Origin of the sequence: Winogradskyella eckloniae, from assembly GCF_013249045.1 — a bacterium.
Classification (GTDB): Bacteria; Bacteroidota; Bacteroidia; order Flavobacteriales; family Flavobacteriaceae; genus Winogradskyella; species Winogradskyella eckloniae.
In genome coordinates, this window is sequence record NZ_JABRWP010000002.1 from 57,672 (window position 1) to 115,342 (window position 57,671).

Annotated in this window: 41 protein-coding genes; 26 read left to right on the top strand and 15 right to left on the bottom strand. The window is 33.5% G+C overall.

Going from position 1 to position 57,671, the window contains the following annotated elements:
* Positions 1–223: 223 nt before the first annotated feature.
* The gene (gene dinB, locus HNV08_RS03235; RefSeq protein ID WP_173279700.1) at positions 224–1,441 is read right to left on the bottom strand and encodes a DNA polymerase IV; all 1,218 of its coding nucleotides are present in this window, start codon (positions 1,439–1,441) and stop codon (positions 224–226) included.
* A 572-nt stretch (positions 1,442–2,013) separates the two neighbouring features.
* Complete coding sequence (locus HNV08_RS03240) at positions 2,014–5,034, bottom strand: DNA polymerase III subunit alpha (RefSeq protein WP_173279702.1); 3,021 nt, start codon at positions 5,032–5,034, stop codon at positions 2,014–2,016.
* 343 nt (positions 5,035–5,377) lie between these two features.
* Between HNV08_RS03240 and HNV08_RS03245 the strand changes: the two genes are divergently transcribed.
* On the top strand, positions 5,378–6,145 hold the full coding sequence (locus tag HNV08_RS03245) for an XRE family transcriptional regulator (protein ID WP_173279703.1): 768 nt from the start codon (positions 5,378–5,380) through the stop codon (positions 6,143–6,145).
* 145 nt (positions 6,146–6,290) lie between these two features.
* On the opposite strand, the gene HNV08_RS03250 is transcribed toward HNV08_RS03245, so the two are convergent.
* The 7 genes from HNV08_RS03250 to HNV08_RS03280 form a co-directional block, all read right to left on the bottom strand.
* On the bottom strand, positions 6,291–6,566 hold the full coding sequence (locus tag HNV08_RS03250) for a F0F1 ATP synthase subunit epsilon (RefSeq protein ID WP_173279704.1): 276 nt from the start codon (positions 6,564–6,566) through the stop codon (positions 6,291–6,293).
* Between the two features lie 74 nt (positions 6,567–6,640).
* Positions 6,641–8,149, bottom strand: a complete 1,509-nt coding sequence (gene atpD, locus HNV08_RS03255; protein WP_173279705.1) for a F0F1 ATP synthase subunit beta — start codon at positions 8,147–8,149, stop codon at positions 6,641–6,643.
* A 192-nt stretch (positions 8,150–8,341) separates the two neighbouring features.
* On the bottom strand, positions 8,342–9,925 hold the full coding sequence (locus HNV08_RS03260) for an SGNH/GDSL hydrolase family protein (protein ID WP_173279706.1): 1,584 nt from the start codon (positions 9,923–9,925) through the stop codon (positions 8,342–8,344).
* A 10-nt stretch (positions 9,926–9,935) separates the two neighbouring features.
* A complete protein-coding gene (locus HNV08_RS03265; protein WP_173279707.1) occupies positions 9,936–12,668 on the bottom strand; it encodes a TonB-dependent receptor in 2,733 nt (910 codons plus the stop codon).
* A gap of 175 nt (positions 12,669–12,843) precedes the next feature.
* On the bottom strand, positions 12,844–14,691 hold the full coding sequence (glmS, locus tag HNV08_RS03270) for a glutamine--fructose-6-phosphate transaminase (isomerizing) (protein WP_173279708.1): 1,848 nt from the start codon (positions 14,689–14,691) through the stop codon (positions 12,844–12,846).
* An 11-nt stretch (positions 14,692–14,702) separates the two neighbouring features.
* Positions 14,703–16,409, bottom strand: a complete 1,707-nt coding sequence (locus tag HNV08_RS03275; protein WP_173279709.1) for a DUF4270 domain-containing protein — start codon at positions 16,407–16,409, stop codon at positions 14,703–14,705.
* 5 nt (positions 16,410–16,414) lie between these two features.
* The gene (locus HNV08_RS03280; RefSeq protein ID WP_173279710.1) at positions 16,415–17,230 is read right to left on the bottom strand and encodes a glycogen/starch synthase; all 816 of its coding nucleotides are present in this window, start codon (positions 17,228–17,230) and stop codon (positions 16,415–16,417) included.
* A 110-nt stretch (positions 17,231–17,340) separates the two neighbouring features.
* Here HNV08_RS03280 and panC point away from each other — a divergent pair, with 110 nt between their 5' ends.
* From panC to HNV08_RS03350, 14 genes are all read left to right on the top strand, one after another.
* Positions 17,341–18,192 carry a pantoate--beta-alanine ligase gene (gene panC, locus HNV08_RS03285; protein ID WP_173279711.1) on the top strand — a complete coding sequence of 284 codons (852 nt, stop codon included), beginning with the start codon at positions 17,341–17,343 and terminating at the stop codon, positions 18,190–18,192.
* A 13-nt stretch (positions 18,193–18,205) separates the two neighbouring features.
* Complete coding sequence (gene panD / locus HNV08_RS03290; RefSeq protein WP_157363412.1) at positions 18,206–18,556, top strand: aspartate 1-decarboxylase; 351 nt, start codon at positions 18,206–18,208, stop codon at positions 18,554–18,556.
* 4 nt (positions 18,557–18,560) lie between these two features.
* On the top strand, positions 18,561–19,520 hold the full coding sequence (locus HNV08_RS03295; protein ID WP_173279713.1) for a lysylphosphatidylglycerol synthase transmembrane domain-containing protein: 960 nt from the start codon (positions 18,561–18,563) through the stop codon (positions 19,518–19,520).
* 37 nt (positions 19,521–19,557) lie between these two features.
* Entirely contained in the window at positions 19,558–20,706 is a 1,149-nt protein-coding gene (locus tag HNV08_RS03300; protein ID WP_173279714.1) for an alpha/beta hydrolase, read from the top strand.
* Positions 20,707–20,784: 78 nt separating this feature from the next.
* Complete coding sequence (locus HNV08_RS03305) at positions 20,785–21,981, top strand: alpha/beta hydrolase (protein ID WP_173279716.1); 1,197 nt, start codon at positions 20,785–20,787, stop codon at positions 21,979–21,981.
* Positions 21,968–22,120 (top strand): hypothetical protein, encoded by a 153-nt coding sequence (locus HNV08_RS03310; RefSeq protein WP_173279717.1) that lies wholly within the window; start codon positions 21,968–21,970, stop codon positions 22,118–22,120. The genes HNV08_RS03305 and HNV08_RS03310 overlap by 14 nt, the downstream gene beginning before the upstream one ends.
* Before the next feature lie 128 nt (positions 22,121–22,248).
* The gene (gene radA, locus HNV08_RS03315; protein ID WP_173279719.1) at positions 22,249–23,607 is read left to right on the top strand and encodes a DNA repair protein RadA; all 1,359 of its coding nucleotides are present in this window, start codon (positions 22,249–22,251) and stop codon (positions 23,605–23,607) included.
* Positions 23,608–23,756: 149 nt separating this feature from the next.
* The gene (locus HNV08_RS03320) at positions 23,757–24,437 is read left to right on the top strand and encodes a hypothetical protein (RefSeq protein WP_173279720.1); all 681 of its coding nucleotides are present in this window, start codon (positions 23,757–23,759) and stop codon (positions 24,435–24,437) included.
* A 320-nt stretch (positions 24,438–24,757) separates the two neighbouring features.
* On the top strand, positions 24,758–30,250 hold the full coding sequence (locus HNV08_RS03325) for a LamG-like jellyroll fold domain-containing protein (RefSeq protein ID WP_173279721.1): 5,493 nt from the start codon (positions 24,758–24,760) through the stop codon (positions 30,248–30,250).
* Between the two features lie 311 nt (positions 30,251–30,561).
* Complete coding sequence (gene ileS / locus HNV08_RS03330; protein WP_173279722.1) at positions 30,562–33,966, top strand: isoleucine--tRNA ligase; 3,405 nt, start codon at positions 30,562–30,564, stop codon at positions 33,964–33,966.
* Positions 33,967–33,971: 5 nt separating this feature from the next.
* Positions 33,972–34,352 (top strand): TraR/DksA family transcriptional regulator, encoded by a 381-nt coding sequence (locus tag HNV08_RS03335; protein ID WP_173279723.1) that lies wholly within the window; start codon positions 33,972–33,974, stop codon positions 34,350–34,352.
* 67 nt (positions 34,353–34,419) lie between these two features.
* Positions 34,420–35,073, top strand: coding sequence for a DUF4097 family beta strand repeat-containing protein (locus HNV08_RS03340; RefSeq protein ID WP_173279724.1), 654 nt, complete (start codon positions 34,420–34,422; stop codon positions 35,071–35,073).
* Between the two features lie 6 nt (positions 35,074–35,079).
* Positions 35,080–35,937, top strand: a complete 858-nt coding sequence (locus tag HNV08_RS03345) for a hypothetical protein (RefSeq protein ID WP_173279725.1) — start codon at positions 35,080–35,082, stop codon at positions 35,935–35,937.
* A 40-nt stretch (positions 35,938–35,977) separates the two neighbouring features.
* The gene (locus HNV08_RS03350) at positions 35,978–36,592 is read left to right on the top strand and encodes a lipoprotein signal peptidase (protein WP_173279726.1); all 615 of its coding nucleotides are present in this window, start codon (positions 35,978–35,980) and stop codon (positions 36,590–36,592) included.
* A gap of 1 nt (position 36,593) precedes the next feature.
* Here the strand turns inward: HNV08_RS03350 and HNV08_RS03355 are convergent, their stop codons facing one another.
* The 6 genes from HNV08_RS03355 to HNV08_RS03380 form a co-directional block, all read right to left on the bottom strand.
* Positions 36,594–37,004: a response regulator gene (locus HNV08_RS03355; RefSeq protein WP_173279727.1), complete on the bottom strand. Its 411-nt coding sequence runs from the start codon at positions 37,002–37,004 to the stop codon at positions 36,594–36,596.
* A 6-nt stretch (positions 37,005–37,010) separates the two neighbouring features.
* Complete coding sequence (locus tag HNV08_RS03360; RefSeq protein WP_173279729.1) at positions 37,011–38,138, bottom strand: sensor histidine kinase; 1,128 nt, start codon at positions 38,136–38,138, stop codon at positions 37,011–37,013.
* A 113-nt stretch (positions 38,139–38,251) separates the two neighbouring features.
* Positions 38,252–38,815: a 5-formyltetrahydrofolate cyclo-ligase gene (locus tag HNV08_RS03365; RefSeq protein WP_173279730.1), complete on the bottom strand. Its 564-nt coding sequence runs from the start codon at positions 38,813–38,815 to the stop codon at positions 38,252–38,254.
* Positions 38,812–39,780, bottom strand: a complete 969-nt coding sequence (locus HNV08_RS03370; RefSeq protein WP_173279732.1) for a succinylglutamate desuccinylase/aspartoacylase family protein — start codon at positions 39,778–39,780, stop codon at positions 38,812–38,814. Before HNV08_RS03370 ends, HNV08_RS03365 begins: the two co-directional genes overlap by 4 nt.
* 25 nt (positions 39,781–39,805) lie before the next feature.
* Positions 39,806–40,681, bottom strand: a complete 876-nt coding sequence (gene rimK / locus HNV08_RS03375; protein WP_173279733.1) for a 30S ribosomal protein S6--L-glutamate ligase — start codon at positions 40,679–40,681, stop codon at positions 39,806–39,808.
* Entirely contained in the window at positions 40,678–41,106 is a 429-nt protein-coding gene (locus tag HNV08_RS03380; RefSeq protein WP_173279735.1) for an ATP-dependent zinc protease family protein, read from the bottom strand. The genes rimK and HNV08_RS03380 overlap by 4 nt, the downstream gene beginning before the upstream one ends.
* Positions 41,107–41,196: 90 nt before the next feature.
* Here HNV08_RS03380 and uvrC point away from each other — a divergent pair, with 90 nt between their 5' ends.
* The 11 genes from uvrC (at position 41,197) to HNV08_RS03435 (ending at position 57,654) form a co-directional block, all read left to right on the top strand.
* Complete coding sequence (uvrC, locus tag HNV08_RS03385; RefSeq protein WP_173279737.1) at positions 41,197–42,999, top strand: excinuclease ABC subunit UvrC; 1,803 nt, start codon at positions 41,197–41,199, stop codon at positions 42,997–42,999.
* Between the two features lie 70 nt (positions 43,000–43,069).
* A complete protein-coding gene (locus HNV08_RS03390; protein WP_173279738.1) occupies positions 43,070–45,307 on the top strand; it encodes a patatin-like phospholipase family protein in 2,238 nt (745 codons plus the stop codon).
* 276 nt (positions 45,308–45,583) lie between these two features.
* Positions 45,584–46,744, top strand: a complete 1,161-nt coding sequence (locus HNV08_RS03395; RefSeq protein ID WP_173279740.1) for a homogentisate 1,2-dioxygenase — start codon at positions 45,584–45,586, stop codon at positions 46,742–46,744.
* Between the two features lie 10 nt (positions 46,745–46,754).
* The gene (locus HNV08_RS03400; protein WP_173279741.1) at positions 46,755–47,195 is read left to right on the top strand and encodes a CCC motif membrane protein; all 441 of its coding nucleotides are present in this window, start codon (positions 46,755–46,757) and stop codon (positions 47,193–47,195) included.
* 57 nt (positions 47,196–47,252) lie between these two features.
* On the top strand, positions 47,253–48,413 hold the full coding sequence (hppD, locus tag HNV08_RS03405; protein WP_173279743.1) for a 4-hydroxyphenylpyruvate dioxygenase: 1,161 nt from the start codon (positions 47,253–47,255) through the stop codon (positions 48,411–48,413).
* Positions 48,414–48,563: 150 nt separating this feature from the next.
* Positions 48,564–49,352 (top strand): DUF3108 domain-containing protein, encoded by a 789-nt coding sequence (locus HNV08_RS03410; protein ID WP_173279744.1) that lies wholly within the window; start codon positions 48,564–48,566, stop codon positions 49,350–49,352.
* Between the two features lie 13 nt (positions 49,353–49,365).
* The gene (locus HNV08_RS03415) at positions 49,366–50,298 is read left to right on the top strand and encodes a tryptophan 2,3-dioxygenase family protein (RefSeq protein ID WP_173279746.1); all 933 of its coding nucleotides are present in this window, start codon (positions 49,366–49,368) and stop codon (positions 50,296–50,298) included.
* A 12-nt stretch (positions 50,299–50,310) separates the two neighbouring features.
* Positions 50,311–51,618 (top strand): peptidoglycan DD-metalloendopeptidase family protein, encoded by a 1,308-nt coding sequence (locus tag HNV08_RS03420; protein ID WP_173279747.1) that lies wholly within the window; start codon positions 50,311–50,313, stop codon positions 51,616–51,618.
* A 9-nt stretch (positions 51,619–51,627) separates the two neighbouring features.
* Complete coding sequence (gene pgi / locus HNV08_RS03425; RefSeq protein ID WP_173279749.1) at positions 51,628–53,274, top strand: glucose-6-phosphate isomerase; 1,647 nt, start codon at positions 51,628–51,630, stop codon at positions 53,272–53,274.
* A gap of 162 nt (positions 53,275–53,436) precedes the next feature.
* Positions 53,437–55,971, top strand: coding sequence for a TonB-dependent receptor (locus tag HNV08_RS03430; protein WP_173279751.1), 2,535 nt, complete (start codon positions 53,437–53,439; stop codon positions 55,969–55,971).
* Positions 55,972–55,983: 12 nt separating this feature from the next.
* On the top strand, positions 55,984–57,654 hold the full coding sequence (locus HNV08_RS03435) for a choice-of-anchor J domain-containing protein (RefSeq protein WP_173279753.1): 1,671 nt from the start codon (positions 55,984–55,986) through the stop codon (positions 57,652–57,654).
* Positions 57,655–57,671 lie beyond the last annotated feature (17 nt).

The following is a 57,671-nucleotide window of genomic DNA, read 5'->3' on the forward strand; positions in this document are numbered from 1 at the left end:
GTGTTATTTATGTTGGTTTGATATAGAATTACCAAGAATTATAGGATATGGTGCTGTTGTGGATTTCTGCTTTCGCAGAAAGGACAAAAGGTGTCACTATTTGTTATGAGTGTTAAGATAGATTGGCTTTCTGTCCCCTTGAGGGGACTTTAGGGGTGTAAAAAATATTATAATTAAAACTATTGAACACTTATCCAAAAACCTGATAGTTCTTACGTTATAATCAACGTCGTCGATTTGCCAATAAAGGTGGTGGCTCGCCATTAAAAGGGTTAAAACGACTAATGGTTTTGGCGTCCATACCAGCAGCACTCATTACAGCTCTGTCGCCATAACGTTCTCGCATTTTGTCCATAGCATTGCTGAGGTTAAGGCGCATTTCGTTGTCTTCAAATAAATTTATTTGGTGTCCACCCTCTACCAAATGACTAAATTTTACACCAATCAGTCGTACTAAAAGCCGACGATGGTATAGTTTTTTGAATAAATCTAATACCACAGGAATTATAGTATGGTCCATGGCACTATAAGGAATCCGTTGTTGTTGCGTGTACGTTTGAAAATCGGAATACCGAATCTTAAACATCACACAAGCTGTTAACTTATTACCTCGTCGTAATTGATAGGCTAAATTTTCAGCCATAGCAATAACCATCCCTTTCAGCTTCGCCACATCTGTAGTATCTTGATTAAATGTGCGTTCTGTAGAAATAGATTTGCGCTCGTGATATTGTACCACTGGCGAATTATCTATACCATTGGCCTTTTTCCAGATGACAAGTCCGTTTTTGCCCAATACTTTATGCATGAGTTCCATGGGCATATCTTGTATAGTCTGAATGCGTTTCACACCCAAATCGCACAAGGCTTTATAAGTGACATTACCAACCATCGGAATTTTTTTAACCGAAAGTGGTGCTAAAAAGGGTTTTTCGGTACCAGAGAGAATACGTATCTCATTATTAGGTTTGGCTTCGCCTGTAGCAATTTTTGAAACGGTTTTGTTAAGCGATAAGCCAAAGGAAATCGGTAAACCGGTTTCTTTAATAATTTTTTGACGTAATTCTGAAGCCAATTTATGACAACCAAAAAACTTATCCATTCCGGTAAGGTCTATGTAAAATTCATCAATGGATGTTTTTTCGTAAAGCGGCACACTTTCTTTAATGACATCGGTAACCATATTAGAAAATTTGGTGTAAATACCAGAGTTTCCTCTAAGTACAATAGCTTCTGGACATAACTGTTTTGCCATACGCATGGGCATGGCAGAATGAATGCCGAATTTTCGGGCTTCATAGCTACAAGAGGCCACCACACCTCTGTCGCTTGTGCCACCAATAAGTATAGGTTTGCCGTTAAGACTACTATCAATATGTCTTTCGCACGACACAAAAAACGTGTCTAAATCCATATGTACGATGCTTCGGTTGTTGTTCATTTTTTTAATTTGGGTTTTCTTTTCCTGCAAGGTTTTAAAAACCTTGTAGGTATTAAGAGATGATTTTATACCTACAAGGTCAAAAAAGACCTTACAGGATTTGGTGTTTGTAAAAAAAACACCCCTAAAGTCCCCTCAAGGGGACAGTCTCACTGTTGCGAATAAAAAAATCTAAAAGATTTTTTTATTAATTGTCCCCTTGAGGGGACTTTAGGGGTGTAAAATCCAACGAACACTTCATAGTTTCCGTCAGTTCGAGTGGCAATTTTTGTAGCTAAAGCGGAAAAAATGGTTGTATCGAGAACCTTACGATTGATGAAAGCTTCTCGATACAAATTTGCTCGTGCCTCACAAATTCACTCGAAGTGACGTCATGTTGTTTTTTAAACTGTTTTTAGTTATACCTACAAGGTTTTTGAAACCTTGCAGGATATATAAACCTTCTCGATACAATTTTCTCATGCTTCGCAAATCACTCGAAGTGACGTCATGTTGTTTTTTTAACTGTTTTCAATTATACCTACAAGGTTTTAGAAACCTTGCAGGATTTCGAAATAATATTTTTAAAATTTTTAACTGATGGCTCTTTTTAAATCGGTAAAACTTCGTTTATTCTGAAACGTAGGATTCAAAGATTTTACTGCATAACGAGGGTCTTCAATAATTGCTAAGCGTTCCATTTTTGAAACTTCAATCGTTACACAATCAAACTCAACCATTACTTTACCTATAATGCTGTAAATCCCTTTACCTCTAAAAGGATATTTGGCTGCCACAGGCGGAAAGTGAACCGTGTCTAAAAAATCGCCATCGCGATCCAAAAAGGTTCCAAAATGCATTATTTTTCCATTGGCTGTTTTAGTGTTTTTTGTGGTTATTAAATAGCCTTCAATAATAATCAACTTATTTTCAAGCTTTATAAGGTGTTTGGCTCTTAAGTTACTAATCGAAGGTGTTTCTAGTAAAAAGAAAGGATTACAAAGTGAAAAACCGAGTAATTCAATAGAATCGAAAGCGTTTTCAAGGTCGGTACTTGGTAATTCTGGTGTGTTATAGTTAATGCGTTGGGTTTTAAATAACGTAATTACTTCGTCTTGAATTACGGTTTTACTAATCTTTAAATGGGCTTCCCAAAGCAACTCACGTTTATTGATATTTGTAAATCTAAAGGCGTTGATTTTTATTAAAATAGATATCTGCTCAATAGAAATGGGTACACGCTCAATATAATCATCTAAGGACTGAAACGTCCCGTTTTTTTTACGTTCATTGAGTATGCGATGGATGGTTTTAGATTCTAGAGATTGCAAAAACATAAAGCCTAAATAAATGGTTGTTCCTTTTATAATGGCTTGGTTAAACGAACGATTAATACATGGTGCTTCAATGGTTGCATTGTGCATTCTTGCTTCGTGGACGTAGAGTTCTGTGCTGTAAAATCCGCCAAAATTGTTAATGGTGGCTGTCATGTATTCCAACGGATAATAGGCTTTTAAAAACAGACTTTGGTAGCTTTCTACAGCATAAGATGCGGAATGCCCTTTTGCAAAGGCATAACCTGCAAAACTTTCTATTTGTCGCCAAACGTCTGCCACTAAGGCTTCAGGTTTACCAGCGTTTATACAATTATTGAAGAATTTTTGCTTCACTTTTAAAAACTCATTTCGTGAGCGGAATTTCCCAGACATACCACGACGTAACATATCAGATTCGCCTAAATCTAAGCCTCCAAAATAATGAGCCACTTTAATAACGTCCTCTTGGTACACCATTACGCCATACGTTTCTGGCATAATTTGAGCCAATACAGGATGTGCGTCTTTACGTTTTTCGGGATAACGATAGCGCAAAATATATTGCCGCATCATGCCGCTTTTGGCCACACCAGGTCTAATCACAGAACTTGCAGCCACCAAACCGAGATAATCATCAACTTGCAATTTTTTTAAGAGCATACGCATGGCTGGCGATTCTACATAGAAACAGCCTATAGCTTTGGCGTTGCGCAACAAATCTTTTATGCGCTCGTCTGCTTTAAAGCGTTTAATATCATGGATGTCAATAGGTGGCTGTTCCGTGTAATTGGCATCAATAATTTCTACAGCTTCCTTTATTTTTCCTAAGCCACGTTGACTTAAAATATCGAATTTGTACAAACCAATATCTTCGGCTACCACCATATCAAATTGTGTGGTGGCAAAACCTTTTGGTGGCATAAATGTGGCACAATAGTAATGAATAGGTTGTTCTGAAATGAGAATACCACCAGCATGAATACCTAAATAATTAGGAAACCCTTGAATGTAGGTTGCATATTTTATGACCAGTTGTGATAGTTTATCGAGCTGGTTAAGGTTATATTTTCTTCGGGTTAATTTGTCCATTTCGGCCTTTGGTAAGCCAAAAACTTTCCCTAATTCGCGTACAGACGCCTTAAATTTAAAGGTGTTGTAAACCGCAATAAGTGCTGTGTGTTTAAAGGTTTTGAAAATGTAATTGGTAATATCATCTCTATCGCGCCAGGAAAAATCGAGGTCGAAATCGGGTGGATTCTGGCGAAATAAATTAATGAAACGCTCAAAATATAAGTCTAGCTCAATTGGGTCTACATCTGTAATTCGCAACAAATACGCAATAATACTATTGGCACCACTACCACGACCAACGTAGTAATAGTCTTTACTTCGTGCGTATTCTAAAATTTTCCAATTGATGAGAAAATAGGACACAAAGTTTTGTTGTTTTATAATGCTAAGTTCTTTTTCAATGCGATCGTACACTTTTTGTTCTACGTCAGTGCCGTAACGATAGGAAATACCATCGTAAGTCAATTGTTTTAACAGTTGATAATCTGTAGTTTTATTTTCAGTCAGGCACTTTTGATTTTTAGGTGCCACGTTTTCAAAATTAAAATCAATAGAACAGCGTTGTAAAAGTTGTTCGGTATTACTAATGAGTTTTGGGAATTCGGCATAGGTTTCGCAGAGTTCATTGTAAGGTAACATCATGTCGTTTATGCTGCCTTCTTCAGACTTTGGAAGTTTACTCAGCAGTGTGTTATTATCAATAGCACGCAATAAACGATGCGTGTTAAATCCTTTTTTATTTTGAAAGGATACCGTTTTTAAAACCACGAGTTTATGTTTGAATTGATTCCATTTTGAAAATTTAAGCCGATTAAGGTTTTGAGGTGTGATGCCTAAAAATTCATTTTGTTTTAATTCGAAATCTTTTCCAGATTGATACGGATAAATCACGAAGCTATCTTGTATGTCTTCATCTGGTCGTTCAGGAATTTGTAAGTCTGAATTATGAAGAAACTTTGAGAGGTAGTTATTGATACTGTGAAAACCATTATTGTTTTTAGCAATAAGAATAAATTGTTGTTTAGCGCGGTTTCTAAAATCGACACCAAGGACCGATTTTATTTTATATTTTTTAGATAAGCGCATCACATCTAAGCAAGCCGATGTGCTGTTAATATCAGTTAATGCAAGGGTTTGTACGCCATTTTCTGAAGCAATAGCGAGCAGTTGTTCTGGTTTTATGGTTCCATAACGAAGACTAAAATAAGTGTGACAATTTAAATACATAAAAAACGTTGTTTTTTTGATAATAGACCGCTTTGCTTTTAGAGACAAGAACAAAGACTATGTTTTAACTAACTGATAAAGAGAAATCAATAGGTTGATAAAAATGTTTACACTCTATTCTTAATTATTTCTATTAGCAGATTGTAAAATTAGCTACTATATGTAGTTTTTGTTGCTTATATTTGTAGTAATATATAAATTAGTGATTAGTGATTAGTGATTAGTGATTAGTGATTAGTGATTAGTGATTAGTGATTGATGAAGGTGGAAGAGAATATGAGTGTAAGGGCTTGTACTGTTAGTATGGCACTTAAAAAAAATGATTAATAAAAATAAATTATAAATGAAACCAATTCAGGCCAACATAAAACATTTACGCGCGCTTAGAAAGCTGTCTCAAGAGCGTTTTGCAGACGAACTAAACTGGACACGCTCCGTTGTGGGTTCTTACGAAGAAGGCCGTTCTGAGCCGCCAATAGACCGTTTAATAGACTTGTCTAATTTCTTTGATATTCCTATTGATATTTTGGTAAAAAACGATTTACGCAAGGCAAAAGATACCTCGTTTATAGAAGTAGGGAATAAGCGTGTGTTGTTCCCGGTAACGGTTAGTGAAAACAATGAAGATTTAATTGAGATTATACCAGCAAAGGCCTCAGCAGGTTATTTGTCTGGTTATGATGACCCAGAATATATAGAGCAACTTCAAAAAATAAAATTACCTTTTTTACCAACAGGTACGCACAGAGCATTTCCTATTAAAGGCGATTCTATGTTGCCTGTAAAAGATGGTGCTTTTATAGTTGCAAAGTTTACGGAAGATATCAGTGATATTAAAAATGGACGAACTTATATTATTTTAACAAAGGATGATGGTTTGGTTTATAAGCGTGTTTATATACCTGAAGGCGATACTACAAATTTGTTATTGAGTTCTGATAATAAGACGTATCAACCATATTTAGTTAAGCGCGAAAATATATTAGAAATTTGGGAATTTACCTGCTGTATTAATACTCAAGAATACGATGAAAAGGAATTGAAACTAAGCAGTATTATGATGTTATTTCAGGAGTTGAAAGTAGAGTTGGAGGCTGTGAAGCGAATGTAATCGATTTATTAGAAACAAGACTGCTTTGTTGTTAGAACAAAGACTTAAGACTTGAAGAAATAACCGAATTGAACACCAAAAAATTAAACATAAAAAAAGCGCGAAAAATTAATTTCGCGCTTTTTTTATTTATATAATGATTGAATTAATCTGCTAAAATAATGAGCTTATTATCTTTCATTTCTAATGTTCCAGAATTGATAGCTAACCAAACGCCTTTATCAGATTTAGTGAACTTTTCTTCAACCTCTTTTTTAAGAGTAACAGAACCAGCAACTTTTACATGTCCTTCCTTAAGAATAGAGACAATAGGAGCGTGGTTGGTTAACATTTCAAACTCACCATTTACGCCAGGAACCGTTACTGAAGTAACTTCTCCGCTAAATAATGTGGCTTCTGGTGATACAATTTCTAAATACATATCTTTTAGTTGTTTGTTGTTAGTAGATGGTTGTTGGGATAACTGATAACCAACAACTATAAACTATTAACCAATTATGCCTCAGCTAACATTTTCTCTCCTGCTTCAATAGCTTCTTCAATAGAACCTTTAAGGTTAAATGCCGCTTCTGGTAAGTGATCTAATTCACCATCCATAATTTGGTTAAAACCTTTAATCGTTTCTTTAATATCTACTAATACACCAGGAATACCAGTAAACTGCTCAGCTACGTGGAAAGGTTGTGATAAGAAACGTTGTACACGTCTTGCTCTACCTACAGCCATTTTATCTTCTTCAGATAATTCTTCCATACCTAAGATGGCAATAATATCTTGTAATTCTTTATAACGTTGTAATAACTCTTTGACACGTTGTGCACAAGCATAGTGCTCATCACCTAAAATTTCAGCAGTAAGAATTCTTGATGTAGAATCTAATGGATCTACAGCAGGATAAATACCTAACTCTGCAATTTTACGAGATAATACGGTTGTTGCATCTAAGTGAGCAAACGTTGTTGCTGGAGCCGGATCCGTTAAATCATCCGCAGGTACGTAAACCGCTTGTACAGATGTAATAGATCCTCTTTTTGTTGATGTAATACGTTCTTGCATTGCACCCATTTCGGTTGCTAATGTTGGTTGGTAACCTACCGCAGAAGGCATACGACCTAATAGTGCAGATACCTCAGAACCAGCTTGTGTAAAACGGAAGATATTATCTACGAAAAATAATACATCTTTTCCTTGTCCTTCACCAGCACCATCACGGAAATATTCTGCTATAGTTAATCCTGAAAGCGCTACACGAGCACGAGCTCCAGGAGGCTCATTCATTTGTCCGAATACGAAAGTTGCTTTAGAATCTTTCATTATTGACTTATCAACTTTTTGAAGATCCCATCCGCCTTCTTCCATAGAATGCATAAAGTCATCACCGTATTTAATAATACCAGACTCTAACATTTCACGAAGTAAATCGTTTCCTTCACGTGTTCTTTCACCAACACCTGCAAATACAGAAAGTCCACCGTGACCTTTTGCAATATTGTTAATCAACTCTTGAATTAATACTGTTTTACCTACACCAGCACCTCCAAATAAACCAATCTTACCACCTTTTGCGTAAGGCTCAATTAAGTCGATTACTTTAATACCAGTAAATAAAACTTCAGTAGATGTTGATAAATCTTCGAATTTAGGAGCTTGTCTGTGAATCGGTAAACCTGCATCACCCGCTTTAGGTAAATTACCTAATCCATCAATAGCATCACCAATGACATTGAAAAGACGTCCGTAAACATCATCACCGATTGGCATTTGAATTGGAGCACCAGTTGAATGAACTTCCGTTCCTCTGCTTAAACCATCTGAAGAGTCCATAGCAATTGTACGTACAGTATCTTCACCAATGTGAGATTGTACTTCTAATACTAATTTTGAACCATCTTGGTTGTTAATTTCTAATGAATCATAAATCTTTGGAAGCTCTGCACCAGCAGCGAATTCTACATCGATAACTGGGCCTACGATTTGTGCAACTTTACCTGTAACTTTTGACATTACTTATATGTTTTTGTTTTGCAATAGTTTAAATGCGAAAAATCAGCTTTCCCAACCAAGTTGAGTACATGCGTTTTTCGCGCTGCAAAGATAGGAGTTTTAATTTAAAAACCATATCAAAATTTTGGCTTTTTTAAGCACGAAAAACGCTCCCAATTTGAGAGCGTTTTTATTATTGTATTTTATCTAATTTTACTGTAAAGTTGGCGGGTAATTCGTTGGGTAATTCCCAATGTTTAATAAGTTACCTGAAGCTTCAAAGTTAGAGCCATATGTGGCATCTATGGCTTTCATAAATTCATTAGCTAATAGTGCGTAACCTCTAGCTGTTGGGTGAACGCCGTCTAATGAAAATGCACCTCCTGTTACTAAACTCGATGTTAAAATAAAATCTCCATCAGCATACCCGCTATTATGTAATTGTTGCATTAACGAATTTGCATCTACAAAAGCAAATCCTGCAGATGATGCTGCAGATTGTAATGTTGCGTTAAAATTATCAGTTGCAGTTATTATTTCTGCTTGTTCTTCTGGCGTTAATACCCACTTATCTGCTAAAGGGATTGCAACACCATTAACAGTTGTTGGATTTCCTGGTATAGCCTCTGTACCAATAAAACTAGAGGCAGGTAATACTAATAAATCATCTTCAGTGGCTTGACGCATGCTAACCAAAGCAGCGTTTATTGCTGTTAAATCCGTTAAATTTTCATCCATAATAACAACAGCATTGCCAGCACCTTCCGTAAAGTAAATTTTTCTCTTAGCTATTTCGGCTGTTGCTAATTCCTCTGATGACATACTATCAGTAGGCGGAAAGAAAAAAGCAAGTTGAGCAGGATTAGCCATAAGAAATGCTAATGTTGCATCAAGTCCTCCATTGTATGCGCCGTAAGCACTTGCACTATTTAAAAAGCCTGCTGTGGCCGCATCTAGAGGCACAGGATTATGTGGAACTGTAGTAAAATGCGGTATTGTTGTTACATAAGGAATGTTTGCCATTACGCCTTGTGCACCAGTCGCCTGTATTGAATTAACAATAGCTCCTATAGTTTGGTCAAAACCTACACCTGGAGGGCCATCAATTGGAGTTATAGCTGCAACAGTTTGGTCGCCACCAGAAGTTGCATAACCTAATACGTCGTTATTTCCAATCCATAAAGAAATAAATGTTGGTTGTTGTGCTAATGCATCTCCTAAAACAGTTGCATTTGGAGCAGAAGCCATACGAACATAATACGGGTTAGCGGTCGGAGGCGTTGTTAATAAGTTGCCAGGATTACCATAACCATCATATAACAAATGATAACTTGCAGCACCAGGAACTCCCATATTATTTTGACTGCCAACAGAAGGAGCAAAGGCCTCTGTTGTAGAAACAGCTGGTAAACCGGCTGGTCCTGATCCATCAAAATATAGTCTAGGTCCAAAACTACCATCGGCATTTTGCATTCCACCAAAAAGTAATCCTCCAATATTATCATTCATTAACGGCTGCGTAAAACTCCCACCACCTACTAAACCAAATTTTTGTGATAACATATTTGGCATTGAGTTTTCTTGTCCTTGAATAAACAAGGCATTATCTGTAAAACCTGCGGTTAAGGAGTTACCAATAGATACATAATTTGAAAAATTGGCAGAACCAGCTGTTAATTCTGGTAACACAACAACTTCAATAGGGTTATCTAATTGGTCTTCAAAATCACTTTCATCATTACATGCTGTAAAACCTATTAGGACAGCTGATAGTAATAAATATTTTATATTTTTCATTTTACGTTTTTTATAAGTTATTAATTGTCCAAGAGATGTAATACATAGATCCTATATAGCCTGAACCAAATATTGTGAAATATTCTTTTCCTCCAATATTTGTACCTCCTACTTTAACTATAGATTTTAAACTAGGAATTTTGTAATTGATTTGTGCATCTACAGTGTGGAATTCAGGTACTATACCATCTCCAAATGTCGCTTGCCAGAAATAATCATCACTAAATTTGTACGCCACGTTAAAACCAAAGTTTTTGAACAACTCTGTATTACCAAAATGTGCTTTAAACTTATGTTCTGGTGTATTAAAATTCGTTTCAAAGTTAGGGTTTGCTGCTTGGTCAAAATCTTGTTTTGTGAAGGTGTAACTTCCGCCTAGATCATAATCACCAAATATTTTTGCTGATAACCCGATAGATGCACCATAAGAATTAACATCTGCTTCAGAATTGGTATAGGTGCTATAAGTTCTAAAATCACTATTAGCTATAGCTGCAATTGCTGAGCCATCGGCTACTGATCCATATAGTGGAGCAATAACAACTTCAGACGAAATAAAGTCTTCATATTTGTTATAATACGTGCTAAAGTCTACAGTTAACTTATTAATTTTTCCTCTATATCCAATTTCAAAAGAAGTAACTTTTTCTGGAGAAACAAGATCTGGGTTGGCAATCTCTAAAACGGTAGGGTCACCTGTCGCGCCTAATTGTTGTACAGAAGACGCCGTATATGAATTGTTATATGCTGCTGCACCTGTTTGTGTATAAGTATTGCCATCATTGGCTACAAAATCTCTAGAATAACGATCTAAGTTATCTGGTGATGAACCTACTAAAATGGCTCTACCAGCGTCTAAACCAATAAATAAATCTTGCGTTGTTGGATTTCTAAACCCTGTTTGAGCAGATGCTCTAATATTATGGTTCTCATTTAAAGTTAAGCCTAAAGAAAGTCTTGGTGATACAAAACCGTCAAAAAACTCAGATTTGTCATAACGTGCGGACGCTGTAACTTTTAACGCCATTAAGTCATTTAATTCTAAGTTTTTCTGAATTTGAGTATAAACGCCATATTCACTATATTTTATTGGTCCGTCGAAATCCGTATAAATAGAACCTAATGAATTTAGATCATATTGTCTAAATGATCCACCAACTTGTATATCGGCAAAATCAATGAGTTCACTAAAATTGTAATTACCATCAGCATGATAGTATTTTGATTGATCTTGAAATTTAGAACCTGTCGCTAAGTCTGGATCTTGAATAATTCGGTTAAAAGCATTGTTAAAATCATCTGATCCTGGTTCAAATCTACCGCTTTCTGCGGCAGCTCTTGCTGCAGCATGCGCTTGTTCATCAGTAGCACCACCACCTAAAGTTGCAGCGACGTAGGTATTAATATAATCACCAAACCAGTCCTCATCACTTTTCCATGCTCTGTTAATATTGATTCCTGTAAAAACCATATCGTAAGAGTCTCCGGCTCTATCTGCTACAACATAACCTCTTAAAAAATAATTATCATTCTTTAATTCTAATTTATGTTGTTGTTGGAAAAACCCATCTATATTATAACGGTTAGTACCTTGGTATATCGTTGTACCAGTACCTACTTTACCGACATATTGTATTTCAAAATTGCTATCAGTAATTGGGCGGTAATATAAGCCCCAATCTGCTTTTACACTTTCAGCTTTATGCTCTGTTAAATCACGTTCATTATATCCTGTTCTACTTACAAAAACATCTGGCACTATTCCTGTACCACCAGCTAAATCATTTAAATTAGCTGAAACTTCATCACCGTAAACATTGATACCATTGTAATTTCTATTTGTTGCTCTTGTACCACCTGGTAAATCACTATCTACTTCACTTGTGGCAGCCCAATCTTTACCGTGTAAGTAACCAAAGTTAACTTTTGCAGCAAATTTATCACTAAATTTATAGGCCATTCTTACACCTAAGTCAGTGTAAGCATTATCTCCTGCGGCTTCTTGAGAAGTAATACCTCGTTTTACAAACGCACTAATACCTTGATGGTCAAAAGGGCTTTTACTTTGCATAAATAGAATACCGTTGAACGCGTTTGCACCATATAACGCAGACGATGCTCCAGGTAATAATTCTACACTTTGTACATCTGTTTCGATCATACCTACCAAGTTACCAATTGGGAAATTTAGAGCAGGCGTAGAGTTGTCCATGCCATCTACCAATTGCATAAAACGAGTGTTTGCTGTAGTTGCGAAACCTCTAGTATTAACAGATTTAAACGTTAAACTACTTGAGTTTACATCAACACCTTTAAGGTTTTCTAAACCACCATAAAAGTCAGCAGAGGCTGTGTTTTTAATTTCTTTTAAACCAAAACGTTCCACGGTTACTGGTGATTCAAATATACGTTCTGGCGTACGTGATGCAGAAATTACGACTTCATCGAGTTCATTTCCTTCTTTTAAAGTGACATCTATCGTTTGGTTGTTTGATGTGACTTCGAACGTTTGAGATTCAAATCCGGCATAACTGATTTGGATTGAAAATGGCGGATCTTGACTAACTGTCAATGAATAGTTACCATCAAAATCGGTTACGGTACCAGAACTCGTACCTAAGACGACAATATTTGCTCCAGGTAAGGGTAAACCGGTATTGTCTTTAATTTGTCCTTTTACTGTGGTTTGTGCAAAAGATACCACGCAAAAAAGCATTGTGAAAAGCTTTAAGATTGTCTTCATTTTAGAAAATTAGTTAATTTATTAGATGACCAATTTAATTAAATATATGATAATTCGGTAAGAAATCTGTAAAAAATTATGCGTGCATAGGAAAATATATAAAAATAAACGCCTTAAAATTGAGAAATTGTCAATTTTAAGGCGTTTTAATAATAATTTAATAGTGGAATACGGGCTATTCTACCGTAACAGATTTTGCTAGATTTCTTGGTTGATCAACATTTTTATCTAATAATACTGCAATATGGTATGATAATAATTGTAACGGAATTGTTGTTAAGAGCGGTGTAAGACACTCTAATGTCTCAGGTACCTCAATAACGTGATCAGCAAGTTCTTTTACACTTACATCACCTTTAGTTACAATACCTATTATTTTTCCTTTTCTAGATTTTATTTCTTGAATATTACTTACCACTTTTTCGTAATGACCCTTCTTAGTTGCAATCACAAATACAGGCATTTGTTCATCAATTAAGGCAATAGGTCCGTGTTTCATTTCTGCAGCTGGATACCCTTCTGCATGTATGTAAGAAATCTCTTTTAATTTTAAAGCACCTTCTAAGGCGACAGGGAAATTAAATCCGCGTCCTAGATATAGACAGTTTTTTGAATCTTTATAAATTTCGGCTACAGATTTCACATAAGCATCAGATTTTAACGCTTCTTCAACTTTTCCAGGAATGGTTTCTAATTCTATAAGATGATGTCTAAACTCAGAACTAGATAATGTCCCTTTTGCTCTAGCCAAACGTAAAGCCATTAAAGTTAAAACTGTAATTTGTGTAGTAAATGCTTTTGTTGATGCAACTCCAATTTCTGGTCCAGCGTGCGTATAAGCACCTGCATCAGATTCTCTAGCGATAGACGAACCAACGACATTACATACTCCAAATACGAATGCGCCTTTAGATTTTGCTAATTTAATTGCGGCTAACGTATCTGCGGTTTCACCAGATTGCGAGATGGCAATAACAACATCTTTTTCGGTAATTACTGGGTTTCTATATCTAAATTCTGAAGCATATTCTACTTCTACCGGGATTCTAGCCAAATCTTCAAATATATACTCAGCAACTAAGCCTGCATGCCATGATGTACCACATGCTACTACGATTATTCGGTCTGCGGCTAAGAATTTTTTCATATTATCCTCAACGCCGGCCATTTTAATAATGGCTTCATTACTTAATAATCGTCCTCTAAAGGTATCTAAGATTGCTTCAGGTTGTTCATAGATTTCTTTTAGCATAAAGTGATCATAGCCACCTTTTTCTATTTGCTCTAAGTTTAACTGTAACTCTTGTACATAAGGATCAACTAAGCTGTCGTTTTTTATTTTTCTAATCTTAATATCCTTACCTCTTCTGATTATAGCCATTTGCTCATCTTCAAGGTAGATCGCATTTTTAGTATATTCTATAAAAGGCGAAGCGTCACTGGCTATAAAGAATTCGTCATCACCAACACCAATAGCCAATGGACTACCAAGTTTTGCAACAACTATTTCATTTGGTTTGTTTTTATCGAAAACCGCGATAGCATATGCACCAACCACTTGGTTTAAGGCAATTTGTATAGCTTTTCCGAGTTTTAAATTTTCATTTTTCTTGACGTCTTCAATGAGATTTACAAGTACTTCTGTATCTGTATCTGATTTAAAGGTGTAACCACGTTTTATCAATTCTTTTTTTAGGGAATCGTAATTTTCAATGATACCATTATGAATAATTACAAGATCTCCGGAATTAGAATAATGAGGATGCGAATTTACATCATTAGGCACACCATGTGTAGCCCATCTTGTATGGCCAATTCCTAATGAACCATCTATTGATATTTCGTTTTCTAATTTTTCTTTTAGATCAGCAACTTTTCCTTTGGTTTTAGAAAGTTTAATTTCTTTTCCATCGTAAAGCGCAATACCAGCGCTGTCATAGCCACGATATTCTAATCTTTGTAGTCCTTTAATTATTATAGGATAGGCTTCTCTATGGCCAATATATCCAACAATTCCACACATAGGTTAATTTTTTAGTTATTTGGTTCTGTATAATAAATTTCTAAATATACTTTTTTACTGTCATCATTAGTGTTATTACCATGTAATACCACACCTCTTGGCGATATTGTAGAACTTGCAGGTACTGTAAAATCAATGTCAGATGCGGTTTGCACTTTTCTCTGTGCAATTGATTCTTCCAGATTAACATTTAAAGAAACAGACAAACCTAATTCTATGTTAGTAGAATCTCTTAATAATAAATTATTAATATGATCTGTAATTTTAAATTTATATTTTACACCTGCACTTGTTGGGTCATCTTCATCAACACGTTCTAATGGACCAAGGTGATTTACTATTGAGAACGAAGGTAAAGTATTATTAAGACCATCTAAATAATAATCTATCAACGGTGAGTTATTATCTATATCATACAAATAGAGGCGATTAGGTTCGTTGTTCTGCACAATATCTTGGTCAACATAAAAAACTAAATTGGCTTCATTCACTAAACGTTTAGAGCTAACAAATTCATTATTTTCAAGGACAACAAAATCAGATCTGAATTTTTCAAAATTTGATATACCTGCTTCTTCATCGTACATGCCTTGAAATAATTTAACACCAGCTATCGCTCCTTGTCCGCCTTTTAAATAGATTTTACTGTCTCCAGTTTCGGAATTCCCTTCAGTGATAGATTGTGAAAAATCGTTATCAAAAAAGTTTATTTTATTTGGAGAAAAATTAAGGACATACGTACCTGTATTTGTTGTTTCTTCTTCGGTACCATCATCATTCACAGTTGTGGTAGTGTTTTTATAATACACCGTAACATTGGCAGTTGTACTATTAGTATTTAAAACAATAAAGCTTCCATCACCTGCATCATTAGGTTCTACTTTAAAGTATAGCCCTCTAAAGTAGTCTGCAAAGTTGTTTTGACTACTTAAAACAGCATCGCCTTCTTTGTCTAGTATTTTGGTTTGCCAAAATGTTGGGTCTAGCCTAATTCTAATGCCTGGTGCTTGTCTTTCTATAACTTGAGGTAAATCATCATCGTCATCATCATCTTCCTCTTCTAATACAAATACATCACTATTTATGGTAATATTGTTATTAGAGCTTTCATAATACGAGGTTTGAGGCTCATCTAAAAAAATGAGTTCTTCGCCTTCTAAATTAGATATCATTTCAGAATTAGATGCTGTTTTATTAGAGAAGTATGCCTGACTTTCATTAAAATCACCAGCTGGGTCAAAATCTCTGATAAAGTAGTTGTTTTCAAAGATTCTAAGTTTTATGTTTTTATAAGTGTCTGATTTCGGTATAATTGAATCAATATCATAAATAACGTTACCATCGTCATCAAAATCAATTGCTGTATTAAAAAAAGGCATTGTTACAACTACGGAATCTATGGTTGCGTTATCCCCAAATTCTGGATCTACTGTACTTGGAGCTAATTGCGTAACAAAGCTTGCTATTGTTCTTCCATAAATGTCATCGTATATACCTAATGTACTTAAGCCAGAACCAAAATCATTAGTTTGTACTGGTCCTAAAGGTTTGGTGTAAGTAATAATATCACTTGAGGCAATTTCAACACTGAAGTTGGTTGCATTGTCGGAATTAATAACGTCGGACTCAATTGTAGCAAAGTCATTATCACATGCAATGAAACTGCATGCAAGTAATACAAATGCAAATAAATTTAAGGCTAATTTGTTTTTTTTCATAGTATTTAGTTACTGTTAAGAACAGTATTGGTGTAAAAATCAGTATAAGGATCTGCAAATTCTTCAATAGAAAAATAGTCTAAAACTGGTTTTGATAAATCACTTAAATAAGAATCTAATTCATCAGGTAAATCTTGTGAACCTCTTATAATGGCGTCTGAATTATCAATCGCAATTTTCATTAAATTATTATAATTGGGTTCATCTAATAGTTTAGTAGCTTCCGTGCTCAATCCGTCAAAATTAATTTTAGAGATCATGTCTTTATCTAACGCACCTTCAAATGATTGATTGTATACAGAGGTTACAATTTTACTTTCCGTAAATAAAGGTTCGGTTTTGTAAAATTCTTTTAAATATAAAGGGAGTAAAGAGGCTAACCAGCCATTTACGTGAATAATATCTGGAGCCCAATTTAATTTTTTAACGGTTTCTATAACCCCTTTAGCAAAGAAAATGGCGCGTTCATCGTTGTCAGAAAATAGTTTTCCGTCTTCATCAGTCAATGTCGCTTTTCGCTTAAAATAATCTTCATTGTCTATAAAGTAAACCTGAATACGTTCTTTTGGAATTGAGGCGACTTTAATTATTAATGGCATATCTAAATCATTAATAACTAAATTGATACCAGAAAGTCTAATGACTTCGTGTAATTGATGTCTTCTTTCATTAATATTACCAAAACGAGGCATAAATATTCTAATCTGACCTCCTTGTTTGTTTACCATTCTAGGCGCTTCAAACGACATTGAAGAAATCTCTGTTTCTGGTAAATATGGAACGACTTCCGAGGACACATATAATATTCGTTTATCTTTCATAAATCTGCTTCTTTTGAAAATTAAGAGTAAAAAACATGCAAAATTACAAAATTTTGGGCAGATTGCTAGTATTATATTATGTTTGCACGCGTTAATTTTTTGTTAGTACCGTGAAAAAATATCACAATAAATCCGAATTATCACATTATCTAGATAATTTAAGGGACGATGGAGTTACGATTGGGTTTGTTCCTACAATGGGAGCATTGCACAATGGTCATTTGTCATTGGTCAATACAGCCCTTGATGAAAACGACTTTATTGTGGTTAGTATTTTTGTAAATCCAACACAGTTTGATAATCAAGAAGATTTAGTAAAATATCCGAGAACATTAGAGGAGGATATTAATTTATTAAAATCCGTAAGTAAAGATAAGATCTGTGTTTATGCGCCTACAGTAGAAGATATCTATGGTAAAGACATTGTGTCTAAATCCTTTAAGTTTGATGGTTTAGAACAGCAAATGGAAGGAGCATTTAGGGCAGGTCATTTTGATGGTGTTGGGACTATTGTAAAGCGATTATTTGAAATAGTAGAACCAAAAAAGGCCTATTTTGGAGAGAAGGATTTTCAGCAATTACAAATCATTAAAAAACTAGTAGAATTGTACAATTTGCCCGTTAATATCGTTGGCTGTCCAATTCATAGAGCCAAAGATGGTTTGGCAATGAGTTCTAGAAATACAAGATTAACCAAGGCTCATAGGGCAGAAGCCCCTTTTATTTATAAAACGTTACAGTCGGCCAAAGCGAAATTTAAAACCAATAGCGCTCAAAAAGTTACAAAATGGGTAGAAGCTCAATTTAAAAAAAACGAACTTTTAGAATTAGAGTATGTTATTATTGCAGATATTAGCACTTTGAAACCTGTGAAAAGGAAATCATCAAAAAGGTTATATAGAGTATTTATTGCAGTATATGCAGGCGATATTAGACTTATCGATAATATAGCATTAAATTAATTATCTTTGTAAAATGCAAATACAAGTTGTAAAATCAAAAATTCACCGTGTAAAGGTGACAGGAGCAGCATTAAACTATATTGGTAGTATTACTATTGATGAAGATTTAATGGATGCGGCAAACATTATTCAAGGTGAAAAGGTTCAGATTGTAAATAATGACAATGGTGAACGTTTAGAAACGTATTGTATTCCTGGCCCTAGAAAAAGTGGAGAAATCACACTTAATGGCGCTGCAGCACGAAAAGTTGCTATAGGAGATACTTTAATTCTTATTACCTATGCTTTTATGGATATTGAAGATGCTAAAGTATTTAAGCCATCTTTAGTGTTTCCGGATGAGGCTACAAATCTTCTAAATTAAGAAATTGCCTAACCCAAAATCCATCCTAAAAGTTGTAGTTCCTCTTCTATTAGGCGTAGGATTAGTGTGGTATTCTTTATCTAAAATTTCAATTCCTACATTGGTTCAGTATTTTAAGGATGCGAACTATTTTTGGATAATTTTAGGTGTCGTATTGGGTATTTTAAGTCATATGTCTAGAGCATATCGTTGGTTGTTTATGGCAGAACCATTGGGTTATAAGCCAAAATTTGCCAATAGCTTTATGGCTGTATATTCTGCGTATTTAATAAACTTTACAATTCCAAGAGCAGGTGAAATAGCGAGAGCTTCCATTTTAGTGAATTATGAAGGCATTCCTTTTGATAAAGGTTTTGGTTCCATCGTTGCAGAGCGAATCGCAGATACAATAATGTTATTGGTAATAATTGCAATAGCGTTTTTCTTAGAATTTGAATTCATATTTAATTTTTTTACCTCAAAGTTTAATCCTAAAATGCTCTTTGTTTTAGGTGTTGTATTGCTTCTCGTCGGTTTTGTGGTGTTTATGTTTATCAGAAAAAGTCGAGGTAAAATAGCACTCAAAGTAAAGGCCTTTGTCGCTGGTCTTATTGAAGGAGTTTTTAGCATTTTTAAGATGAAAAAAAAATGGGCATTTATAAGTCATACCATCTTCATATGGCTTATGTATGTTCTAATGTTTTATGTAACCACCTTTGCGTTGCCACAATTAGAACACATTTCTATGGCAGCGATATTAATTGGTTTTATACTAGCAAGTTTTAGTATTGCGGCTACAAATGGTGGAATTGGTTCCTTTCCTGAAGCTGTAGTTATAGCATTTCTATTATTTGGCATGTTAGAAGAGCCAAGCAGAGCATTTGGTTGGATAATGTGGTCCACGCAAACTTTAGTAATTATTGTGTTAGGTGGTTTATCGTTATTATATTTGCCTATCTATAATAGAAATAAAACAGCAGCTTAGAAATATTTTTTAACTTGCTAATTTGATTAATATCATTATGAAGAATTTTTACCTACTACTTATAAGTCTGTTTTTTGCGTTTAATCTTCAAGCGCAAGCGATTTATAAAACCATAGATTCTTATAAACTTGAAGGAAAACGCGAATTAAAAATTCAGTTACCAAGAAATTATAATCCAGAAGAGAAACGAACCTATCCTTTAATTGTAGTTTTAGATGGAGACTATTTGTTTGAGCCTATAGCAGGTAATATTGATTACCAGTCGTATTGGGAAGACATACCAGATTGTATTGTAGTAGGAGTTAAGCAAGGGAGTACTAGAGATGATGATTTCTTTTATGATGAAGAGACTAATTTTCCGGCACAAGAAGGTGCGGCATTCTATGAGTTTTTGGCAGCAGAATTATTACCATATATTGAAGATACTTATAAAGCTTCAAACTTTAGAATTATTGTTGGGCATGATCTAAGCGCTAATTTTATTAATTATTATTTATTTAAGGAGCAGCCACTTTTTAGAGCATATGTGGCTTTAAGTCCCGATTTTGCTCCAGAAATTAAAGACAGATTAAAACAACGATTTGAAATTTTACAACAAGAAACCTTTTATTATTTAGCGACAGGAGATGCGGATTTAAAAAGTCTAAGATCTTCAATTATAGAAAGTGATTCTATTTTTTCCTCCATAGAAAATGAAAAATTACTCTATAAATTTGATGACTTTGAAGACGCTAACCATTATGGTTTAGTAGGTAGAGGAATTCCGAAAGCTTTAAATCAAATATTCGGACTTTTTAAACCCATAAATGCAAAAGAGTATAAAGAAAAAGTGCTGACCTACGAAGGTTCTCCTTACGATTATCTGGTTAAAAAATACGAAGACATAGAATATTTCTATGGATTTGAAAAAAAGTTAATTGAAAACGATATTAGAGCTATTGCCGCAGCAAGTAATAAAAAAGATGATTTAGAATCCTTAGAGAAGTTAACAAAGCTGGTTAAGAAAAATTTCCCAAAATCAATGCTAAGTTCTTATTATTCAGGTATGTTGTATGAAAAAGAAGGTAACTTAAGAAAAGCCTTAATTCAATATAAATCTGGGTTATTGTTACAGCCATCTCAGTTTATAGATAAGGAAATTATGCTCGAAAAAATGTACGATACGCAAGAAGCATTAAACGATTAGGTGTATTTCATCGAAAAAAATTGACTATTTGACGATAATTAACTATGTTTGGTGTCCCAAAACTAAACCTACTTAATTATGAGAAAAACTATTCTAGTAGTTCTTACTTGTTTTATTTGTGTGTTGTCCTATGCGCAAATTACCTACGAAGAGATTTCTTCCTCGCGTTTAAATTCTAAACGTCAATTAAAGATAAAATTACCTACAGATTATGATTCAAAGGCAGATAAAAAGTATCCGCTTATTATTGTTTTTGATGGTGATTACTTATTTGAGCCTGTAACTGGCCAGGTAGATTTTCAAACCTATTTTGATGATATGCCAAGCTCTATCGTAGTTGGTGTAATGCAAGGAGAGGAACGTGTATACGATAGTTATTACGAACCACAAACAGGCTTACCAACAGAGTCTGGTATACGATTTCACGAGTTTGTGTCCGAAGAATTATTACCATATTTAGATGGTAAATACAAAACAAGTAAATTTAGAGTAGCTGTAGGTCATGATATCATGGGTAATTTCATAAACTCATATTTATTTAAAGAAGAATTAGAGTTTCAGGCTTATGTATGTATTAGTCCAGATTTTGTAGGTTCGTTGAGAAATTTTGTTTCAAAACGTTTAGCGCTTTATAAGACAGATGTTTTTTATTACATGGCGACTGCAGAAAAAGATATACCAGAAATTAGAAAGAACATTATATCTACAAATGAATTAATTGAAGCTGTTGAAAATAAAAACTTAACCTATTACTTCGATGATTTTAAAGGCGAAACACATTATACCTTGGTTACAGGAGCAATATCTAGATCTTTTGATAAGATTTTTTCAATTTACAATCCGCTTAGGGAAAAAGAATTAGAAGAAAAGGTGTTACCATATGAGGGAACTTTAGATGAATATTTAGTTGATCGCTATAAAAGAATAGAAAAACTATTCGGAATTGAAAAAGATATCAGTGAGGAAGAATTAGAAAAAGTAGCAAAAGTAGCGGAACAAAGAGAAGATTATAAATCGTTATTTAAGTTAGGGATATTAGCCAATAAACTACATCCAGAAACCTTATTGGGAACATTTTATTTGGCACAGTCTGCTGAAAAATTAGGAAAAACTAAAAAAGCTAAAAAGTTATATGAAGATGCTTTAACCTTAAATGACGTTAGTCATATCAATAGAGATTTTATATTTTCTAAAATAGATGAATTAGCATTAACCTTGGTTGATGTAGATGAAGAAGACACAGAAGAAGACGTTATTGAGGATGAAGAAAAGTAAAAAGCATAAGATGTCTACAGATTATTTTTTTGAACATATTTTTAAAAAATCAAAGCATTTTTTAATATCTAATTGGCCTTCAAAAATAGCTGCAATAAAAGTTTTAGCGATTGTGTCTTGGTTTAAAGACATCAACTAAAACCTTGTTTGCTTAAAAACAGGAGTCACTTGATATAAATATAGATTGCCTCCAACATTTCGTTTGAAGAAATTCTTTAATTTAGCTGTTCTTAACTAAATAGATTGCTGTTTGTTCAGCACAAGAACATGGCTAAAGTAAAAACAACTTTTTTTTGTCAAAATTGTGGTAGTCAATATGCCAAATGGCAAGGGCAATGCACGTCTTGTAAGGAATGGAATACCATTGCTGAAGAAGTGATTCAGAAACCCGAAAAAAGCGATTGGAAAACGCCAACATCTATTTCAAAACGAGCTTCTAAACCATTATTAATTAATGAAATTGATACGTCTCAAGAAGCGCGTTTAGATATGCAAGATGGCGAATTTAATCGTGTGCTTGGTGGCGGCATGGTTAATGGATCGTTGACCTTATTAGGCGGTGAGCCAGGTATAGGTAAAAGTACGCTCTTACTTCAAATCGCCTTAAAATTACAATACAAAACACTATATGTTTCTGGCGAAGAAAGCCAAAAACAAATAAAAATGCGTGCAGAACGTATTAATCCTAACAGCAATAATTGTTACATCCTTACAGAGACTAAAACTCAAAATATCTTTAAACAGATTGAAGCTTTAGAGCCAGATATTGTGGTGATAGACTCAATTCAAACCTTGCATAGCGACTATATAGAATCTTCTGCAGGAAGTATTTCTCAAATTAAAGAATGTACAACAGAACTTATAAAATTTGCTAAAGAAACATCTACACCAGTTTTATTAATTGGTCATATTACAAAAGATGGACATATTGCAGGTCCAAAAATTTTAGAGCATATGGTAGATACGGTTTTACAATTTGAAGGCGACCGAAACCATGTATTTAGAATTTTAAGAGCCAATAAAAACCGTTTTGGTTCTACTAACGAACTTGGTATTTACGAAATGCAAGGGTCAGGGTTACGCGAGGTTTCTAATCCATCTGAGATATTAATTTCTGAAAAAGATGGCGAGCTTTCTGGCAATGCCGTTGCAGCAACGTTAGAAGGATTGCGACCATTAATGATTGAAGTACAAGCATTAGTAAGTACAGCAGTTTACGGTACACCACAGCGTTCTGCCACAGGATTTAATGCCAAACGTTTAAATATGTTATTAGCGGTTTTAGAGAAGCGTGCAGGATTTCGTTTGGGAGCAAAAGATGTTTTTTTAAATATAACAGGAGGCATCACAGTTGACGATCCTGCGATAGATTTAGCGGTTGTTGCAGCTATTTTGTCTTCTAATGAAGATGTCGCTTTAGAAAGTGATTATTGTTTTGCTGCAGAAGTCGGTTTGTCTGGAGAAATTAGACCAGTACAACGTGTTGAGCAACGCATTTTGGAAGCCGAAAAATTAGGCTTTTCGACCATTTTCGTCTCTAAATACAACAAAATTGCTCTAAAGGATACGGTTATTAAGATTCAATTGATATCTAAGATTGAAGACTTGGTAGGATTTCTGGTTTAAAAATTCCTCTGAAAGCAAGAGTCTCAATAATGGGAATTAACTTGGTATTTTAATTTTTTTATGGTTTGTACATAGTTTGAGTATACAAAACAAACCTTGTCTAAACGTTTTTGGTTAGATGTTTGATACAATACCTCTAAAATTAAAACATGAAACGATTAGTGCTTATTTGTATTTTAATGTGTTTTTTTTCGTGTAATGAAAAGGAAGAGCAATTAGAAAAAGAATTACATAAGTTAACGATTCAAAACCATTCACTTCAGTCAAAGGTTGATTCTTTAGAGAACATACCAGCTATAAAATTTGAATCATTATTACAAAAAGATGTCTTAGCAGATTCTTTAAGAAAAAGTCATATAAATGATTTTATTCCAAATTATAGACTGAATAAAATAAGGACCCAAGACTCAGTTTTAATAGAAAAATATATTGAATTCGCAAAAAATAATAAGCAATCGTATTTGTCTACTTATGCGCTTGATAGAGTTCAAGATATTAAAATAAAAAGAAAGCAAATTAAGATTAATGATATTGTTGGCTCATGGCAATGGGAAGGAGTTACCAATCTTATGAATCCTTTAAAAGGGACAAAAAATGAGCATATTGTATTTAATACAAACCAAACGGTAACGTTTTACAGAAATAATAAACGGGTTTCAGAAGAAACATTTGAAATTGAATATCCAACCCGTTTTCCTACTAGAAATTATATAAGGTTTTCTAAACGCGGAATATATGCTATTGCACTAAAGAAAAATGGAATACTAACGTTAACGAAAGGTGTAGGAATCTGTATGGACTGTGGAACACATATTTATAGAAAACAATAAATATTTATTAATACTTTGATTAAAAGTACATATTCAAAATAGAATTAATAGTATATACGAGTTAATATACCTGTAGTAATTGGAAGTCAAATATTGTAAGGCATTATTAAATTCTGCGTCTAAGATAATATACAATAATTGAAATATTGAGAATAGGATTCAATAAAAACATTTATTTTGTAAGTTTTATGCTACAAAAATGTATTATATCGAAAAAAATTAATGTTTTATCGATGACAATAAGAATAATATTTTTATAATTGTAATTAAAACACTGATGACTGCCCCTCAAGTCTATCTTAAATTTATGCTATTAATTTATGAAAACTTTTGCTATTTCTGTGTACAGAAACGCCATATTGTTTCTAGTCGCCTTGTTTTTTACTTCGCATATATGCGCTCAGTATTGTACACCAACCAATATTAATAATTATAATATTTATTATATTTCAGAGGTATCATTTGGTACAATGAATAATAGTAGTAATGGCGCTACTGGAAACTATGTAGATTATTCTAATACATCTACAATAAACGTTAACGCAGGCGAAACTCTTACAGGTTCAGTTAAGGTTGTATTAAATGGGTGGAATACGAGTACCCATACACTTGCGTTGTGGGCCAATTTTAATTCTAATGATGATGAAGATTTTGAAGATAGTGGAGAGGAATTTATTTTAACCTTTCAAGATTTTAATAATACAGGAGGAACAAAAGTAGTCGAAGTACCGGTAAGTATTGCTATACCTGCAAGTGCTCAAAATGGTATTTCGCGTTTAAGGATAGGATTAAGAGATGGTTCAGAATCTGGCTATAACTCTTGTAATTATAATTATAAAGCAGGAGAAGTAGAAGATTATAATTTAGATATTAGTTCTGGAAATAGTGGAGGTGGTTCATCGGGTTCTTCAGAGCCACAGTTTTGTGATATAGATAATATAGGTTCTTATAATACGCTGTATATTTCTAATGTAGATATAGGTTCTATTAATAATAGTACAGCGGGAGTAACAGGGGATTTTACGGACTATTCTTCAAGTATACCTTCGGAAGATATTTTTATAGGAGAAACATTTACAGGTACCGTTAGTGTTACTTTAAATGGATGGAATACTAATACTAATACAGTTGCAATATGGCTAAATTTAAATGAAAATTCAGATGATGATTTTGAAGATGCAGGAGAACAATTTTTATTTACGTTTCAAGATAATAATAATTCGGGAGGTACTAAAGTAGTCGATGTGCCCATTAATATTTTTGTACCTAATAGTACAGATGAGGCTGTTTCGATTTTACGAGTTGCAGTAAGAGGCGGAGCAAATACTAGTTTTACTTCTTGTGATTTTGACTATACAAATGGAGAAGTAGAGGATTATTTAATAAAATTTGGTACTAGTACGCCAGAACAAAATATTGCATTATATGGAAATTCTCAATCTATCGTTAATGGTTCTTCTACCACCACTGAGGCTAATTCAACAAATTTTGGCGTTGAAGATATAAGCTCTGGTGTTAGCTCTCACATCTTTGAGATTAAAAATAATGGAAATTTAGACTTAACTTTAACTTCTCCTTATATAAGTATATCAGGAGATTCAGAATTTACAATAATTAATTATCCTAATACGTCAAATTTAGTATTGTCACCAGGAGAGTCAACAACATTTACTATTGGTTTTAATCCTACTTCAGAAAATAGTTTTGCTGCTACTTTAAATGTTTATTCAGATGACCCAGATGATGCCGTTTTTACATTTTTAATTGAAGGAGAAGGTGCACAATTGTATAATGATACAGATGGAGATGGTATTGCGGATATTTATGATTTAGATGATGATAATGATGGTTTATCAGATGCGTACGAAGCTTCTTTATGCAATTCGAGATCAGTCGCAAATCAAACGTATGTTTATTTTTTAAATGAAACTTTTGGTACAGGTACAAGTAGAACAGAAATAAATGGTCAGTATGTTGGGGCAACAACGGATTATTGTTTTGAAGACGGTTCAGGGGCTAATTGTCCTGATCCAAGTAATTATCACAATCCAAGTGTTAATGATGGAGATTATACAGTATCTTATACTATACACAATAATAATGGTAACAATAATGATGATCTTGCAATATGGGCAGAGAGCGATTGGTCTACAGGAAAAGACCATACGCCTGGTGATGTAAACGGAAGAATGGCCGTTTTTAATGCAAATGAAGATCCGAGTGTTTTTTATAGTCAAGAAATAATTGGTGCAACACCAAATGTAGATATTGAATTTGGTTTCTATGTTGTTAATTTAGATAAAACGGAAAGAATAAATCCGAAAATCCGTATTACTGTTTACGATCCTAATGGTAATGTTATTTCTAGTGGACTTTCTGATGAAGTTCCGCCTTCTGATGGTAATTTAGAAGGAGATTGGTACCTTATAGATCTAACAGCTTTTCAAACTTCATTTACAGATTTCACTATAGAACTCCGAAATGAAAATATAGGAGGATTGGGTAATGATTTGGCTATAGATGATATTTATGTTAGACAATTGCTTTGCGATTTAGATGGTGATGGTGTTGCAGATATACTAGATTTAGATAATGATAATGATGGTATCCCAAATGTAGTAGAACTAGGTTTAGTTGATGATAATAAAGATGGTACAGTATATGGTGACAGCACCAATACTTGGGTGGATCTAAATGAAAATGGAATGCATGATTCTTATGAAAATATAACTCCTTTAGATTCAGATGGAGACGGTACACCAGATTTTATTGATTTGGATAGTGATAATGATGGTGTTTTTGATAGCGTAGAGTATGATGGTTTAGGAGATATAGATGTTAATGGAGATGGTCTTGGCGATGGTTCAGATTATCAAGATACAATTGCTAATGTTCTCAATGATGATCAAGATGGTGATGGTATTCTCCCTTTGATTGATGGTAATGATGATGACGATGATCACGAAACTAATGCTGATCATGGAACTTTAGGTTATAACGATCCTGTTGATACGGACGGAGATGGTGTGCCTGATTATATTGATATTGACAGTGATGACTCCAGTAATGATGTGTCTAATGGAAGTGATATAGAAAGTGTTTTAATATTTTCTAATTATGATAGTGATAATGATGGAGTAATAGATGGTACAAACGATTCCGATGGAGATGGGATTTTAGATGCTTTTGATTCAGATACTAATTTATTTGGATCACCAAGAGATTTTAATGATTCGTTCAGCTTGTATTTTGATGGGAGAAATGACTATGTTGAAGAGGCTACAAATATTATACATGGCTTAAATAAAGTCACTCAAATGGCATGGGTAAAGTTAGATTCAGACTATAATTCAGTTGGAGCTATTACTGGTCAAACGCATTTTTGGCTTTATATTGATAATAACAGAAGGTTACAAGTTGAAATTAATGGAAATACTTTTAATGTTGGTTCTGCAAATGCTATAAATTTAAACGAATGGTCGCATATTGCAGCGGTTTATGACGGCCTTGCGTCAGATAAAAATCTGAATGTATATATAAATGGATTACATGTTTTTAGTTCTAATTCTGTAACTGGAAATATTATTAATGAAGTGAATAATGTGACCTATAGAATAGGTAGAAAACCTTTTGATACTGGAAATCAAAGCTATTTTAAAGGAGAAATTGATGAAGTAAGAGTGTTTAACACTAATCTTACCGAAGAAGAAATTCAACGTATTGTTTATCAGGAATTGGATGAAAATGAAAATTTTAATAAGGGAAAAATAATACCAAAAGAGATATCAAATAATTCTATTGGTAATAACTTGTTGAGATATTATAAAATGGATACGTTTAAGGATGATATAACAGATGATAAAGTAACTTTTGTTATTGAAAAAGGGACTGGAGCTAAATTATACAATATAAAACAAATCTTTCTTCAAACTGCGCCACTTCCTTATAGAACGATAAGCGATGGAGATTGGACATTAAGTGATGTGTGGCAATTTGGTAATGTTTGGGATATTGAAAACGTTACAGACTTAAAGCCTTGGAGCATTGTAGAAATAGGTAACAACATTAACTTAGAAGAGTCAATTAGTAATATAGGATTAATCATACAGTCTAATGCAAATCTAAATATTGAAGCAAATCAATTGGTTAATAATACTTGGTACTTAGAGTTAAATGGCACTTTAGATTTACAAGGAGAATCACAACTAATTCAAACCGATGAAAGTGATTTGGTAACCTCTGTAACAGGTAGAATTAAACGTAGACAAGAAGGGAATTCTAGTGTTTATTGGTATAACTATTGGTCTTCGCCTGTTGGTGAATTAAGGGCTACGACGTTAATAGATGATAATAAAAACAACAACAACACAAATAATACTGATTTTAAGTTAGAAATGTTAAAAGATCAAAATGAAGCAGATGTTTTATTTACGAATCAATATCATGAAACAGGAAAGATTAGTAGATATTGGTTGTATACTTATAAAAACGGAATATCATATTACGATTACGAGTCTATTGATGAAACAACAACTTTGGAATCTGGAGTGGGTTATACGCAAAAAGGAACAGGAACAACAGAGACTAATCAGCAATATTTGTTTGAAGGTAAACCTAATAATGGCACCATTCTAGTTAATGTTACAGATGTTGGAGGGAATGGTTCTGTACCTTCGGTTTCTAAAACAGACTTTCTATTAGGTAATCCGTACCCTTCAGCTATTGATATCCATCAATTTATAGATGATAACGTTGGTGTTATAGATGGTACTCTTCAGTTATGGCAACAATGGAGTGGGAATTCTCATGTTTTAGATGAATATAATGGAGGTTATGCTCAAGTGAATAAAACAGGATCAACAAGGGCGTACCAATTTGTAGGTATTACTGGAGACACTAACGGTGAGCAAAATGGCACAAAAACACCTACTAGATATTTGCCAGTAGGACAAGGTTTTATTGTGGAGATTTTGAATAGTGGAAACGTAACTTTTAAAAATAGCCAAAGAGTATTTATTAAAGAAGAAGATGCTAATAATTCCTATAATAATGGTAGTGTTTTCTTTAGAGGAGTAAGTCCAAGTGAAGAGAATACAGCCAAAAATGCTAATGGCGAAGAAAGTTTAATGCAAAAAATTAGAATAGAGTTTAATTCTATAAATGGACCTTCTGTAAAAAGAGAATTGCTTTTAGGCTTTAGCACAGAAACTTCAGATGACTATGATTATGGTTATGAGGCAAAAAATGTTAGTAATAATGAGGATGATTTAAATTTAATTTTAAATGATGAATTAATGACGATACAGGCATATGGTCCAATTACAGATGATAAGATAGTGCCTTTGAGTTTAAGGGCTTCCGGAGACTATAATTACGCTATTCAGATAACTGAGACTGAAAACCTTTCTGATGAACAACAAGTGTTTTTAAAGGATAATTTAACTGGTGAATATTTTGATTTAAAAAATGGATTACCATATGAGTTTTCTTCTGAAGTTGGCAATTTTAATAATAGGTTAGAACTCGTTTTTAAAAATGAATCAGAGACATTATCACAACTTGAAGAAACAATTTCGTCATTACAATTTTATTATGCTTTTAATAGAAATAAAGTAGTAATCCTAAATCCAAATAATGTTGACGTAAATAGTATAGAAGTCTATAACATAATGGGTCAATTAATCTATCAAACGAATAATATTTATCCAGGTGGTTATAATGAATATACATTGCCAGAAATTAGTGAAGGCGCATATGTAGTGAAAATTAAAACCAGAAATAGCAGTCTTTCGAAAAAAATAGTTATTAAATAAATACAAAAGGTCTTAAATCTAAAATTAAGGCCTTTTGTGTTTTATATAATTAGATGATATATAAATGAAGTCTGGTACTGCAACAAGAACGAAAAAAACAAAAGAACTGAAAAATTGAATACTTAATAAATCGTGGTATTGATGATTTAATTTGTCTCTACATTTTGTATGTTGTATAAGTCTTTAAAATCAATAAAAACGGGGAATCGTTGGGCTAATAATTGTATTTATGAAGTAACAAATATTTATAGAAAACAATAAATGTCTTTTCAAAATTCATTATTTTCGCACCTCGAAAAGAAAACAGAATAATGAGTACAAAGTTCCCTGAATATAAAGGACTTAACTTGCCAAAGGTTGCAGAAGACATCGGTAACTATTGGGAAGCTAATAATATCTTCGATAAAAGTGTAACTACAAAAGAAGGAAAACCACCTTTCGTTTTTTTTGAAGGACCACCTTCTGCAAACGGATTACCTGGTGTACACCACGTTTTAGCACGTGCTATTAAAGATATTTTTCCACGTTACAAAACCATGAAAGGTTTTCAGGTGAAACGTAAAGCCGGTTGGGATACACATGGTTTACCAGTAGAACTTGGTGTAGAAAAAGAACTTGGTATTACCAAAGAAGATATTGGTAAAAAAATCACTGTAGAAGAATATAACGAAACTTGTAAAAAAGCCGTGATGCGTTACACTGATATTTGGAATGACCTTACCCAAAAAATGGGATATTGGGTAGATATGGACGATCCATATATTACTTACAAATCTAAATATATGGAATCTGTTTGGTGGTTACTAAAACAGATTTACGAAAAAGATTTAATCTACAAAGGTTACACTATTCAGCCCTATTCGCCAAAAGCAGGTACAGGTTTAAGTTCGCATGAGCTCAACCAGCCAGGAACATACCAAGATGTAACAGACACAACGGTTGTGGCGCAGTTTAAAGCCAATGCAGAATCGTTGCCGGATTTTCTTCAGAATGAAGGCGATATTTTCTTTTTAGCTTGGACCACAACACCTTGGACCTTACCAAGTAATACTGCTTTAACAGTTGGGCCTAAGATTGAATATGTTTTAGTAGAAACTTATAATCAGTACACTTTTAAACCTATGAATGTGGTGTTGGCTAAAAATTTAGTCAACAAACAATTCGATGGAAAATATAAACGTGTTGAAACCAAACCAGAATTAATCGAATACAAAGAAGGCGATAAAAAGATTCCTTACTTCGTCGTTAAAGATTTTGTTGGAAAAGATTTGGTGGGTATCACTTATGAACAATTATTACCATACACTTTACCAAACGACAACCCAGAAAACGCCTTTAGAGTGATTTCTGGAGATTTCGTAACGGTTGAGGACGGAACAGGTATTGTACACACTGCACCAACCTTTGGAGCAGATGATGCTATGGTAGCTAAGCAAGCTACACCAGAAGTGCCACCAATGTTGGTAAAAGATGAGAATGGAAATTTAGTACCTCTAGTTGATTTACAAGGGAAATTCAGACCAGAATTAGGCGAATTTGCTGGTAAATATGTGAAGAACGAATATTACGACGATGGTGAAGCGCCAGAACGTTCTATAGACGTTGAGCTTGCTATTAAATTAAAAACAGAAAACAAAGCCTTTAAGGTTGAAAAATATAAGCACAGTTACCCAAATTGTTGGCGAACAGACAAACCAATTCTATATTACCCATTAGATTCGTGGTTTATTAAAATCACAGATGTAAAAGGGAGAATGCACGAGCTAAATACCACGATTAACTGGAAACCTAAATCAACAGGTGAAGGACGTTTTGGTAATTGGTTAGCAAATGCAAACGACTGGAATTTATCACGTTCGCGTTTCTGGGGAATTCCATTACCAATCTGGAGAACCGAAGACGGAAAAGAGCAATTATGTATAGGTTCTGTTGCCGAATTAAAAGAAGAAATAGCTAAATCTGTTGAAGCAGGCGTCATGTCTGAAGATATTTTTGCCGACTTTGAAGTGGGTAACATGTCTGAAGAAAACTACGAAACTATTGATTTACATAAAAATGTGGTAGATAAAATCGTATTAGTTTCAGCATCAGGTAAGCCAATGAAACGCGAAAGCGATTTAATAGATGTTTGGTTCGATTCTGGCTCTATGCCTTACGCACAATGGCATTATCCATTTGAAAACAAAAATTTTATAGATAACAACGAAGCATTTCCAGCAGATTTTATTGCAGAAGGTGTAGACCAAACACGTGGTTGGTTCTATACGCTTCATGCTATCGGAACTATGGTTTTCGATTCTGTGGCTTACAAAAATGTGGTTTCAAACGGCTTAGTTTTAGATAAGAATGGACAGAAAATGTCTAAACGTTTAGGTAATGCTGTTGACCCTTTTGAAACCTTATCTAAATACGGCGCAGATGCCACACGTTGGTACATGATTAGTAATGCCAACCCTTGGGATAACTTAAAATTTGATAGCGAAGGCATTGCTGAGGTAAGCAGAAAATTCTTCGGAACTTTATATAACACCTATTCATTCTTTACGCTGTATACTAATATTGATGGTTTTAATTACGGTGAAGCAGATGTTGCTTTAGAAGAACGACCAGAAATAGACCGTTGGATTTTGTCTGAATTAAACACTTTAATTCAGAAAGTAGATGACTATTATGCACAATACGAACCAACAAAAGCTGCGAGAGCAATTTCAGACTTTACCCAAGATTATTTGAGTAACTGGTATGTACGTTTAAGCAGAAGACGTTTCTGGAAAGGCGATTACCAAGCTGATAAAATTTCGGCATACCAAACGCTTTATACCTGTATGGAAACCATCGCAAAGTTAGGCGCACCAATAGCACCTTTCTTTATGGACCGTTTGTATTTAGATTTAAATGCAGTGACTAAAAAAGAAACGTTTGAGAGTGTGCATTTAGCCGATTTTCCTGTGCCTAATACTACGTTAATTGATAAGGTGTTAGAGCGTAAAATGGAAAGTGCACAAACCATTTGTTCATTGGTACTATCGTTAAGAGCTAAGGAGAAGATTAAAGTACGTCAGCCGTTACAGAAAATTATGATTCCTGTTGATAGTCAACAACAAAAGGAAGAAATTGAAGCGGTTTCAGATTTAATAAAGCATGAGGTTAATATTAAAGATATAGAACTTTTAGAAGACGCTTCAGACATCTTAGTGAAACAAATAAAACCAAATTTTAAAGCCTTAGGCCCTAAGTTTGGTAAGGATATGAAGCTGATTGCTAGTGCAATAAGTGCTTTTACTGCAGATGATATTAAAAATATCGAGCAAAATGGTAATATTGACGTTGAAATAAACGGAAAAAATATTACTTTAGGGCTTGATGATGTGGAGATTACATCTCAAGATATTGAAGGATGGCTTGTTGCTAACGAAGGTGCATTAACTGTGGCTTTAGATGTTACAATCAATGAAGATTTACGTAAAGAAGGGATTGCTCGTGAGCTCGTAAACCGTATTCAAAACTTACGTAAAGATTCAGGATTTGAGGTTACAGACAGAATTGACGTACAAATTCAGAATGATTCACAGGTAGCGGCAGCAATTGTTTCAAATGAAACTTATATTAAATCAGAAACATTAACTGAAGATTTAAAAATTATGGACACAATAGATAATGGTATAGAAATTGCTTTTGATGATGTAAATACCAAATTATTTATTAAAAAACATTAAAAACTATGGCAACAGATACAACAAGTAGATATTCGGATAAAGACTTAGAAGAATTTAGAGCAATTGTTCAAGAAAAGATTAAAAAGGCTGAGCACGATTTAGAATTAATTAAAAGTGCATATATGAACGATCATAATAACGGTACTGATGATACATCGCCTACGTTTAAAGCTTTTGAAGAAGGAAGTGCAACGATGAGTAAAGAAGCGAACTCGGCTTTGGCTATTCGTCAAGAGAAGTTTATAAGAGACTTAAAGAATGCACTAATCCGTATTGAAAACAAAACATATGGTGTTTGCCGTGTCACTGGTAAATTAATTAAAAAAGAACGTTTAAAATTAGTACCTCATGCAACCTTAAGCATTGAAGCTAAGAATATGCAGTAACTAATCACTGCGACTTGTGCTGAACTTGTTTCAGTAAAGCAGAAATCTCTTTAATTGAGGACTTATTTTGTATACAAAAGAAACTATAAAGCCATGGACTATTAATGTCATGGCTTTTTTTGTGTTTTTTATTTTGAGTCTAACAACTGTAGATGCTCAGAATGTTATAGAAAAGACTATACAATCAGATGGTATTGCATCCATTTCTATTAATGGGAATGACATTTTTAAGATTTCTGTTGCTACTTCAGAAACGGATAAAATTAAGGTAACTTCAACGTTAGATGGCGAGTACCAAAACGATTTTCAGATTGTTGTAAAAGAAGAAAAATCTATTTTAAAGCTAAGCTTAGAGCACGTATCCTTAGAGGAAATACCAGATGATAAACGTAATGCGCATAAAGTCATTGCGGCCACGTTGCATATTGAAATTCCTGATTCTCTTAATGTAAATATTCTTAGTGATATTGGTTCTGTGAACTTATTAGGCACTTTTAATGCACTTAATGTTGAATTATCACGTGGACAATGCCATATAAAAGGAAAAGTTAAAACGGCAACTGTGAATACGTTAGACGGAAATATTCACGTTAGTACTAATAGTGCTACAATTGAAGCAAATTCTAATCATGGAGAAATAGAACTAGATGAATTTTCTAATACAATTTCTAATTGGACATTGACTTCAATTCATGGTGATATTACAGTAATAAATAGCTAATTATATATGAGAAACTTAATATTAACTTTTTTATTAATACTAATAAGTTTCTCAACAAATGCCCAAGCCAACGATACCGAAGCCGCCTTGTACAATGTAGGTTTTGGAGCTGTATTTGGTACAGTAGGAGCAATCATCAACAAATCTCCAGACGAACCTTTAGGTAAGGTGATTAAAAAATCCTTATGGCAAGGTGCTTTAGGTGGATATATTACTTTTGAGAGCAAACGTATTTTAAGAGAAGCGAGAAGACAAGAACAATGGGAATATTTTTGGGCTGCAAAATTGGTAAACGCGGCAGGCACTTCTATTAAAGAAAACGCAGCACTAAACAAAGATTTCTATGACAAATGGCACTTAAATATTGGTTTTAGTAGACTAGAATTTAATACAAAGGATGAGTTCTCTGTAAAGTATAAATTGATGCCTGTGGCATTTGTTTATAATATTGATGCACTTTTTAGATATAAATTTGAAATAGGTCAAAGTCTAAGAATTGGAGAGTTTGTGTATTCAATTAGGGAATTGGAAAACGGGTATTACGATGATGTTCGAGCTTCTGCTAGTGCTGGCTATATGGTTTTTAGTAAATCATATTTAAATCAAATAGATGATAATGTTCACGAAGTAATTCACTTATATCAATCTAATGATTTTTCTGTTTTTAATACTTACATTAATAAACCTTTGGCACAATGGTCTATAAAAAACAAGTCAGTTAATTGGTTAAATGAACATTTGTATACAGAATATCATTATTTAATTTTAAGACCACTTTATATATTTGAGACAAATAATGCTAATAGGTATTACAATAATTTCTTTGAGCACGAGGCTGGTTATTTTGGTGGCACATTACACTAGTTCTAAATATAATCCTATTTTTGTTTTTCAAATTTTTTAGATGTCCATAAAAAAAGCCTCTATTCTCATCGTTTTAATTCTCTTGATTGATCAAATCAGTAAGATCTACATCAAAACCCATTTTCAGTTAGGAGAAGATGTCACTGTGTTTTCATGGTTTCATATTGCCTTTATTGAAAACGATGGTATGGCTTGGGGAACTAAATTGAGTGATTTCACTACCTTAATTTCAGACCGTTCTGCAAAGCTTATTTTAACTTTATTTAGAATTGTGGCTGTAACAGGTATTGCCTTTTGGTTAGTGGATGTTATAAAAAAGCAAAAATCTAAAACTTTAATATTTGCTATTTCTATAATATTTGCAGGTGCTTTAGGTAATATATTAGATTCTGTGATTTATGGTGTCATATTTAGTGATAGTGTAATGCAAGTGGCTACATTTTTTCCAGAAGGTGGTGGTTATGAAAGTGTGTTTCATGGTAATGTTGTGGATATGCTATATTTTCCGCTTTGGAGTGGTGTTTTACCAGAATGGTTACCGCTTATAGGAGGTAAATATTTTTCGTTTTTTGATCCTGTTTTTAACGTTGCAGACGTTGCTATAAGTACAGGTATAGGTATGTTGTTGGTCTTTAATAAAAGAGCATTTAAATAAATTAAGCTGTTTTATTAAATACAGCTTCTAACTCATCAATTTTAACCGGTTTAATAAGATAGTTTTGAACGGTTGATAATGATTTAGCTTTGTCAATATCTATAGCGTTTATTGAAGAACTTACCACGTAGAGCGTAATTGGGTTGTTAAATTTATTTTTAATTTTAGTAAAACGCTCTAAAAATTCCCAGCCATCCATAATTGGCATATTAAGATCGAGTAAGATAACTTCTGGTATTTGTTCTTCTTCAAAATTTTGAAGTAAGGTTTCAAAATAATCTATACCTTCTTTTCCGTCTTTAAATATGAGTAAATGATCACATAGCTTTTTGGTTTCAATGATTTTTTTTACCAAATTCACGTAGATTTTATCATCATCTATGATACAGGCTAGTTTTATTTTATTCTTCATGTTGGTTTAAAATTTTATGGTAAATGTTGTCCCAATATTTGGTTCGCTTTCTACTTGTATTTCGCCATTTAAGGATTCAATTTGGTTTTTGGTAATAAACAGACCAATACCTCTAGCATCTGCATTATAATGAAACGTTTTATACATGCCAAAAAGTTTGCTTCCAAATTTTTCCATATCTATTCCAGAGCCATTGTCACTGATTTTTAACACAATACGATCATTGTTTTTATAATCTAATGATGTAGAAATAGTAATAATAGGGTCTCTGTCTTTGTGTTTGTATTTTATAGCATTAGTGATCAAATTTAATAAAATACTATCTAAATATGCAGGAATATAATGAATGGATTCTGCTTTGCTAAAATCTGAATTTATAGTGGCCCTATTTGTATCTATAATTTGATTAATTGAGGTCGTAACCTGCTCTAAAGTGGTAGAAAAACTCACATCCTCCTTGTGTTGGTTAGAATTGGTCTGAATAGTTACAACTTCATTTAAATGTTCTATAGTCGTATTTAAACTATCAGAGACATTTTTAATATTATCCAGGAGTTCTAATTTTTCTTCTACAGTGTTTAATTCATTGATGAGACGTACTATTAAAGTTAAATTACTAGAATGTGATCTTAGATTGTGCGAAACAATATGTGCAAAATTGAACAATCTTGAGTTTTGAGAGGCGACAATATCTGATGTTTTTTCTAAATTTATTTCTTTTTGTTTTATATCGTCTATATCTTGAAAAACACCTCTAACGCCAATAATTTTCTCTTCGCTGTTGTAAACAGGTTTTCCTATGACTCTTGCCCAAAATTTTCTATTATTGGCCGTGATCATAATGATTTCTACATCAAACGGAATACCAGAAATGCCACACTCAAAAAATGTATTTGCTATAAAAGCTTGGTGTTCTTTGGCATATAAAGACTTGGCCATTCTTAAAGAAGGCACAAACTCTAACGGAAATTCTAATATGCTTCTGGTAATGTCATCCCAATAGCTTTTTTTATTTTCAAAATCTATGTACCAACTTCCTGTAGATGTCATCAATGCAGATTCTCTGTAATAAAAATTATCTTCTTCTAATTTTTCACTAGAAATAATATGTTGTTTTGTATTAGATTCTGTCATAGTAATAGTACTTGCAACCCTTAGAGTAGACTCTGAAAATTAATTCATTGAGTTTGCAATATATGAAAATTTTACTTTTTATCTAATTTTATTGCATTTCAACGATAAAAAATTCAGAATTTGTAAATTTGATCTGGTGTGACACAGAAATCTAGCCTAACATCGTTTTCTGAATGGTCGGTAATATGGTCTTCTGCATTGAAGAAAGAGAGCCCTATTTTAATGGTTTCTGGTTGGCATTGGCCTAAAAACCTATCGTAGAAGCCTTTGCCATATCCTACTCTGTTTCCTAGTGTATCAAAGGCTAATAAAGGAATAAAAACCACTTCTAATTGGGAAGATTCAATTTTGATACCATCTAAAGGTTCTGGTATATTGTAATGATTTTTTTTAATGGTTGTATTATCGGTTAGTAAAACGTGATCCATACTGAAATCATCAAAATTACTTTTAGAAATAACAATGTGTTTGTCTTTGCCAGATAATATATTGAGAATAAAATCGGTGTTAATTTCCTTTTGTTCTTCTATGGTTAGAAAAATATGGTAGAAGGATTTGTGCCAAATGTCTAAACGTAATAATTGATTGGCAATAGCCATACTGTTGTCATCAATTTGATTATCGTTTAACGCTTGTCTAAGCGTTTTGTATTTGGTTCTTAATTCTTGTTTTGTCACTTTTTTACTTTTGTAGAAATATGAAAAATAGCATCACCTTGATAGATTATTGGCGATTCATTAATATTAAAAACATAGCCATCGTTTGGTGCTTTTACAAAGTGATTAAAACTTCCATAAGGATCTGTAATATTTCCTAAAACATCCCCTTTTTTAACCTCTGAATTTATAAGTGCTGTAGCCTTAAACATTCCAGAATATTTTGCTCTTATCCACTTGCTTTCTGTAATATAAATACAAGGTTGTTTAGATTCTGACACCTTGAATCTTCGGTTGAGCATTTCGAGATGATGTAAAACACGTTTAACACCGTTGACACCTGTATTAGTAATGGTGTTGTCTATGTTAAAAGATTTGCCTCCTTCAAACAATAAAATAGGGATTCCTAATTTGTGACAAGTGTTTCTAAAGGATTTATTAAGGTTTTTTGAGTAAAAAATAAAAGGTGCACCAAAGACCTTTGCTAATTCGTTTAAAGTTTTTTCGTTTTTAATAATTCGTATTTGTGCAGCATTAAAGCGATCTGCGCCACCAGTATGAAAATCCATAACCAAGTCGGCATGTGGTAAAATTTCTGTGACTAATTTAAATGCCACTCTACTCGCTAAAGAACCACCTCTAATACCAGGAAAAACACGATTAAGATCACGTCCGTCAGGAAATTCGCGATTCATATTTAAAAACCCAAATACGTTAATAACAGGCACACAGATAATTGTTCCTTTTTTGGGTTTATTGATACCTTTAGAAATGATTTGACGTACAATTTCTACACCATTAACTTCGTCTCCATGGATTCCTGCTGTGATTAAAACGGTTGGTCCAGGTTTTTTAGAACGTTCTATAATTACCGGAACGTCAATAGTATTTTGCGTGTGTAGTTTTGCAACGTTAAAACTAACCTGAGCACTTTCTCCTAGTGCTACTTCTGTTCCTAATATGTGAAGTATATCTTTATTGCTCATGGTTATTTATTGACCTGCATTAATTTTACGATTTGCTACGTTCTATAAAGGTAATTATGGCTCTAGCAATGTTTTTGTGCGTGGCACCTTCAATACCTTCTAGTCCTGGTGTAGAATTTACTTCGAGCAATAGTGGTCCACGAGAAGATTGTAACATATCTACACCACAAACAGGCAGTTTTAAAACCTTTGCAGCATGCATAGCTAACTTTAACTCATCTTGATTTAGTTTAATAATATTAGCAGAACCACCACGATGTAAATTAGATCTAAATTCACCTTTTTTTCCTTGGCGTTTCATAGCACCAACGACTTGGCCATCTACAACTAAAGCTCTTAAATCTGCACCATTGGCTTCTTTTATAAATTCTTGGACTATAACACGTGCTTGCAAACCATTAAAGGCTTCTAAAACAGATTCTGCTGCGTTTTTAGTTTCGGCCAAAACAACACCAAGACCTTGTGTGCCTTCTAGTAGTTTAATGATTACTGGTGTGCCACCAACATGTTCTATCACTTCTTCGACATCTCTTGAGTAATTTGTAAATACGGTTTTTGGCATCCCAATACCAGCTTTACTTAAGCGTTGTAAGCTTTTTAGTTTGTCTCTAGATCTTAATATAGCTTCGGAAGAGGCAATGGTAAAAACGCCCATTTCTTCAAATTGTCTTACTACGGCACAGCCGTAAAACGTTACAGAAGCACCTATTCTTGGGATAATGGCGTCTACATAATCGAGATAACGGTCTCTGTAATAAATTGAAGGTTTTTCCTTTTCAATGATAATATCACATTTTAAGGGATCAATGATTTCAACGGAATGGCCTCTGTTTTCGGCTTCTTCAACAAGGCGCTTTGTAGAGTATAGGTCAGGGTTTCTTGAAAGAATTACTAAGTTCATTTCGTATTACGTTGTTTAAAGGATTGGTTATCTAAATCTACATCAACCATAAATTTGTTTTTTAAAAATTGACGACCAATAAGCACAGGAAACTTCATGTCGTCTCTAGTGCTTAAAGTTAAGTTAATCTTATACGTTTTTCCAAAGAATACGACGGTTGTTTTAATTTTATATCGGTTTTCTTTATTTCCATTACTGCTTTTTACATCAGTATAAGAATAGGTATCAAAAACAACTTCTTCACTTTTAAAGTTGGGATGGCCTTTGCTCTCAAAAACGCAGAAAAGTTGCCCTTCAGATTCTTTTATTTGAGAACAATGTATCGCAGATGTATAAGCACCAGTATCTATTTTAACGTCTATATTGCTAAGTTGCAAATCCGGAAAATTGACTCTATCAATACGTCCTAGGATTTTTTTTGTCATAAATTAAATATTTAAAAAATGAGGCGCAAGATATAATAACTTTAAAGACTAGTTATGCTTAACTTATAACTTTTATTTACCTTTGATTATATGCCAGATTCTTCATTAGAAATACAAATAAAAACCTTACCTCATCAACCTGGTGTTTATCAATATTTTGATGCAAATGAGCGTATAATCTATGTTGGTAAAGCTAAAGATATAAAAAAGCGAGTTAGCAGTTATTTTAACAAACACCATGATAATGGTAAAACACGCGTGTTGGTAAAAAATATTGTATCGGTAAAGCATATCGTGGTGGATACCGAAAGTGATGCTCTGTTATTAGAGAATAATCTTATAAAAAAATACAGACCAAAGTATAACGTTTTATTAAAAGATGATAAATCTTACCCTTGGATTTGTATAAAAAAGGAGCGTTTTCCAAGAGTATTTCCAACACGACGTATTATAAAAGATGGGTCGTCATATTTTGGGCCATATACAAGTATGAAAACCGTAAAAACCCTTTTAGGCTTAATTAAGGGGTTGTATCAATTACGCACCTGTAATTACGATCTGTCTGAAGCAAAAATTGAAGCAGATAAGTATAAAGTGTGTTTAGAATATCACCTAGGCAACTGCAAAGGTGCGTGCGAAGGTTATGAAACAGAGGAAGAATACGAGGCTAATGTCATTGCAATTAGAGAAATTTTAAAAGGCAATTTTAAAGATTCTTTGCAGCAATTTAAAATTCAGATGCGCCAACATGCCGAAGCGATGCAGTTTGAAGATGCTCAAAAAATAAAAGAAAAACTTGAAGTTTTAGAAAACTACCAAGCTAAGTCTACAATTATTAATCCTAAGATTAGTAATGTAGATGTGTTCTCTATTGTCAGTGATGAAACCTATGCTTATGTAAATTTTTTACAAATAAGTTATGGCTCCATAATAAGGTCGCATACCTTAGAATTGAAGAAAAAATTACAAGAATCTGATGCGGAACTGTTAGAATTGGCAATCATTGAAATTAGACAACGATTTGATTCTACATCTAAAGAGGTTTATGTACCGTTTAAAGTACATTTAGGTGATGGTATAAAAATCACAGTACCAAAACTTGGAGATAAAAAGCGTATTTTAGATTTATCACTCCGAAATGCCAAATATTTTAGGATGGATAAATTTAAGCAGGTAAAACTTGTAGATCCAGATCGCCATGCTAATAGAATAATGGCACAGATGAAAGCCGATTTGCGTTTGTCTGAAGAGCCTAGACATATAGAATGTTTTGATAACTCAAATATACAAGGTACAAATCCAGTAGCTGCTTGTGTGGTGTTTAAAAACGGCAAACCAAGTAAAAAGGATTATCGTAATTTTAATATAAAAACAGTAGAGGGTCCAGATGATTTTGCATCCATGGAAGAAGTGGTGTATAGACGTTATAAGCGTTTACTAGAAGAAGAACAGCCTTTGCCTCAACTTATTATAATTGATGGAGGAAAAGGTCAATTATCTTCAGCATTAAAAAGTTTAGATGTATTAGGATTGCGCGGAAAAATTGCAATTATAGGTATTGCCAAACGATTAGAAGAGTTGTTTTATCCAGATGATCCTATTCCTTTATATTTAGATAAAAAAAGTGAAACGTTAAAGATTATACAACAATTAAGGAATGAAGCGCATCGTTTTGGGATAGAACATCACAGAAACCGACGGAGTAAAGGAGCTTTAACCACAGAGTTAGAAAACATACAAGGTGTTGGCGAGCAAACTATTATAGATTTAATGAAGCAATTTAAAACCGTAAAACGAATTGCTAACGCAAAATTAGATGAGCTTGAAGCCGTAGTTGGTGTTTCTAGAGCGAGTAAGGTTTATAATTTTTATCATAAAGAGGAGTTAAATTAAAACCAATGGTATTCGTAATAAATTTTTTAAAACACTCATGTTGAAAATGGTATCATCAGAATTGTAATTTATGAAAAAAAGATATTTCATATTATGTAGTGTATTACTAACGTTTTTACCAATAGTAGCACAGGTTTCTGAAGAGCAACACCAGCCCAAAGTGGGATTGGTGTTAAGTGGTGGTGGTGCAAAAGGATTTGCTCATATAGGTGTGCTTAAAGTTATGGATAGTTTAGGGTTAAAGGTAGATTATATTGCTGGTACAAGTATGGGTGCTATCATTGGTTCTTTGTATGCGTCTGGATATTCTGGAGCGCAATTAGAGAAAATGTTTGAAGCTCAGAATTTTGATGAGTTAATCAATGATAAATTTCCTAGAGGTTCTAAATCATTTTATGAGAGAGAAAATGCTGAAAAATATGCCGTGACCTTACCCTTCGATAAATTAAAAATTAGTTTACCATCTGCGTTATCGCGAGGTCAAAATGTGTATAATTTATTGTATCAACTTATGATGCCTGTTAATCAAAACAAGGATTTTAGCAAATTACCAATTCCGTTTTTTTGTATGGCTACAGATGTAGAAACAGGAGAGTCTTTATTGTTAGATAAGGGTAATTTAGCAGAAGCGGTAACGGCTAGTGCTGCATTGCCGTCATTGTTTCAGCCTGTAATAATAAATGGTAGAATTCTAGTAGATGGTGGTGTTACTAATAATTATCCTGTACAAGAATTGCGAGATAAAGGTATGGATGTAATAATAGGTGTAGACGTGCAAGATGCCTTAAAGGATCGTGAGGCGCTAAAATCTGCACCAGATATATTACTCCAAATTAATAACTTTAGAACCATAAATTCGATGAAATCAAAATTGGTTTTAACAGATGTTTATATAAAACCAGACATTTCGGACTACTCAGTTGTGTCGTTTGACAAAGGCACCGATATTATTGCGAATGGAGAATTAGCGGCTAGAAACCAACTTACCGAATTAAATAACTTAAAAACCAAGCAACATCATATAAAAAAGCAAGCTCATCTTACAGTTTTTGATAGTTTAACTATAAAAAATGTGGATATAAAAGGCAACTCAAAATATACCAGATCTTATCTGTTAGGGAAGTTAAAATTAAAAGGTGAAGAGAAAATAGCGTATTCAGATTTTAGACGTGGTATAAATAGTTTAATTGCTACCAATAACTTTGACGCCTTTAGATATCATTTAACACCAACAGACCAAGGGACTAAATTTAATTTAGTCGGCGAAGTAACTGAATCTGAAATTACGACCTTTCTAAGGTTGGGTATTCATTTCGATGAGTTATATAAAAGTGCAATTTTAGCGAATATTACAAAAAAGAAGTTGTTATTTAATAATGATATTGCTTCCTTAGATATCATACTTGGAGATAATTCGAGATATAATTTTGATTATTTTATAGACAAAGGTTATTATATAAGTTTAGGTGCAAAATCTTCGTATAATCAATTTCATAAAAGCATAAGTCCATCTTTAGCCTTGGAAGAAGACTCGTCATTGTTGGTGGGCGTTAATAAGTTAGATGCAGAAGTTGCAGATTTAACGAATCAGGTGTATCTACAAACCATTTTTCAAAAAGATTTTGCATTGCGATTAGGAGGAGAGCATCGTCGTTTTAAGATTACCTCAGAAACAATTATTGAAGATGAATTAGAAGATGAAATAACTTTTGATAATACGAACTATTTTAGTGTTTATGGAAATTTAATATATGATGATTTTGATAATGCTCATTTTCCAAAAAGTGGTTTTTATGTAAATGCAGATTTTCATTTATACCTAAACGCTACAGGATTTAATACTGATTTTGATGGATTTTCTATAGCGAAAGCAGATTTTGGTTATGCCTTCAGTTTTAACGATAAGTTAGCTTTAAAAACGGAAGCCAATGGTGGTTTTAAAATAGGAAGTAAATCTACCAATACTTTAGATTTTGCGTTTGGAGGTTATGGAGCTAATTTTTTAAGTAATTTTTATTCGTTTTATGGTTATGATTTTATATCGATCATTGGTAACAGTTTTGTAAAATCTACCTTTACCTTAGATTACGAGTTTCATAAAGGGCATCATATCCTTGGTGCAGCTAATTTTGCTAATATAGATGATGATTTGTTTGAAACAGGTCAGTTTTTCTCATCACCAGATTATACAGGTTACGCGTTAGGCTACTCCTTAGAAACTTTTATAGGGCCTTTAGAAGGTAAGTTTTCTTATTCACCAGATACAGGAGATAGTTATTGGTACTTTAATCTTGGATTTTGGTTTTGATTTAAATTCGCTGTTACCCCTTTTATCTCGTTTCAATATCTCAAATAATTTTTCGATATTTGTAGAACATGAAACCATTCTGGCAAAACATAAAACTACACTTACACTTCCTTATTAAGAGGAATCCAGAATGACATTTATGTCATACTGAACTTGTTTCGGTATCTTTTTAAATAATTTTTACCATTTTTTGTACCTTTAGATGTAGCCTATAGTTAACTGCAAATTACCACAGTTAATAATAAGCTCAACTTTTGAACTTAAAACAAAAAGCAAATGCCATTCTATCATAAATTAGGGAAAATTCCACCAAAACGCCACACGCAGTTTAAAAAACCAAACGGCGATTTTTATTACGAGCAATTGTTCGGTACCATCGGTTTTGACGGTATGTCTACCAACAGTTACCACGAGCAACGCCCAACACAAGTAAAAGACATAATAAAACAATATAGTGTTGCACCTAAAATTGCGAAAGCAAACAATATGCAATCCTATCGTTTACATGGTTTTAAAACAAAGCCAGAAAACGATTATTTAGAGAGTAGAAAAATCGTCCTCACTAACAGTGATTGTCATATTATTTTGGCCGCACCAAAAGAATCGACACGAGATTATTTTTATAAAAATACAGATGCAGATGAATTAATTTTTATTCATAAAGGCACAGGGAAATTACGAACACACTTAGGAAACTTAGATTTTAAATATGGCGATTATCTTTTAGTGCCAAGAGGTGTCATTTATAAACTCGATTTTGATACAGAAGACAACCGACTCTTTATTGTAGAATCTCGAAGACCTATTTATACACCAAAACGCTACCGAAACTGGTTTGGTCAGTTGCTAGAACATTCGCCATTTTGTGAGCGCGATTTACGTCAGCCACAAGAGCTAGAAACGTATAATGAATCTGGAGAATTTTTAATTAAAATAAAAAAACAAGGCGATATTTTTGATATGGTTTATGCCTCGCATCCTTTTGATGTGGTGGGTTATGACGGTTATAATTATCCATATGCTTTTTCAATTCACGATTTCGAACCCATAACAGGTCGTGTGCATCAACCACCACCTGTGCATCAAACTTTTGAAACTGATGCGTTTGTAGTCTGTAGTTTTGTGCCAAGGTTATATGATTATCATCCATTAGCTGTGCCAGCACCTTACAACCATAGTAATATAGATAGTGATGAGGTATTGTATTACGTAGATGGCGATTTTATGAGCAGAAACGATATAGCAGCTGGTCATATTTCGTTGCATCCAGCAGGTATTCCTCATGGTCCACATCCAGGCGCTATGGAACGTAGTATTGGTAAAGTAAAAACAGACGAATTGGCTGTAATGGTAGATACGTTTAAACCATTGCAAGTCACAGAAGAGGCAATGAAAATTGCAGATGAGGATTATTATAAGTCTTGGTTAGAGCACTAATAGAAGTAATATGAATAGAAATAAATTATCAGCAGATCCATTATCTCTTATTTTAGGTGTATTGTCATTGATTATTGGTTTAGTGGGTTGCTGTTGTTATGGTGTAACGGCAATTGTTCCGCTAGTTATGGCAATAATTGGGTTGGTGACTGCTAATAAAAGTATTAGAGATTTTCATAATAATCCTGAAGCTTATGATCCGCAATCACTAAGCAATGTTAATACAGCCAAAATCTTAAATATAATAGCGGTTATTTTAAACGGAATAATTTTTCTTGTTGCTTTTGCAGCATTAATTTTTTACGGAACCATTATATCTTCAGCCGTGTTAGATGGTATTAGGAATGGAAATTATGAAGAAGATGATTTTCATTATGAATACGAATCAGATAGTATTGAAGATTGGGAGGAAGACGATTACATTATAGAATCTGAAGTAGATTCTATATAATAGATTAAAAAGCTAATAAGATAATTAAAAAGCATATAATTTTTAAAATATAAAATTATGACTAAAAAAATAGAAAACGTTAACTACGGTTTAGAAAAAATATTTGAAGACGCTCAAGATTTTTTGCCGCTTTTAGGGACAGATTATGTAGAGTTTTATGTTGGTAATGCCAAGCAATCTGCACATTTTTATAAAACCGCATTTGGTTTTCAGTCGTATGCTTATAAAGGGTTGGAGACAGGTTCTACGGATTCGGTAAGCTATGTCTTAAAGCAAGATAAAATACGATTAGTGCTTACAACACCTTTAAATAGTAAATCGGAAATTAACAAGCACATCGTTAAGCATGGTGATGGCGTAAAAGTAGTTGCACTTTGGGTAGAAGATGCACGTAAATCTTATGAAGAAACTACAAAAAGAGGTGCAAAATCGTATATGGAACCTACTGTAGAAAAAGACGAATTTGGTGAAGTCGTTAGAGCAGGCATCTATACCTATGGAGAAACAGTACATATGTTTGTGGAGCGTAAAAACTACAACGGTACATTTATGCCAGGTTTTGTAGCGTGGAAAAGTGATTACAATCCGGAACCAGCAGGTTTAAAATACATTGACCATATGGTTGGTAATGTAGGTTGGGGAGAAATGAATACTTGGGTAAAATGGTATGAAGATGTTATGGGCTTTGTGAATTTCTTATCCTTTGATGACAAGCAGATTCATACAGAGTATTCAGCTTTGATGAGTAAGGTAATGAGTAATGGAAATGGCCGAATTAAATTTCCAATTAACGAACCAGCAGAAGGTAAAAAACGTTCTCAAATTGAAGAATATTTAGACTTTTACGAAGGCGCAGGAGTGCAGCATATCGCTATAGCAACAGATGATATCATCACAACAGTTTCGCAATTAAAATCTAGAGGTGTTGAGTTTTTATCTACACCTCCAGAAGAATATTACAGGGCTGTACCAGGTCGTTTAGAAGAGCATAGTCATGCATTAAGAGAAGATATCGAAACCTTAAAAGGCCTAGGTATTATGATAGATGCTGATGAAGAAGGATACTTACTTCAAATATTTACAAAACCAGTAGAAGACAGGCCAACCTTATTTTTTGAGATTATTCAAAGAATGGGAGCACGTGGTTTTGGTGCTGGTAATTTTAAAGCGTTGTTTGAGTCTATAGAACGTGAGCAAGCTAAAAGAGGAACGCTTTAGGCAAGTAAAAATATACTGTAGTTAGATTTAAAAATCAGACTAAGGTTCTTTTTAGATTTTGCCCATTGTAATATTTGGAATAGTAATTGTATTTAAGATAATTGTAACACAAAAAATGCGTTACATTAATTATATTTACAACTTATTATTATGAAACATATTTTTACAATCATATTATTACTTGTTGGGTTTCAGGCCTCCAATGTTGAAAAAGAATCTGCGTTTCAGGATGGAGAATGGTTTAAGTTTGAAATGAGTTATAGTGGCTTTGTTAAAGCAGGTAATGCAACATTGTCAATTAAAGAAGCAAATTTAGAAGGACGAGAAGTATATCACGTTGTCGGAAAAGGATGGACAACAGGTGCAATAAAATGGTTTTTTAAAGTCAAAGATCGTTACGAAAGTTATTTTGATAAAGAATCAGGTGTGCCATACAAATTCATTCGAAAAATAGATGAAGGCGGTCATACGAAGGATATTGAAATAAATTTTGACCATGCAAATCAAAAGGCTGAAGTACATAATAAAAAACATAAAAAAGTCACTACAGTAACCACAGAGCAAGATGTTCAAGATATGGTGTCTATGTATTATTACCTAAGAAATGAGATTGATACCGAAGCTTTAAAGAAAGGTGATGAAATTAAAACGAACATGTTTTTTGATGAAGAAAACTATGGTTTTAAGCTTAAATTTTTAGGGAGAGAAACCATAGAAGTTGATGTAAATGGTTCGGACGTTAAAGTAAAGACGCTTAAATTTAGACCATATGTCATGGCAGGACGCGTTTTTAAAGAAGAAGAAAGCTTAACCCTATGGGTAAGTGCAGATAAAAATAAAATTCCATTAAAAATTAAAGCAGATTTAGCTGTAGGTTCACTACGCGCAGATTTAGTGGAGTTTAAAGGATTAAAACATTCTTTTCAAATAGAATTCTAAGATTAATTAGTTTATGGCAGACCAACCTAACTATGATGAGGTTATAAAAGCACTTCAAGAGAAGTACGATAAGATAGATCAAGATACTGACGACCATTTATATGGTTTATTATATAGCAAACCCATTACTTACTGGGATTATATCCAAACGGATGCGTTATTAAACCTTCAAATACAACGTACCACATTACCAGATGAAATGGTGTTTATAGCCTATCATCAAATTAATGAACTAATCTTTAAGATGATTCTATGGGAAATTTCTCAAGTAGCAGAAAAAGAAGATTTAGATGTTACTTTTTTTGAAGGAAAACTTATGCGTATTAGTCGTTATTTTGACATGTTGTCAACCTCTTTTAATATTATGAGAGAAGGTATGGAAGTAGAGCAGTATATGAAATTTAGATATACGCTAACACCTGCTAGTGGTTTTCAAAGTGCGCAATATAGGCTTGTAGAATTTGCTTCTACAGAATTGATTAATTTAATAGATTACAGGTTTAGAAAAGACATAGATAGAAATACACCATTTGTTCATGCTTTTGAGCATTTATATTGGCAAGCTGCAGGGAAAGACCATAAAACAGGTAAAAAATCTACGTTATTGGTTAATTTTGAAAAACGTTATAAAGATGAGTTTCTAAGGTTTATGGAAACTTACAATAACAAAAATCTTTGGACACGTTTTAAGGAGCTTCCAGAAAAAGATCAAAAAGACAAAGAGCTAGTAAAAGCGATGCGTCATTATGATTATACGGTTAATGTCTCATGGGTAATGTGCCATTATAATGCAGCAGTGCATTACATAGAAAGCGGTATAGGCGACGGAGAAGCTACAGGAGGAAGTGACTGGAAAAAATACATGCATCCAAAATATCAGAAACGTATATTCTTTCCAGAATTATGGAGTGCAGACGAAATTAAAAATTGGGGAAATAATTTATAATTAGCTAAATTAATGCGGTTAAAACCACTAGTAGTAATTGCCATAGCGGCTATAAGTATCATTGCTTGTAAAGAGGACAACTCAGCTGAAGAAGCCTATAATAAAGAGCTTGCAGAAATTGTAGAAGAAGAAAAAATTCTTGAGTTTGGCTTTGATATCAATAATTACATTGTAAAACGAGATACCATACAAAAAGGGGATAGTTTTGGTGAAATTTTGCAACGAAATAATATTGGTTATCCCGATATTTTTCAAATTGCAGAAGGCACTAAAGATACTTTTGATATAAGAAAACTGCATCCAGGTAAACCATATACCTTACTGTTTTCAAAAGAATCGGAAAAAGATAGTCTTCCAAGTCCTAAAACATTTATATACCAAACAGATCCTGTGAATTATGTGGTTATAAATTTAAAGGATTCTATATATGCCTATACAAATAAAAAACCTGTAACTTTTATTGAGAAAACAGCAACAGGTGTCATTGAGAGCAGTATTTCTAAAACATTAGAAGATAAAGGACTAAGTCAGAAATTAGCCTATAAGATGGCGGACGAAATCTATGCGTGGACCATAGATTTTAGAAGACTGCAAAAAGGAGATCGCTTTAAGGTAATCTATACAGATAAATATATTGACGATACCATTTATGCAGGTGTTCATAATGTAAAGGCTGCTTATTTTGAGCATAATAATGATTCTTTATATGCCTTTGAATTTGAAACAGATCCAGAAAAAGGAATTGTTGATTACTTCAATGAAGATGCTAAAAACTTACGTCGTGCGTTTTTAAAAGCACCAGTTCAATTTAGTAGAATATCGTCACGCTATAATCTAAAACGACGTATTGCAGTTTATGGGTACAAGGTTCGTCCGCATAAAGGAACCGATTTTGCAGCTCCAGTAGGTACGCCAATCATGGCAACAGCTAATGGTACGGTTATAGAATCTACACGACGAGGTGGTAATGGAAAATATGTAAAAATTAGACATAATGATACTTATACTACGCAATACCTCCATATGAGTAAACGATTAGTTAAAAAAGGAGATTATGTAAAGCAAGGTGATATCATTGGTAAAGTAGGAATGACAGGCAATACAGGTGGTCCACATGTGTGTTATCGCTTCTGGAAAAACGGTAAACAGGTAGATCCCTTTAAGCAAAAACTACCAGAAGCAAAGCCAATTTCAGACAGTTTAAAGATAAAATACCTTGAATACGTGAAGCCTATAAAACAACGATTAGATAATATCTTCTTTTTAGAGGCAGAACCAAAAGACATAGAAAACACAATAACGGAAGATCCGATTTTATAACAGAAGACCATGGCATTAAAAGCAACCAACCCAACCACATCAAAAGCTTGGAAACAATTACAAGCGCATTTTGAAACAATTAAATCAACGCATTTAAAAGATCTGTTTAAAGCAGATGCGGATAGAGCAAATGATTTAACGATAAAATGGGATGATTTTTATGTCGATTTTTCAAAAAATAGAATAAATACGGAAACAATTGATTTGTTAATTGCATTGGCAAATGAATTAGATCTCAAAAATGCGATTTCAAAGTATTTTGAAGGAGATATCATTAATGCTACAGAAGGTAGAGCTGTTTTGCATACAGCTTTACGTGCACCACATACAGCGGAGGTGTTAGTTGATGGTAAAAATGTAATTCCAGAAGTCCATGAAGTCAAGAAAAAAATTAAGAATTTCACAGATGCAGTTGTAAATGGTCATCACAAAGGCTATACAGGTAAGGCGATTACAGATGTTGTTAATATCGGAATTGGAGGATCGGACTTAGGACCTGCAATGGTTGTAGATGCACTTCAATATTATAAAAATCACTTAAACACACACTTTGTGAGTAATGTTGATGGTGATCATTACCAAGAAGTCATAAAAAACTTAAACCCAGAAACAACACTTTTTGTAATTGTTTCAAAAACGTTTACAACGCAAGAAACCTTGTCTAATGCCAACTCAATAAGAGCATGGTTTTTAACCTCACAACCCGAAGATGCTGTAGCGAATCATTTCGTTGCTGTGTCTACAAATATTGCAAGTGTAAAGAATTTTGGTATAGATGAGTCTAATATTTTCCCAATGAAGGATTGGGTTGGTGGTCGTTTTTCATTGTGGAGTGCAGTTGGCCTTTCAATTAGTTTGGCAGTAGGTTATAACAACTTTGACGGCTTATTGGATGGCGCGCACCAAATGGATGAGCATTTTAGAACCGCAGATTTCAATACTAATATTCCTGTAATATCTGCTTTATTAACTATTTGGTATAATAACTTTTTTGAATCAGAGAGTGAGGCAATTATACCATACACGCAATATTTAAATCAATTTGCGACCTACCTTCAGCAAGGTATAATGGAAAGTAATGGTAAGAGTGTAGATAGAGATGGTAATAAAGTAAATTACCAAACAGGTACATTAATTTGGGGAGAACCAGGTACCAATTCACAACATGCTTTCTTTCAATTAATACACCAAGGCACTAAATTAATTCCAACGGATTTTATAGGCTATGTAGAATCATTGCATGGCAATAAAGATCATCATAATAAATTAATGTCTAACTATTTTGCGCAAACAGAAGCATTAATGAATGGTAAAACAAAAGACGAAGTTTTATCAGAGTTAACAGCGCAATCAGCGACAGAAGCGGAAATTAAACAGCTATTAACCTTTAAGGTTTTTGAAGGAAATAAACCTACAACATCTATTTTAATTCAGAAACTATCTCCAGAAAGTTTAGGGAAATTAATAGCTATGTACGAACACAAAATTTTTGTGCAAGGCATTATTTGGAATATTTATAGTTACGATCAATTTGGTGTTGAGTTAGGAAAGCAGCTCGCTAAATCAATATTAAATGAGCTTACTGACGATGATATTGCAGCAAGCCACGATTCGTCAACTCAAAATTTAATAGCTTTTTATAAGAACAATTGTTAAAAATTGTTAAAAACATTTAATAAAATCTATTATGCACGCATAAAATTTAAGGATTATATAATTAACTTCGTTTCGCTTAATTGTTAACATTTAGTTAATATACTAGCTCTATGAGGTACGTAATTTTGCGATAATTATAAAACCAATTAACTTAAATTTTATATGAAAAAATTTAATCTTTTTTTATGTTTTGTTGTTCTTACGAGTTTAACAACATTATCATATGCCCAAACCACTATTACGGGTAAAATAATTGATAGTGACATGAGCTCACCACTTCCTGGTGCTAACATTATAGTAAAGGGAACTTCTAATGGTGCAACAACTAACTTTGACGGTGATTTTACTTTAACAACAGATTTAAAGTCTGGAGAAGTAATTATCTCTTATGTAGGGTTTGTTTCTCAAACTATCGCTTTTAGCGGCAATACTGATTTAGGAACAGTAACTTTAATGTCTAGTAATGTAGGATTAGACGAAATAATGATTGTTGCTTCTGTAGCGGTTGATAGAAAAACACCAGTGGCTGTATCAACAATTAAAGCAGAAGAGATTGCAATTAAATTAGGAACTCAAGAATTTCCAGAAATTTTAAAGTCAACACCAGGTGTTTATGCAACACGTCAAGGTGGTGGTTATGGAGATAGTAGAATAAACCTAAGAGGGTTTAGCTCTGAGAATGTCGCTGTAATGATTAACGGTGTTCCTGTGAATGATATGGAAAATGGTGCTGTTTATTGGAGTAACTGGGCTGGTTTAGGTGATGTAACATCTACTATGCAAGTACAAAGAGGTTTAGGTGCTTCAAAAGTTGCGGTAGCTTCTGTAGGTGGTACAATTAATATCATTACAAAAACAACAGATGCAGAACAAGGTGGTAGCGTTGGTACTAGTATTGCAAATGATGGCTACTTAAAATACGGAATGACGTATTCTACAGGATTATCTGAAAAAGGATTTGCAGCAACAGTAAGTGCTTCTAAAATTGATGGAGATGGTTATGTAGATGGAACAGAGTTTTCAGGATATAATTACTTTTTAAGTTTATCACAGCAAATAAATGATGCACATAGGTTGTCTTTTACAGCTTTTGGTGCACAGCAAGAACACGGTCAACGTTTTAACCGTTCTACAATCGCTGAATTACAAGAGACAGATTCTGGTCCTCAAAAAGCGAATAAAGATTGGGGTTACAAGAATGGTGAAGTTTATCACCAATCTTACAACTTTTATCATAAGCCTCAAATGTCTATTAACCATTTATGGAATATTAATGATGCCTCTGCATTATCTACAGCAGTATATGCATCATTTGGTTCAGGTGGTGGACGTAGAGATGAAGGATCTAAAATAGGGTCGGCAGATTACAGAATAGGTTCTACAGGCTTAACACCAATTGATTTTGATACAATTGTTGAAGAAAATATTGCGAATGGTGTAAATGGTTCAACAGATATCATTTCATCTTCAAGAAACTCTCATGAGTGGTATGGTGTATTATCTACATATAAAAACAAAATCAATGATGCTTTAACAATTTCAGGTGGTTTTGATGGTCGTTATTATGTAGGGTCTCACTGGTATCAAGTAGATGATTTATTAGGAGGTCAGTTTTTCTTAGATAATGAAACGGATACTTTTGCTTTTGGACAACCTTTAAAAGTTGGAGATAGATATAATAAAGATTATGACGGTATTGTATTAAGATATGGTCTTTTTGGTCAAGCAGAATATCAAATAAATGAATCTGTAAATGTATTTGTAGCTGCAGATGTTTCTAACAGTAATTATAAACAAGAAGAGTTTATGAATAATACTATTACTGGTGATAGATTATCTGAAGCAGTTAACTTTGCAGGATATGGTATTAAAGGTGGTGGTAACTATAATTTAGATGGAAATAACAATGTATTTGTTAACGTTGGTTATTTTTCTAAAGCACCATTTTTAGATGACGTATTTTTAGATGAAGATGGTATTATACCAAATGCAGATGCTGTAAACGAAAAAGTATTTAGTGCGGAATTAGGTTATGGTTTCCGTGGTGAAAAATTAAGTGCCAACGTAAATATTTATTACACAAACTGGTTAGATAAATCTTTAGGTGGTTCTATTGGTACGGGTGAAAACTTATTTTTCTATAACTTACAAGGTATTGATGCGTTACACCAAGGTATCGAAGTAGATTTTAGATATAGAGCAACGGATAAGTTAACCGTAACAGGTATGGCTTCTTTAGGAGATTGGCAATGGAAAAGCAACGTATCTGCAGATATTAGAGACCAAGCAGGTGATGTTGTTGATGTCGTAGAGGTATATGCAGAAGATTTAAAAGTTGGTGATGTTGCACAAACTACATTTGCGTTAGGTGTTGATTATAAATTAGCATCAAAATCTAATATTTATGTAGATTATAACTTTGCAGGAGATAACTACTCGTCTTATGATGTTACAAATAGAGGTAGTTTAGATTTACCAGATGTATGGAAGTTACCTGATTTTGGTTTGTTTGATGTTGGTTTAAGACATAGTTTTGAAATGGGACCATTTGATGCAACCTTAATTGGTAAAGTAAACAACGCTTTTAATACAGAATATGTATCTGATGCCAATGATTTAGATGGAACCTCTGCTACAGCGCAAGTTTATTACGGTCCAGGAAGAACTTATAGTGTTGGATTAAAAGTTAATTTTTAAAAAATATTGAAAATGAAAAGAATAATTTATTGTTTAGCAGTTTTAGGATTAGCCTTTTACGGTTGTAATCCTATGGAAGACATTTATGATGGTTTAGATACAAGTGCAGAGCCAATTGTAGGTTCTGATACTTACACACTTGTTAGTGATGATTATGATGAATTAGAATTAACGTACGGTAGTTTTAATTCTGAAGATGAAGCAAAGATATTATTACCAGGATTTTTAGCAGATAAATACCCATTTTGGGGAGAAGGTTCTTCTGTAGTGGTAGGATATGATTTGTATATTGGTAACGCAGAAGGTGTAAGTGATTTTACAAGTTCTGATATTTATGAATTTACAAACTCTGATTATGCAACAACAGGTAGTGATGCATTCGGATTTTATCCAGATGTTAATGCGACTAACGCTATACCAGAAATACTAGATACACAAGTGGCTAGTCCAGTTGAAGGGCAATTAATCTTAGCAAAATACGACCAATATTCTGAAGAACCTGAAGTAGGTTTAGCAGAAATTGTCCTTTATGATTTCGTAGGAAGTTTAGAAGGTTGGTCTACAGTTGAAGAATCTGGTGATGATGGAGTTTGGACCTCAGAATCTGGATATGTACAAGGAAACGGTTATTTTGGTGACCAATATTCAAACGTAGAATGGTTAGTATCTCCTACAATTGATTTAACTAACGAAAGTGATCTTAAATTTCAAATCACTCAAGAATTAGATTTTGCTGGAGATGTATCTTTAGTTAAAATTTTAGTTTCAACAGACTACATGGATGATGTATTATCTGCAACATGGGACGAAATTACTTTAGGAACTCCTGCAAGTGGAGATATGGCTTCTTCAGAAGATTATGATTTTTCTGCATATGATGGCGAAACTATCAACATCGCTTTTAAGTATACTTCTATTGGTGATGATCCCGCAACTGTAGATACAGATGAAGGTGACGCTTCTAGATGGAGAATACAAAGCTTAGCTATAAAAACTGTAGGAGCAACAGGTGATACCAACTCTAAAGGCGAATATTTTATGTATTCAGGTGGTTCTTGGGAAGCAGTTGAAGGTGTTTACTACTTAAGTTCTAAAGATTTTGATTCAATGGGTGAAGATTTCAATCAGCCAGGACAGTATGATAACTTTGGAAGCTCTATACCACCAGATAACTACTTACCAACATTCTTAAGTTTAACGTTCCCGTATGCGCAAGAAGAAGAAGAGTTATTTGTAATCTATGATTATTATTCAAGCTCTAGTGGAGCGCAAAGAAGAGGTAACCTTTACACAGTAACAGGTGGTGAGTTTATTGGACATGAGTCTACAATATCTACAACTTTACAGTTTGGTTATGAAAACGGAATTTGGGTACCAGATAATACTATTAGGTATACTTTTTCTGCTGATGATTATGTGTTAGTAGCAACAGAATTAGCTGATACATATCCAAATGCTACAAGTAGTATGAGTAACTATGGTAACATGGATAGAAGAGCTGGTAATGCTGCAGAGTGGACAGATGCAATGGTACTTGAAGCTGCTGCAATAGTATTAGATAATTTAGATCCTTCTGCTGCTGAAGAGCAAAAATATATTGTTACTGTTGAAATATACAACGGAAGTAATACTACAGAAGACTTCGCTGTCATTAAAATAGGTGGAGAATGGGTTTATCAATAATAGAGTAAATCCAATTA

Coding starts and splice junctions, on each gene's coding strand:
- dinB (WP_173279700.1), bottom strand. CDS start 1,441: ATGAACAACAACCGAAGCATCGTACATATGGATTTAGACACGTTTTTT.
- HNV08_RS03240 (WP_173279702.1), bottom strand. CDS start 5,034: ATGTATTTAAATTGTCACACTTATTTTAGTCTTCGTTATGGAACCATA.
- HNV08_RS03245 (WP_173279703.1), top strand. CDS start 5,378: ATGAAACCAATTCAGGCCAACATAAAACATTTACGCGCGCTTAGAAAG.
- HNV08_RS03250 (WP_173279704.1), bottom strand. CDS start 6,566: ATGTATTTAGAAATTGTATCACCAGAAGCCACATTATTTAGCGGAGAA.
- atpD (WP_173279705.1), bottom strand. CDS start 8,149: ATGTCAAAAGTTACAGGTAAAGTTGCACAAATCGTAGGCCCAGTTATC.
- HNV08_RS03260 (WP_173279706.1), bottom strand. CDS start 9,925: ATGAAAAATATAAAATATTTATTACTATCAGCTGTCCTAATAGGTTTT.
- HNV08_RS03265 (WP_173279707.1), bottom strand. CDS start 12,668: ATGAAGACAATCTTAAAGCTTTTCACAATGCTTTTTTGCGTGGTATCT.
- glmS (WP_173279708.1), bottom strand. CDS start 14,691: ATGTGTGGAATTGTTGGATATATTGGCCATAGAGAAGCCTATCCTATA.
- HNV08_RS03275 (WP_173279709.1), bottom strand. CDS start 16,409: ATGAAAAAAAACAAATTAGCCTTAAATTTATTTGCATTTGTATTACTT.
- HNV08_RS03280 (WP_173279710.1), bottom strand. CDS start 17,230: ATGAAAGATAAACGAATATTATATGTGTCCTCGGAAGTCGTTCCATAT.
- panD (WP_157363412.1), top strand. CDS start 18,206: ATGCAAATACAAGTTGTAAAATCAAAAATTCACCGTGTAAAGGTGACA.
- HNV08_RS03300 (WP_173279714.1), top strand. CDS start 19,558: ATGAAGAATTTTTACCTACTACTTATAAGTCTGTTTTTTGCGTTTAAT.
- HNV08_RS03305 (WP_173279716.1), top strand. CDS start 20,785: ATGAGAAAAACTATTCTAGTAGTTCTTACTTGTTTTATTTGTGTGTTG.
- HNV08_RS03310 (WP_173279717.1), top strand. CDS start 21,968: ATGAAGAAAAGTAAAAAGCATAAGATGTCTACAGATTATTTTTTTGAA.
- radA (WP_173279719.1), top strand. CDS start 22,249: ATGGCTAAAGTAAAAACAACTTTTTTTTGTCAAAATTGTGGTAGTCAA.
- HNV08_RS03320 (WP_173279720.1), top strand. CDS start 23,757: ATGAAACGATTAGTGCTTATTTGTATTTTAATGTGTTTTTTTTCGTGT.
- HNV08_RS03325 (WP_173279721.1), top strand. CDS start 24,758: ATGAAAACTTTTGCTATTTCTGTGTACAGAAACGCCATATTGTTTCTA.
- ileS (WP_173279722.1), top strand. CDS start 30,562: ATGAGTACAAAGTTCCCTGAATATAAAGGACTTAACTTGCCAAAGGTT.
- HNV08_RS03335 (WP_173279723.1), top strand. CDS start 33,972: ATGGCAACAGATACAACAAGTAGATATTCGGATAAAGACTTAGAAGAA.
- HNV08_RS03345 (WP_173279725.1), top strand. CDS start 35,080: ATGAGAAACTTAATATTAACTTTTTTATTAATACTAATAAGTTTCTCA.
- HNV08_RS03350 (WP_173279726.1), top strand. CDS start 35,978: ATGTCCATAAAAAAAGCCTCTATTCTCATCGTTTTAATTCTCTTGATT.
- HNV08_RS03355 (WP_173279727.1), bottom strand. CDS start 37,004: ATGAAGAATAAAATAAAACTAGCCTGTATCATAGATGATGATAAAATC.
- HNV08_RS03360 (WP_173279729.1), bottom strand. CDS start 38,138: ATGACAGAATCTAATACAAAACAACATATTATTTCTAGTGAAAAATTA.
- HNV08_RS03370 (WP_173279732.1), bottom strand. CDS start 39,780: ATGAGCAATAAAGATATACTTCACATATTAGGAACAGAAGTAGCACTA.
- rimK (WP_173279733.1), bottom strand. CDS start 40,681: ATGAACTTAGTAATTCTTTCAAGAAACCCTGACCTATACTCTACAAAG.
- HNV08_RS03380 (WP_173279735.1), bottom strand. CDS start 41,106: ATGACAAAAAAAATCCTAGGACGTATTGATAGAGTCAATTTTCCGGAT.
- uvrC (WP_173279737.1), top strand. CDS start 41,197: ATGCCAGATTCTTCATTAGAAATACAAATAAAAACCTTACCTCATCAA.
- HNV08_RS03390 (WP_173279738.1), top strand. CDS start 43,070: ATGAAAAAAAGATATTTCATATTATGTAGTGTATTACTAACGTTTTTA.
- HNV08_RS03395 (WP_173279740.1), top strand. CDS start 45,584: ATGCCATTCTATCATAAATTAGGGAAAATTCCACCAAAACGCCACACG.
- HNV08_RS03400 (WP_173279741.1), top strand. CDS start 46,755: ATGAATAGAAATAAATTATCAGCAGATCCATTATCTCTTATTTTAGGT.
- hppD (WP_173279743.1), top strand. CDS start 47,253: ATGACTAAAAAAATAGAAAACGTTAACTACGGTTTAGAAAAAATATTT.
- HNV08_RS03410 (WP_173279744.1), top strand. CDS start 48,564: ATGAAACATATTTTTACAATCATATTATTACTTGTTGGGTTTCAGGCC.
- HNV08_RS03415 (WP_173279746.1), top strand. CDS start 49,366: ATGGCAGACCAACCTAACTATGATGAGGTTATAAAAGCACTTCAAGAG.
- HNV08_RS03420 (WP_173279747.1), top strand. CDS start 50,311: ATGCGGTTAAAACCACTAGTAGTAATTGCCATAGCGGCTATAAGTATC.
- pgi (WP_173279749.1), top strand. CDS start 51,628: ATGGCATTAAAAGCAACCAACCCAACCACATCAAAAGCTTGGAAACAA.
- HNV08_RS03430 (WP_173279751.1), top strand. CDS start 53,437: ATGAAAAAATTTAATCTTTTTTTATGTTTTGTTGTTCTTACGAGTTTA.
- HNV08_RS03435 (WP_173279753.1), top strand. CDS start 55,984: ATGAAAAGAATAATTTATTGTTTAGCAGTTTTAGGATTAGCCTTTTAC.